This is a genomic window from Dialister hominis, assembly GCF_007164725.1.
Taxonomy (GTDB): Bacteria; Bacillota; Negativicutes; order Veillonellales; family Dialisteraceae; genus Dialister; species Dialister hominis.
Window position 1 is genome coordinate 115,343 of record NZ_AP019697.1, and the last position, 56,638, is coordinate 171,980.

Consider the following 56,638-nt stretch of genomic DNA (forward strand, 5'->3'; position numbering starts at 1 on the left):
CATCCAAATCCTCATTGCCATACCCGAGTTACCAGTCTACGGACTGCCAGAGATTTTTCCTGTCCGCACTGTCACTCCCGTATGTATAGTTATGGGTTTTTTTTTGTACTCATCAAGGATTTTCCAGATCTTCCTAAGCAAAAGAAGTATATAGAGTTCTCGGGGCACAGATTCCGCTGCACATCCTGCGGGGAGACCATAACGGAAGATATCCCCTGCCAATGCCCTTTCACACGCGTTACTTGGGATATGGCCTTGTGGATTATCCATCTGCTTAAGTGTCATACATCCATTTCTGCCATTTCGGCCATGCTCTCTGTACATTGGAGTGCCATACAGAAAATACAAAAGCATATCATGGATAAGGCGTTGGCTGCCTTTGAAACCTGCCTGAAGAAAAGTAACTATCGCCCACGGTATTTGGCCGTAGATGAGTTCGCTATCCATAAGGGCCATCGCTATGCCACCTGCGTTATGGATTTGGAAACGGGATTCATCTTGTGGGCCGGCCTGGGCCGCTCCATGGCAGATTTTGAGCACTTCTTTAAGAGCATTGACCTTTCGCTTCTTTCCAGGCTAAAAGCGGTGGCCATGGATATGAACGCATCCTTTAACAGGCTGTTCCAGAAATATTGTCCGAAGGCCCCCATCGTTTATGACCGGTACCATATGCAGGCACAGTTTGGGCGTGATGTTATGGGAGCCGTGCGCCTGGAGGAAGCACAAAAGCATAGGCAGGAAGCAGAAGCATTAAAGAAATATACGAAAGAAACTAATAATCCAGAGCTCCAGAAGATGGCCAGGGAAAAGAGCCATGAAGAAAGGAAGCTTTATACCGAATTAAAGAAATCCCGATGGATACTGTTAAAGAAGGACGACCACCTGAATGAAAGGCAGAAAACTCATCTGTTGGATATCCTGAGCGAGCATAGGGATTTGGCGATTTGTTATGCCATGAAGCAGGAGATGACTCGTCTGTTCACATTGACTGACTATGAAGAAGCTCTCGCCGGATGGACAAAATGGATTCAGGCCGGACTGGAGAGCGGGATTCCTGCCCTGGTAAAGTTTGCCCGGCAAAAGCAGAAGCGAATCAAGGGACTGGCTGCTCATGCCCTGTATCCTATCAATACGGGGAAGCTTGAAGGATTCAATAATAAGATCAAGGTACTAAAAAGAATCGGATATGGGTACCGAAACATGGATTATTTCTTTACCCTTATCCGATTCCATTCTTTACCTAAAAATTATTCATCCCCCAAATTTCCGTGAAGAGCCAGAATTCTTTCCTTGACACATATGGAAAAGGATGGTAATCTAAAGCCACAAACGAAAGACACCGCGGAACTGACGGAATGATGTGGAATCGACCACGTGAACCGCGGATGATCTGATTGGCCGACCGTCTGGGCAGGGAAACCTGAACAGGCGGTTTTTGCGTCTTTGGTTTCCCTTCATTGTTAAAGTGGAGGGATTATATGAGAAGAAATCGTTGGTTGATTGCACTCGCTGCGGTCGGAATTCACATCTGCATAGGCAGCGTCTATGCATGGAGCGTTCTTACAAAGCCGGTCATGGCAGCTATGGGACTGACTCTTAGCGAAACGACATGGGCATTCTCGCTCGCTATTTTATTTCTTGGCATGTCCGCAGGCTTCCTGGGCGGCTTCGTGGAAAGGATCGGACCATCCCGCAGCGGTCTCGTTTCCGCTCTTTTCTTCGGCACAGGACTTTTGGGGACAGCGCTTGCCGTGCACATGCACTCATCGGCGCTCCTTTACCTTTTCTACGGATGCATCGGAGGCATCGGCCTTGGCACCGGATACATCACGCCGGTTTCCACACTCGTCAAATGGTTCCCGCGCCACAGAGGCTTTGCGACAGGCCTGGCAATCATGGGATTCGGATTTGCCGCACTGATCGCTGGCCCGGTCATGCGCTGGCTCGTTGATACGTACGGACTGTTAGAAAACTTCGTCATCCTTGGCTGCGTTTACGCCGTCGTCATGATTGCTTCGGCTTCCTACCTGCGTCCGCCGAAAAAAGGCGAAATTCCTGCCCTGATCGATGAAGTCCTCGCGCAGGAAGCGGCTCTTGGCAAGAAGAGAACCGTCCTTGGCCCGCAGATGACCAGAAAAGAAGCGATGCATACATGGAAATGGTATGCGCTCTGGTGGGTATTCTTTACCAACATTACCTGCGGCATCGGTCTTCTTGCCGTTGCATCCCCGATGGCACAGGAAGTCATCGGCATGACCCCGGCGCAGGCAGCATCCCTCGTCGGCATCATCGGCATCGTCAATGGCGGCGGCCGTATCGTATGGTCCAGTATTTCCGACTGGATCGGCCGCGGCGTCACCTACATGGTATTCTTCCTCTTTGAAGTCTTTGCTTTCCATCAGCTCTCCATTACCAGAGAAGGCTTCATCTTCCAGGCACTCGTTCTTGCCATCATCTCCTGCTACGGCGGCGGCTTCTCCTGCATGCCGGCATTCCTTTCTGACATCTTCGGCGTACGCCAGCTCGCTTCCATCCACGGATCCATCCTGACTGCATGGGGCATCGCAGGCGTGGCAGGCCCGCTCATCCTGGCATTCATGAAAGAAACCACCGGCAGCTACAGCGCTACCCTCCAGCTCTTTGCCGGAATGCTCGCCGTTGCCTTTGTCATCAGCGCCGTCCTCCACTGGAGAAACGAAGTGGACAAGAAACGCTACGTCATGGAAGAAGCATCCAAAGACTCCATCTCCAACATGGCAGAAGCACATTAAGCAAATGGGTAATTAAGTAAATATGTAATAAAGGGTTGTGGAAATGTTCAATCATTTCTACAGCCCTTCTTTTTTTGAAGCACAGCGTTCAATTATTAAAGCAATACACATTTTTCATTAATGAAATCTTATACATATCTCTAATAATTCCTTGTTATCCTCTAATCTAGTTGCTATAATAAGACGAATCTTTCACTTAGTCTTGAAATATGGCGGTCGGGAGCTGCTGTTTTCAGACTCGTTTGAAAAGGAGTTTAGAAATGAAGAAAATCACCTTGACTGCCATGGCAGTCCTTGCACTTGGCATTTCTGCCAGCGCAGCCAACCCATTTTCTGATGTGACACCCAATGACTGGGCGTATCAGGCAGTCGTCGATCTGTCCGAACAGGGCGTCGTTGTCGGCTATCCGGACGGTACCTTCCGCGGCGAAAGAAACATCACCCGTTTCGAAATGGCACAGATCATTGCACGCATGCTGGCCAATGAAGATCAGATGAATGCAGAGCAGAGAGCCATGCTGGACAAACTCGCCGGCGAATATGCCGATGAACTTGGAAACCTCGGCGTACGCGTGTCCAACCTTGAAAAGAAAGTCGGAAACCTTTCCTTCTCCGGCAACAGCCGTGTCCGTCTTCTCCAGTACTATGGTGACAAGGGCGAAGCCGTAGATAAATGGGATGGCCGTATGCAGGTTTCCGTCAAGGGCCAGGTCAATGACAGCACCTATGCCTATGGCCGTCTCCGTTACGACATGAACTTCAAGGGAAAAGACAAGCGCGATGCGTACATGAATACGCTCTACGTTCACCATGATTTCAATGGCAAAGCAGGACTGACACTCGGCCGCATGGATCTTTTCCTTGGCCAGACCGGACTGCAGTACGATGATACCTTCGACGGTGCTATGGCTACCATCGGATCCAAGAAACTCGCCGCTGATATCGGCTATGGCCGTTTCATTGGCGGAAACCTTGGCAAAGCAGATACGAAAGAAGAAAGAGCCGCAGCGATTGCCCGCGTATACGGCAAGAGCGGACGTCTGGCTTATGATGCGGAATACATCCAGGGCGAAGACAAGTATGATGCACGCATCTGGGGCGCAGGCCTTACTGCCGGCGTGACTGAAGATATCGACATCTTCGGCGACTACTACCAGAACACCGATTACAAGAACGATCCGCAGACATGGACAGCAGGCCTCGCATTCGGCCACTACAACATGAAGAAATTTGGCACCTTCCGCATTGCTGGCCAGTACATCAGTGCTGAAAAGGGCTCCTTCCTGAACGACACCACCTACACAGCATCCGCAGCAGGCCTTGTAGAAGACAGAAATGATATCAACCGTTCCCGCTTCTGGCTCGCATCTGCCGATCTTGTTCTCATGAAGAACGTCCGTCTCCACGGTGAATACGCATTCGATGTCAAGACAAATGGCAAAGCCAAGACCAATTACGACGATCTTGCCACCGTCTCCCTGAACTACGTATTCTAAGAAAACGGATGGAATAGATAATTAAATAAAAAAAGGGGATGTGACAAAATTCATCCCAACAAAAAGGGCTCTGCCCCGGATCATTTGGTCCGGGGCAGAGCCTTTCGTGTTATAATTTTTTTGCAATGAAAAATAACAACACTAGCAATCATTTTACCGCAGAACAAGGCATTTTGCCAATGTTTCCCTCTGAGATTCTCAATGTCGATGATCCTGTTTTAATGTATGACAGATTTATGGAGGAAATCGATCTTAAAAAGTACCTTCGTTACATACCGACGCGTGGCGCTGGCAGACCCAGGTATAATCCCGTCAACATGCTGAAAACGATCATCTATGGTTTCGCAGAAAAAGGATATTGCTCTTTTAGAAAACTTGAAGATAATTGCAGGGTTAACATCAGATATATGTACCTGATGAATTATGAAGCCCCATCCTATCGGACATTCTGTCATTTCGTGAAGGGCTTTCTTAAGTATTCTCTCAAGGATATCTTTTATTCAATTACGAAAGAACTCTGCGGCAAACTCAACGTGGATTTGCAGCATATATATATTGACGGTTCCAAGTTTGAAGCGAACGCAAATAAATATAGCTGGGTATGGAAGAAATCCGCTGAAAAATCTCGCTACAAGCATTTTGCCAAGATTACCAGCCTTTTTGAGTTACTCAATGATGATCTTAAGTATGACCATATGAGTGTAAACATCAATACAGAATACGCTCCGGACTATCTGCGTCTGGTATTGGATAAATTAAAAGAAATCTGGCAGATTGATGAGACGGCCTTTGTTCATGGAAGCGGGCATCGCAAGTCCGATCATCAACGCAAGTATGAGCAGCTTAAGGCATATACATCAAAACTTGAAGAATATGTTGAGAAGATACAGATATGCGGTACTTCCAGAAACAGTTACTCGAAGACCGATACGGATGCAACATTCATGCGAATCAAGTCGGACTACAAGGGAAATGATCAGCTTCTGCCTGCATACAATGTCCAAATAGGTGTTGCCGATGAATTTATTGCCGTAATTGATGTTAACCAGTATCGTTCAGATATGGATTGCTTCGTACCGCTGATGGAGGAATTCCACGAAGTCTATGGGGCTTATCCTAAGTATCCTGTGGCAGATGCAGGATATAGATCTTTCAACAATTACATCTATTGCGAGCAGCACGGTATGGAAAAGTATATGAAATTCCCCATGTACAAGAAAGAAACGAAAGACAAGAAATACCATACCAATCCGTTTCGGCCAATAAACTTTAGAGTTGATGAGAATGGAACCATCCGTTGTCCAAATGACAGGGCTTTCAAATTTATCTACAGACATCTGGTCAGAGGGAACTTATACGGCAGGCAGGAGGAAGTATTTGAATGCGAAGACTGCCAAGGATGCCCGCTGGCAGAGCAATGTAAAAAGACCCCGAAGAACAAAAGAATCTCATTGAGCAGAGAACGGAATAACATGTACCAGGAGGTTCAGGATAATCTGGAAAGCATCCATGGAGCCCTGCTAAGAATGAACCGGTCAATCCAGGCTGAAGGAACTTTTGGAATCATGAAACATGACAGATGGTACAAAAGAATCGTCAGAAAAGGGATAGATTCTGTAAAAGCCGAGTTATACCTGGTAGCACTTGGCTATAATTTAAGGAAATACATCACAAAAATAATGCGTATAAGGATTGCCGCCTAAGACAATATAATTAAAAGTCTTATGGGGGTAAAAGGGCTTACGCGCATTTTTACGTAAAAGGCTTACAGCAGAGCTAAAAATGATGAAATAAAGACGCAAAAAAGAGGCTGCAAAAAATGATTAACCATTTTGTCACAGCCCCTTTTTTATTGTCTTATATATTATCTCTGTGCTTCTTCCAGTTTTTCCAGGAAGAACTTCACATTATCCGTGAGATCCGGGCCTTCTGTCTGAAGAGCACCGCCCACGAGGAAAATCGTATCCGGACCGTAAGTCTGGTACATATTCTTGAAAAGCTGCCAGCGCATGCCGCCCGAAGGAACGGGGAATATGGAGCGGAGGCCGCCCATCATTTCCGATGTGCCTTCGCAGATCTTCTGGCAGGTATCGACAGAGAAGGAGAACCTTCCGCCGAAGCTGGTAAAGATGGCAGCGTCAGCGCCGATCAGGCGGGAGAGCTGTCCATAATAGCAGAAGGGGGACATGCCGGAATCTTCAGAAAGAACGAGAGAGCCGGAGAAGCATGGATGGAGGAAAATCGGAAGATGGAATTCCGGATCCCTTGCCAGATCGCGGATCAGCGTGAAGCCGGTGAGAGCCGGAGCGACCATGATGCCGTCTGCCCCGATTTCCTGCGCCTTGTAAGCACGGTCGAGCATCTGCAGGCCGTCAGCCGTGCAGTTGGCGATGTACATGCTCTTCTTGCCTGTCTTTTCCTTCGCATCAGCCAGCGCCATGACGCACTGGAGCACTCTTTCTTCGAAAGGAGCATAATCCTGATTCATGAGAGAATGGTCGTCCTTGATGATCGGGCAGCCGCCAAGAGCGAGCTTGTAAACCATTTCAGCCAGCTCCTTCGGACTCTTGCCGAGCGGCTTGATCGCACTCATGAGGATCGGGCCATGTTCCACACCGCACAATTCACGGATGCCTTCGCGGCCGAAACGCGGACCCGGATAATCATTGTACATGAAATCCGGAAGCTCGAACGACATCAGGCGGATGCCAGGCTGCAGACTCGTATTTCCGAAGAACATATTGACCAGTTCAGACATTTCATGGCCTACAGCATCCGGATCATACGAAATGACAGCGTAGTAAGCACCCGGATCAGCCTTATTGATCGATTCAATCTGGCCGACAATCGTATCTCCGATCGGAGTATCCTCGACCAGCTCATACGGACATTCGACCGTCTGCTCCACGCAGATGCCGAAAGCCAGCTTCTTTGCTTCCTCATAATCAGATGCCTTGATGCGGTAGGTTGCTGTAAAGCGGGAAGATGCCTTCAGATCTTCACTCAGTTCAGCAAATAATTCACTTTCGAAAAAAGGTGTATCGCCCATGAAAATCTCCTTTCAATTGTGCGTAGAAATTATAAATGATCGTGCGTTTCACGATAAGGATTATCGGCATGGGAAGCCGTATCATCCTGCAGCCAGTACAGAGGACGATTCTTCGCTTCCTCGAAAATGCGGCCCAGGTATTCTCCCACAATACCAAGACCCATCAGGTTCAAGCTGCCGAAAATGGAAATCAGGATCGTCATCGTCGCCCAGCCCGGTACAGCCTGTCCTGCAATGACACAGTACAGTACATGCAGGATCACCAGCACACCGGCCACAGCGGCAAGGACACCGATGTAAAAAGCCATGCGGAGCGGCAGCGTCGAATTCGTGATGATGCCGTCCATAGCGAAATGAAGCATCTTGCGCATGGAGAACTTCGAAACACCGGCGTGACGGGCCGGCGCCTCAAACTCGATCGAAGTCTGCTTGAAACCAAGGCCTCCGACAATGCCGCGGATAAAACGGCTGTGTTCACGGAACTTCTTGAAAGTTTCCAGCGCCTTCCTGTCCATCAGACGGAAATCCGAACCGCCGGGAGTGACACGCGTCGTCGAAATCGCATTGATGAAAGCGTAGTACCCGGCCGAAGTCATCTTCTTCACCGGCCCTGCATCCTCCGTCGTCGTGCGGATCGTCTGGACGATATCATACCCCTCCTGCCACTTCTCGATCAGCTTCGGAATCAGTTCCGGCGGATGCTGCATATCCCCATCCATCGTAATCACTGCATCCCCGATGGCAAAATCCATACCGCAGGTAATGGCGATCTGATGTCCGAAATTCCTGGCAAACGTGAGCGCCCGCACATGAGGGTCACTGTCAGCCAGCTGATGGATCAGCTCATCCGTCCGATCCTTAGAGCCATCATTGACATAGATGATCTCATAATCCATGTCAACGCCCTTCATGACCTTAGTCACTTCGTCATGAAAGTAAACGACGTTTCCTTCTTCGTTATAAACGGGTGTCACGATTGATATCATAATAAATCCTCCAAAATATGAGCTTAAGCGCTATCCTATATTATAGCACAGTGATAACGAGCCGGGGCGTCTGCCGCCCCTATTTTCATTTCCGATACTACACGATAAAACTTCCTCTGCCTTTAAATAATGATAAATAAAATATAAATACACAGGGAGGGGAAGATGGAAATACCATTTCCCGGGCTTCCTTTTCGAGCGCAGCAGGGTTTTACTCGCCTTCCTAGACGGGGAAGGTGCCTATATAAGTTCAAGACAAAATAGATTTGATTTTTTTTCATTTCTCATCGCAGAGCTGCCCCCAACGGAGGGAAGTGCCCGAAGGGCGAAAGGGGTGCAGTTTCTAAAAAGGTCGGGCGGATGAGTTGCATTTCGTCGAGCGAAGCGAGGTAATAAGGTTTTCCAACAAGCGGAGCTTGGTTTAAGGGTGTTAACCTTGCTCCGAAGGAGAAGACCTGCTACACAAGAACAAGCCCCAATTTTAATTTTTTGGTATTTTTTGAATTTCTTATAGAATTTCTTGTCGGATTTCCTGACTGATCCTAACTGATTAGATTTTGGAGTTTGGCCGACTAATTCATTGCACTACGAAAAGGCCGATCTCACACTCGGCTTTTTCCGCTTTTCTTTACTTGTTTGCCTTATTTACGCAGCAAGGCCTAAGTCGCGACACAAATGCATCACCCGGCCGTAGTATATTCGTAAAAACTTAGCCATTCCTGCTACTTTTGCTACTTTTTTATACTTTCCTTCTGACTCTTTCTTCTTTATGAACCTATATACTGCATCATCTTTGGGGATTTTATGCATAACTAACGACATCATTACTTGATACAATACTTTCCGCAGCCGCGCAGGACCTTTCTTTACTATGTGATTCTGCGAGGCTCGGAATTTCCCTGATTCATGTATTGATGGGGTCAGGCCTGCAAAGCAGATCAGAGAATGCTTGTTTTTAAAACGTCTCACATCTCCGATCTGGGCAATAAGCGCTACTCTGGTAACTCTTCCGACTCCGCCCATCTCGCCGACGAGTTCATATTCCGGCAGATCCTTGGCTATATCTTCCATTCGTGTTAAACTAGCCATAAGAGCCTCGTCGGCTCTTCTCAGTAATCCGACATACCACATGATGGTTTCTCTAACAATTGGATTATTGGGGATGGAAGGGATACCATTCTTTGCTTGAGCGTAGATCGTCGCTGCTTTACTCTCATTGGAACGGTATCCTTTTTCTTCTGCCCATTCGCGATAAGATGCGACAAATTCTGCTTCCGATTTAGCAATAATATCCTCAATGTGGCAATACCTTTCCAGGAAATCCAGCAGTTTGTCTTTACCGCTGTTTATGTCGAATCCTCCGAAAAGATCGAAGATTCCTGGCATGGTCTGCTCCAATTGACTTTGCAGCTGGAGAAGGATGCGGCTTCTTTCCTCCGAAAAGTTAAGATAAGCATCGCAGAGTCTCTTCAAGAGGAAATACTTATCTCCATTAAGATCGAATTGCGGTAACTTTGCCCAATAAGCGATTCCATATCTGGCAATATTCGTGGAGTCGATGGAGTCTGTCTTTGTGTGTCTGAAGTTCTCTGCCTTATTAAAATTAGCAACCTTCAGAGCGTTGACGACAGATACAAAAATCCCATTCTGCTGCAAGAAATAGGCTATCGACAGGTGATAGACACCTGTTGATTCCATGACGACTTTTATCTCGTCATACTTTGCTTGTACCCGAATTTCATCGACCAGAGGCTGAAGTTCCTCTTTTGTGTGCTTAACATCAAAGGGCCTGCAGATGATCTTGTCGCCAGGCGCCATGAAACACACCGTACTTTTTCTTTTGGATACATCAATACCTACATAGATCATAAGTGACCTCCTATAAAAGATATTTGTAGTTGGTAGACGCTAATCCTTCACACACTTATTACCACTCAAACTAGTTTTTTTACACGAACACGGAGATAAACCTGCCTAACGCGAGCACACATAATAAGGGGAAGGCTGACCCTCTTCTCCACGTCCAGTAAACGGACCGGTGGGTCGCCGTCAAACCATCTACTCCCCTAATTATATGCAATAAGTGCAGCGGATAGGAGCGACCTATCTACTACACTTCTATTGTACTAGGTCCGGTCGGAGACCGGGAATGAGATGAAGTTCCCTCGCAGCAAAGCTGCGGTTGTACGGTTTTGAACTTAACCTTGCCCTGGAAGGGAAGGTGGCGGCGGAGCCGACGGATGAGTTGCATTTCCTCAGCCGAAGGCTGGTTGTATAGTTTTATTCTAGCTCTTCACGGAAATTTGGTGGATGAATAATTTTTAGGTAAAGAATGGAATCGGATAAGGGTAAAGAAATAATCCATGTTTCGGTACCCATATCCGATTCTTTTTAGTACCTTGATCTTATTATTGAATCCTTCAAGCTTCCCCGTATTGATAGGATACAGGGCATGAGCAGCCAGTCCCTTGATTCGCTTCTGCTTTTGCCGGGCAAACTTTACCAGGGCAGGAATCCCGCTCTCCAGTCCAGCCTGAATCCATTTTGTCCATCCGGCGAGAGCTTCTTCATAGGCAGTCAATGTGAACAGACGAGTCATCTCCTGCTTCATGGCATAACAAATCGCCAAATCCCTATGCTCGCTCAGGATATCCAACAGATGAGTTTTCTGCCTTTCATTCAGGTGGTCGTCCTTCTTTAACAGTATCCATCGGGATTTCTTTAATTCGGTATAAAGCTTCCTTTCTTCATGGCTCTTTTCCCTGGCCATCTTCTGGAGCTCTGGATTATTAGTTTCTTTCGTATATTCCTTTAATGCTTCTGCTTCCTGCCTATGCTTTTGTGCTTCCTCCAGGCGCACGGCTCCCATAACATCACGCCCAAACTGTGCCTGCATATGGTACCGGTCATAAACGATGGGGACCTTCGGACAATATTTCTGGAACAGCCTGTTAAAGGATGCGTTCATATCCATGGCCACCGCTTTTAGCCTGGAAAGAAGCGAAAGGTCAATGCTCTTAAAGAAGTGCTCAAAATCTGCCATGGAGCGGCCCAGGCCGGCCCACAAGATGAATCCCGTTTCCAAATCCATAACGCAGGTGGCATAGCGATGGCCCTTATGGATAGCGAACTCATCTACGGCCAAATACCGTGGGCGATAGTTACTTTTCTTCAGGCGCAGGTTTCAAAGGCAGCCAACGCCTTATCCATGATATGCTTTTGTATTTTCTGTATGGTACTCCAATGTACAGAGAGCATGGCCGAAATGGCAGAAATGGATGTATGACACTTAAGCAGATGGATAATCCACAAGGCCATATCCCAAGTAACGCGTGTGAAAGGGCATTGGCAGGGGATATCTTCCGTTATGGTCTCCCCGCAGGATGTGCAGCGGAATCTGTGCCCCGAGAACTCTATATACTTCTTTTGCTTAGGAAGATCTGGAAAATCCTTGATGAGTACAGAAAAAGCCCCATAACTATACATACGGGAGTGACAGTGCGGACAGGAAAAATCTCTGGCAGTCCGTAGACTGGTAACTCGGGTATGGCAATGAGGATTTGGATGGTTAGTGATATTTTCTGTGCGATAATATTGACAATTAAAAGTGATTTCATTATGGTAATAAAAGAGCATTATTCGACCTCCGTGCGTAGTTTTAGGCAACTTACATTTTGGAGTAGATAATGCTCTTTTTCAATGCCAATTTTATATGTTATTATTTTTATCCGTAAATTGTAGAATGAAATTGAACACTAAAACTAAATAAAAAGATCCATAGGATTGCATCAATGGTAAAATTAAGTTACGACACAAAATTAACCGGAGGCAATCACTATGGACTACCTAAATAATACCATTAATACCCTACCTCGCGAAAGAGGACAACACTTAAGATTTGAAGATCGATGCGAAATCAAAGCGCTCCATAAGCAAGGTTACTCTTATCGCCAGATTGCAAAAGCACTTAATTGCTCACCTAGTACTGTGGGCTACGAATTAAAACGTGGCACTGCAACTAAGACGACACATCGAGGCAGACCAACAGAGTATGTACCTAGTCGAGGTCAAGCCGTTTACTATGAAAACAGAAAACGTTCTGGTCGTAAACAGCGCATTACGTCTGAAAGTCCATTTGCTATTTGGGTTGCAGCGCAAGTTAAAAAAGCTAACTGGTCATTAGACGTATGTGCTGGCTATGCTAAGAAGCATAATCTGTTTACTGAAGAGGAACTTGTATGTGCTAAAACGCTGTATAACGCCCTTAATCAATCACGCCTACCATTATCCCTATTCGATGTACCAGAACTGCTTAGTCGTAAAAAGTCAAAGCCTAAACAAGCAAAGAACGTACGCATCTTTGGCCGAAGTATTGATGAACGACCAGATATCGTTAAGCTACATCTTGAGATTGGTCATTGGGAAATAGATACTATCGTTGGTAAGCGTAAAGGTAAAGAGGCTGTGGTACTAACTTTAGTAGAGAAAGTAACGCATAAATTCATTGCTATTAAGATTCGACGTAAAGATGTAGCATCTGTAAAAGCTGCTTTACGTAGTCTCAAAATATATTATGGATCACAATTTGCTACTGTATTTAAAACAATTACAGCAGACAACGGAACTGAGTTTGCGGAATTATCTCAGTTAGAACGATATGGTATAATGGTATATTTTGCTCATCCATATAGCTCTTATGAGAGAGCTCAAAATGAGCGTCACAATCGCATTTTCAGAAAGTACGTACCTAAGGGAAAGTCTATCGAAAACTACTCTGCTGAGCAGATTCTCTGGTTTGCAGAGGATATGAATTCATTACCTAGAAAGTCCCTTGGGTATGATACGCCTGATGATTTATTTGAAGCTTATTTAGATACCGTCTATGCAGCTTAAATTATTTGGTTAAAGGTGTTCAATTTGAACTTGCAATTTTAGTATTATTTTTATCCCACAAAAAAGCGTGAAGAACCTTTATTCTTTCCTGCCGTTGCCCTGTTTCCCTCCACCCACCAAAATTCCCACTCAAAAAGCCGCTCGGGGAATAGCGGCTTTTTGGTGAAGGACTTCGTATCCTTCAGGGAAGGTATTAATTTGTAAGGGAGTACCTCATTCTTCGGGGGATTCCGGCTCAACAGGGAGGAAGAAACCGGAACTGAAGGATAAGGCTTGGCAGGATCTGATTTTGGGAAGGAGGGATCCTGCCGGAGGCCGGGGGAAAGGTTCTTTTTATAGGGAAGGAAGATAACGTTCCTTGTCCGGCCCCTTGGAGTGAACCAAAGCATGGGATTGCTCTGGCAGCCGGACGCCGGTTTTGGGAAGGTTGGCATCCGGGATTTGTGAATTTTTTATACTCGCTCTCCGAAATCGGGAAGGTGGAGAGATGAGTTGTGAAGGCCAGGTTTATTTGGGAAGTCCGCCTGGTCATGATTCACGTCAAGCAGTCTTTATTCTTCAGGCTGCATCTGTCCGTCCGGACGCGGCTGGAAACCTGCGTCCGGAGGAGGGGTGGGCTGGCCGTCTCTCGGACCGAATTTGTGGTCCTTCTTATGCTGGCCCTGCTCATTACCTTTTTTGCTGATCAAAGCGCGGGTTCTTATGGTGTTTGAAACGCTTGTCTTTCGGACCTTCGCGGTGCTGTCCGTCACGGTCCTGTCTGTCGAAGCGGTGCTCTCCATCACGTTTTTCGCCTTTGAAATGCTGCTCGCCCTTCTGGCCGTCAGCTTTCCATTCGTCCTTCTGTCCATCCTTGCGGTGGAAGCGGTGCTGTGGCTGCTGCTGGCCTTCAGGCATGCGGCGGTCACCTCTTCTGACTCTCGGGCCATTGGCCTTGTCGGAAGGTGCAGGCTGTCCGTCTTTCTGCATCATGGCATTCTCGTCGCTTCTTGGAGCGCGGCCTTCTTCTGCATTGAGGAGAGCGATACGGTAATCGCGGCCGGTATTGGTGACTTCATCCGGAGTGACGGCTTTCGGAGCCATTCTAGCAGTTCTTTCTGCCTGCTGGGTTTCCTTTTCGCGGTACTGCGGATTGTCCTTGGCCCAATCAGCCTTCTGCTGCTCGGTCATCTGCGGAGGGAGCACGAAATTGTCAGTCGTCGGTTCAGCGGCGAAAACGGAATTTCCTGCAAATCCGGCTGCGGCAAACATAGCTGCGGCAGATACCATGATGATGTGTTTCTTCAGGTTTCTCATAATGAATCCATCCTTTCTGAAGCAAATTTATATATGCATTCCGTTCGCGTTTTGGGAGGTGCGGAGCGGAAGGGCTTCCATGACATAGGGATTATTGTATCCACTAAATCAAATAATGGCAAGCGGTTACTTTTGGGTAACCAGGATTAGATGCGGTGCCATTCCTCATCGTCTGGACCCATAGCTTTCGGCGGGTCCTGTTTTTCTTCTTTCTTGACCTTCGGGGCTTTCTTTTCGTGCTTTTGGCCGTAGTGGATGCCCTGGTCTTCGTATCTCTTGTTTCTGTCCTGTTCGAAATTGTCCTGCTTCTGATCTTTCTTTACATGCTTCTTCACTTTCTTGGCATGTTCTTTCTGGTCCTTCTGTTCAGCTTTCTTCATGTTCTGAATCTGCTGACTGGAGTACTGGTCATTGTTCTTTGTCCAGGCATCACCCTTCTGGGAATATTCCGGAGGAACCATCGGACGTTCGTCAGCGGCGGAAACCGTCGTGCCGAATGCGAGAGCGCCTGTCAGCGCAAGTCCTGCGATAGCTGCTGCGATAATTTTCTTGTTCATAATGTACCTCTTTTCCAAAATAGGCCTTTGCCTGTCCTTCCAATATGTACCGGTCAGGAAACCCTGCCGGGGAAATCACGATTAGTTCTGCGGTGCTGCTTCAGGAGCATTTTCTGCGGCCGGCTTCTGATCCTGTGCAGGTTTCTGATCCTGCGCCGGTGCATTCTTGGCTGCCTTGTCAGCATCCTTCACATCCCTGCGGTCATCACGGCCGTGGAGATCCGGAGGCGGACCCTTGAAGTCCTTGTCATGACGTTCATCCATCATCCTGCGTTCTTCATCAGGACGGATGTGCCTGTCCTTGTGGTCAAAGTTTTCCATGATCGCCGGTTTATTTTCAGCGATCCAGTGACGGTAGGAGCCGATGTCGTTTGCCACGAAGGAAACGGCGGCTGTCACCATGGAGAGGATAGCGAGTACGATGAAAACAATGATTTTTTTCATTTGCCTTCACCGCCTTCCTCTTTATGATCATCTTTCTTGACGGTGCTCTGGAGAGCTTTGCTGCCTTCGATTCCCGTGAAGAGAACAGCGAGGGCGGAGAAGATGCCAGCGCCGCCGATCGAGAAGAGCGTCAGCGGGTGGAGACCCGGAAGCGGGGGAATACCCTGGAACGGTGCGAACCGTACCTGCAGGAGACCCAGAATCAGGATCGTTGCTGCTGCGATGAATACGGCAAGGACGATGCCTGCGCCGTAGAGGAGACGTGCTGTCAGGAGAGCTGTGCTTTCCACAGCCTGCGGAAGCTTCGGGCTGACCTCATCCCAGGTTTCGCCCAGTTTCTTCTGTGCTGCATCGGCTGCCTTGCCAGCGGCATTGGCTGCCTTTTCAGCGCCATCCATCAGCGTGGAAGTCTTCGTCTTTTCATCGACGACGCCTTCGGACTGGTAGGAATCATATATATCTTTCGGACTGCCGAGCTCCTTGGAGATTTCCTCCTCAGTAAGTCCTTCCTTTTTGCCTTCTTCGAAATGAGCCTCGTAGTCAGCGAGGATTTCCTTCACTTCGCTCGGCTTCGCGTTGCGGAAATAATACCTTAGAAGGTCTAAAAATTCACTTTCACGCATAAGATTCGCCTCCTTCGGCAAGTAGTCGTCGCACAGCTTTGTTAAATTCCGTCCATTCCTTCACGGACTCCTGGAATTCAGCCCGGCCTGCGTCTGTGATACGGTAATATTTCCGCGGGGGGCCATTATGTGATTCAGCCAGGTACGTGTCGACCAGGCCATCTTTCTTGAAACGGTTCAGCAGCGGATAAATAGTACCTTCGGACATTTCGATGTACTTGGAGATTTCCGTGACCAGCTCGTAGCCATAGAAATCTTTCCGCTGGAGCATGGAGAGAACCACGATCTCCATGACACCTTTCTTCAATTGTACATTCATAGCCGCTCCTTTCTTGGGTGACTAAGATCTTCCGAAGAAAACACCTCCCTGGATTATTGACTGGCGGTCTGTTTTCTTCGTTGAACATACTTTATCACAAAGTACTTTGTAATGCAAGGTATTAAATATTAAATAATTCTTTACATTTTCTTATACTATAAATTTCATTGATACTGGAAGGGGAAATCTCCGCATTCCATCGGCTTTTCTGCTGACGATAGGGAAATAGCGTGATACAATGACAGTATGAATAGACAGTAAAAAAGACCGGGGAAAACCCGGCCGGGGGAAGTGATCTATATGGCAAATATCGTTTTAGGGATTTTCGCAGCCATTTTTTTTATCTGCATCCTGACAGGATCAGAGCTCCTCTATGCGCTTGGCGCAGGCTTCTTTCTTTTCGTCGGGTACGGACTCTATAAGAAGTACAGCTTGTCCGATGTCCTCTCCATGGCATGGAAGGGCGTCATGTCCGTCCGCACCATCTTCATCGTCTTCATGCTGATCGGCATGCTGACAGGTGTGTGGCGCGCTTCGGGAACGATTGCCTACATCATTACGCTCGCTTCCGATTTCATAGAGCCGTCCATTTTCATCCTGATTGCCTTCCTTCTGAACTGCGCGGTTTCCTTTCTCCTCGGAACATCCTTCGGCACGTCCGCCACGATGGGGGTCATCACCATGTCGATCGGAATGACCATCGGTATGCCGCCGGCCATGGTGGGAGGCGCCATCCTTGCCGGCGTCTACTTCGGCGACCGCATGTCGCCCGTCTCGACCTCTGCGCTCCTCGTCAGCGTCCTAACGGAAGTCGACCTCTATACGAATATAAGAAATATGGCAAAATCCGCAGTTCTGCCATTCCTCATTTCCTGCGTGATTTACTTTGCTCTTGGAGAAATGCTTCCAGATGCCGCCGCGTCAGCCGCAGCTTCTGCAGACTTTGAAGAGCTCTATATCTTTTCGCCCATCCTTGCGCTGCCTGCCGTTTCCATTCTCCTCCTCAGCTTCTTCCGCGTACCCGTCAAAACGAATATGGCCGTCAGCATCGCTCTGGCGGCGCTTCTTTCCTACACCGAGCAGGCGCAGGATCCATGGAATATCCTTTTCATCATGATCTTCGGCTACGTTTCGCCCGTCCCGGAACTTGCGCCCATGGTCAATGGGGGAGGCATCGTATCCATGCTCCATGTCGCCGCCATCGTCTGCCTCTCCGCTTCCTTCTCCGGCATTTTCCAGGGGACGGGACTTCTGGACGGCATCCATGGGAAACTTGAAACCTTTGCACGCCGCTTCGGGAATTATCCGGCGACGCTGCTCTCTGCCATCATCACGAGCCTCATTTCCTGCAGCCAGACGCTCGCAGTCATCCTTACATCCCAGCTCTGCGGGACACTCAATAAGGACAAGGAGCAGTTTGCGGAAGACCTGGAAGACACAGCTATCGTCATCCCCGCCGTCATTCCATGGTCCATCGCCTGCGCCATCGTCCTCGCCGCGACCAGCGCGCCCCTCGCATCCATTCCCTATGCCTTCTACCTGTACCTGCTGCCGCTCTGGAAGCTGATTCATACGACCTTTTCGCGCCGCAGCAAAAGCAAGTGAAGAATATCCGAAATTTCCTGCACCATAGGATTTCCTTAGTGCTACAATAGAGGAAAAGCCGGATAACAATAATAATACCGGCATGGGATTTGGGAAACCCAAGGAGGATATAATGACTGAACAAGATTTACAGGACCTGATCAAAGAGGCCAAAGAAGCAGGCGCATCCGATGCGAAAAAAGTCGACATCGCCAGCGTCAAACTCGCCGCCTGGCCGAGAATGAAGTGCCAGTTCGGCTGCCCGAACTACGGAAAGACGCTCTGCTGCCCGCCGTACACACCAGAGCTTCCTTTCATGAAACAATTCATCGGTGAATACAAGAATGGCATCATCATCCAGTACACCGTCACACTCACCGAAGAAGACTGCAAAGACTGGACCAAAGTCGACACAGGCGTCACAAACGGCCTTCTCGAAGTACTGCTGAAAGTAGAAAGAAGCGCTATGCTGAAGAACTACTACAAAGCCTTCGCACTGAAAGCCGGCCGCTGCCGTCTCTGTGAGACCTGCAATCTCAAGCACTGCGTCCATCCGCTCGAAGCAAGACCGTCGCTCGAAGCCTGCGGCATCGACGTCTTCGCTCTTATCAAAGACAACGGCTACCGCTCCGAAATGCTCACCGGCCCCGTCAAGAAACTTCCCGTCTACGGCATGGTACTCATAGACTGAGAAATAGATGGAAAATAGAAAAGGGGCTGTGACAAAAATCGCTAAAACGCTGTTTTCTCTTTTCTCGAACGAAGTTCGGTTTAAGGGTGTTAACCTTGCTCCGAAGGAAAAGGTGGTGCGGATTTGTTAATACAGACAAATAAATATCATAAAAAATCTAATCGTACCTTAATCTTAATCATGCAGCCATTGGAGCTGCATTGAATACTTCCATTGGGGCTAAAAGATGTAATTTGCGCTGAATGCGTTTGTTGTTGTAGAAGTAGATGTAGCCGTTGATCATGCTTACCACTGCTTTGCGGCTGGTGAATTTACGTGTGTAGTAACGTTCGCGCTTCAGCATTCCCCAGAACCCTTCCATCAGACCGTTGTCTGCACAGCAGCCTACGCGGGACATGCTGTGAACCAGTCCTGCTTTTTCAACGATCTTATGGAATCCGTTGCTTGTATACTGGAATCCGCGGTCAGTATGAATCATTGGATGTGCTCCTGGATTCTCTTTAAGCGCCTTTTCCATTGTCTCAAAAGCCAGTGCAGTATTGTTTCTGTCGCCGATGACATAAGAGACAATCCGACGGTCATGGCCATCAATAATGGCGCTTAAATATAACTTATGCAAAACTCCATCAGCCGTTGTGTATTTGAATTCGGTGACATCCGTCATCCATCTTGCATTGGATACGCCTGCATCGAAATCACGGTTCAGCAGGTTTTCAAAAATGTACTTTGGATCCTTTGCGTTACGAGTGCAGCCATCGGTCTTGTATTTGATCACGGACTTAATATTAAGTATCCGCCTGACACGAAGAACCAGACTGTCACTTACCATAAGGTGGCTCTCGCTATACTTCTTGATCCAATCGTTCATCCGGCGGTATCCCATATCCGGATATTCCTGATGGATTTTCACGACCTCCTGTGCGACCTTTTCTCTCAGCAGTTCACGGCCGCTCTTAATATGATTCAGCCAGCCGTAATAAGCTGCCCTGGAGACCTTTGAGAGTCGGCAGAGACTTTCTATGGAGATGTTGGTTTCTTCATGGACTTCTTTTATGGCTTTAAAATCTCTGAGAAGGTGAGTAAGGCTGAATCCTTCGAGGAACGCAACCTTTCCTCTATCTCCATCTTTTTTTTAGCAGGGCAATCTCTGCTATAAGATCCTTCTTCTCTTCAAAAAGTCTGGCATTCTCCTGACGCAGCCGTTCTTCTTCGGTCCGGGGCGTTTGGAGCCTGATTGGCTTTCCTCTGTAATCCTCAAGACCAACTTCTCCCATCTCCTTGAACTTTTTTACCCATGTGTAGAGTGTTTGGTAGGACATGTTGTACTTCTTGGCTATCTTGTTGTAATCGCATCCACTGGCGATGCACTCCTGAACGATTCTGACTCGCTCTTCCTTGACCGATTGCTGGCGTTTGCCCATAAGATCTCCTCCTTCAGAAACGAGGTCTGTCAACTTATGCTCATTATACGCCTCAATCCATGTTTTAAGGGAGAGAGTGCCGGAAATTCTGTATTTGGCACAGACGGAAAGCATGGAAACGCCGCCTTTAAGATATTCCTTTACGGCCTGGATCTTCATCTGATTGGAGTAGTAAGACAAATGCTGCCTGGGCCGCAATCCCTTAAAGCCCTCCTCTTTATACCGGAGAACCCATTTTCTGAATGTTATGCGGCTCATATGAAGATTTTCAGCTGCCTGGGTAATCGTAACACCCTGATAGAGATATGAAGCAATCTGGTCTAACATTTCCTCCGGGGACGCTTTGGTTTTACATGGTATAAGAATGACCTCCTAATATATTTATGATATTATTCTGTCTTTCTTGTTGAATCATACCAAGGTCCCGGCGAAGCCGGGGAATAAAGTAGTTCTCGAGCGCAGCGAGGTTTTGAGGTCTTCAGATAACACAAATATATAAATGTGTTGGAGAATCATCTAATCGAATATACCAGCAAAAAAGGGCTGCAACAAAATGATTAACCATTTTGTCACAGCCCTTTTTTTCTTACGCCGCTTTCTTCACTTTCTTGCCAGGTGCTTTCACCGGTGTCTTCACAGCGCCCTCTTTTTCAAGAGAGAAGCCGTAGTCGAGAAGCTTGGCAGCTTCGGTGAAGCGTGTGTCCGTATTCTGGGAATGCATGACGATGACGATGAGTTCCTTGCCGTCACGGATGGCAGATCCCGCAAGGCAGCCTCCAGCCGCTCTGGTGTATCCCGTCTTGATGCCCGTCGCTCCCGGATAGGAGTAGAGAAGCTCATTCGTATTGCCGAAGGTGACCGTTTCATTCGGACGCATGTAGTGGACCTGCTTTTCGCGCGTCCCTACCAGCTGGCGGAATTTCGGATTCTTCATCGCATACGCCGCGATCTTTGCCATGTCCTCTGCCGTGGAGTAATGATCCGGGTCGGGCATGCCGTTCGCATTGACGAAATGGGTATGCGTTGCGCCGATTTCCTTCGCCTTCGCATTCATGAGGTCCGTAAAGCGGGGGAGATTGCCGGAAATCGTTTCTCCGATCGCCGTTGCCGCGCCGTTATCCGAGATCAGCATCATCTGATTCCGGAGCTGGCCAAGAGCAATCCATTCGCCGCCGCTCAGCGCCGTCGATTCGATATCAGCAGCATTCCGGCTCACCTTGACCGTATCGTAGGGCGTCGCTTTTTCAAAAGAAAGAATCGCCGTCATGATCTTTGTCATGCTGGCCGGATATTCCTTCTTCGTCCCGTTCTTTTCGTACAGGAACACCTTGGCAGCAGGATCGTAAATGACAGCGGCATCCGCTGTGATTTCCGGAGCCGCCGCAAAAGCGCCTTCGATGGAGAGAAGAAGGAAAGCAAGAAACGAAAAGAGGACTTTGCACGAAGATTTCATAAGACTCCTTTCTAGTGATCAGTGCCGAACACGTTCAGTATAATGCACCCGATAATAATCATGGCGACGGCGAGAATGCCCCAGCCGTTCAGCTTCTCGCCGAAGAGGAACCAGGAAATGAGGACAGACGCCACGATGCCGACGCCGCTCCAGGTCGCATACGCCAGGCCCAGATTCAGATCATTAAGCGCGCGGGAAAATGAGAAGAAACAGATGAAGTAGGAAACGAGGCAGCCGATCGTCGGCAGAAGCTTCGTGAACCCCTGCGAATACTTGAGAAGCGTCGTTCCCGTCAGTTCCATGCCGATGGCAAAAAACATCAAAGCATAAGCCAAAATAACCTCCTGAAAAAGGGGCTGTGACAAAATGAGCAGTCATTCCGTCACAGCCCCTTCTTGAATGGCGAAAGTGCCTAATCAGATAAAAATATACTTCATGACAAAGAGTACTGTCAGGATGATCATCAGCAGGCTGACCTTCGAGCGGTTTCCTGCCAGCAGATTGATCAGCGTGTAGGAAATAATGCCGAAAGCGATGCCTTCTGCGATGCTGTAGGTGAAAGGCATAGCGATGATCGTCAGGTAGCATGGGAATGCTTCCGTCGGGTCAGCGAAATCGATGCCGGTGACAGCCGTGAACATCAGGAAGCCGACAGATACCAGAGCCGGAGCTGTAGCGAATGCCGGGATAGCCATGAAGAAAGGCGAGAAGAAGAGAGAAAGCAGGAACAGGATGGAAACCGTGACAGCGGTCAGACCCGTTCTGCCGCCTTCAGAAACGCCTGCTGCAGATTCTACGTAAGTCGTTGTTGTGGAAACGCCCAGCAGTGCGCCGCCTGCCGTAGCGACAGCGTCAGCCATCAGGGCGCCCTTAATGTGCGGGAGCTTGCCGTTCTTGTCGAGCATGTTTGCTTTGGAGGAAACGCCGATCAGCGTGCCGATCGTATCAAAGAGGTCAACAAAGAGGAATGCCAGAAAAACGACGACAAAATTGAAGGTCGCCAGCTGGGAGAAGTCAAGCTGGAAAAGAATCGGATCCATGCTTGCCGGAATGAAAGAGGCAAGACCGTTGGACAGATCCGGCAGCGTACTGAAAGCACCGGCGGAAGGATCCGGAACATAAACGCCGGTCAGTTCGCAGATGATACCGAGAACCCATGTGAAGACGATGCCCCAGAGGATATTGCCTCTGACCTTCTTGGCAATCAGTATAGCGGTGAAAAGAATACCGACGATTGCAAGAACGACCGGAACGCCAGCCGTATGGAAAGTGCCGGCTGCCATAGCGCCCTTGAACGAGAAGAGAGAAACCTTCGTCGCAGGATTAGCTACGATGACATGAGCCGAAGCCAGACCGATAAAGCAGATATAGACGCCGATGCCGGCGGAAACTGCCCTCTTCAGATTCATCGGAATCGCATTGAAGATCGCCTCGCGGACACTCGTCAATGAAAGAATGATGAAGATGATACCTTCAACGAAGACAGCGGCCAGAGCCATCTGCCAGGAATAGCCCATCTGGCCGATGACCGTATAGGCGAAGAATGCGTTCAGCCCCATGCCGGGCGCAAGCGCGAATGGATAATTGGCAAATACTGCCATCAGCATGGTACCCATGAAGCCGGCAATGGCAGTTGCCGTCAAAACAGCAGCCTTGTCCATGCCCGTCGTGCTCATGATACTCGGGTTGACGGCGAGAATATATGCCATCGTCATAAAAGTGGTGATACCGGCCATGATTTCCGTTTTGGCCGTGGTCCCGCTGTCTTTGAGATGGAAGATCCTCTCGAGGAGACCTGCGTTTTTTTCCATGAATGAACTCCTTTCAAAACACAATAAGGGAAAACGACTACGTTTGAATACCCTATATTATATGATTTTTTTATATCGCGGGCAACGACAGAAATATAAAATTTCTATGACAGAATCTGAAAACCATGCGGGAAATGGATGAAATTCCCACTATCCACCTGTGGTACAATAAAAGAGATTTTCATGAGGGGAAACCCGGAAAGGAATCCAATGAGTATCTGCAACATCTGCCCAAGGGCATGCAAAATAGAAAGGAAGCGCTCGGCTAGTGACCGCGGCACCGTCGGCTACTGCGCCAGCGGCATGCTTCCCGTCATTTCCAGAGCTGCGCTCCATCACTGGGAAGAACCCTGCATCGCAGGAACCAGAGGCGCCGGCACCGTCTTCTTCGCAGGATGCAACCTCTCCTGCGTCTACTGCCAGAACTACGAAATCAGCGAAATGAGGAAAGGCATAGAAGTCTCCGTCGACCGCCTGAAAGAAATCTATCAGGAGCTCATCCGCCAGGGCGCCCACAACATTGACCTCGTCACGCCCACCCATTACACACACGCCATATTCCAGAGCCTGAGAGACCCGCTGCCCGTCCCCGTCGTCTACAACTGCGGCGGCTACGAAAGCGTCCACACAGTCGCTTTCCTGAGAAATAAAGTCCAGTGCTGGCTCCCTGACCTCAAGTACATGGACAGCAAAGCATCCAAACGCTACAGCGACGCCCCGGACTACTTCGAAAAAGCCTCCGCCGCCATTGAGCAAATGTTTCGTCAGACCGGCCCCTACGAAATAGGCCCCGACGGCATCCTCAAAAAAGGCGTCCTCATCCGCCACCTCATCCTCCCCGGCCAGGTAGAAGACACCAAGCGCATCATGGAATACATAGCAGAAACCTTCGCCCCCGGCGACGTCCTCTTCAGCCTCATGCGCCAGTACATTCCATACAGAAGAGCCAGCGAATTCCCCGAAATCAACCGGAGAATCACAGACGAAGAATATGAGGAATGCGAAAGCTACATGGAAGACCTCGGCATCACCGATGGCTACGTCCAGGCCAAAGAAAGCTCCGACAAAGCCTTCATCCCCATCTTCGACGGCACAGGGGTCCTGGAAAGCGCCCACGAAGGCCTCGACCAGAAATAACATAAGGAATAAAAATATATAAAAGAAAAAAGGAATGTGAACCCGCAAGGACGACACATTCCTTTTTTTGATTTTGCTGGAGCGCTGCTAACACTAGCCTTCCTGGATCATAAAGAAGGGCCGTAGGCCGGTCTTGACCTTGCCCTGGAAGGGAAGGTTTGGATAGGATTACGAAAGGTCCAAAACAAATCAGATTGGAAATCTTTTCTTTATTCCTTGTGAAGCCTTCCCTTCTGGGGAAGGTGCGCAGCTTATCTTTTATCTGTAGCTGCGCGAATGAGGTGAAGTTAATAAGTAAAGGGATGAGTTGCATTTCCTCAGCCGTAGGTATATAAGTTCAAAACAAATCAGAAATGATTTCTTATATTTCACATCGCCGAACTGTCCCCGGAGGGGAAAGTGCCCAGCCTATCACTTTTCTGATGCTGGGAGAAAGAGTTGCATTTTCTAAAAAGGCGAAGCATCATCGCTTAGGGTGTTTGAGCTCGCCCCGTAGGGGGAGCTGGCGCGTATGCGCCTGAGGAGGTTCATCTCCACGCAGCAAAGCTGCGGTTGTATGGTTTTAATCTTTTCCCACAGCCGTCAGGCTGGTTGTTCTGTTTTAATCCCACCCCACAAAAAGAGCCAGCCCGAATGCTTCCACATTCCAGATGGCTCTTTTCATTACTTTCCTTATTCCTTATTCTTTCTCTTCCCTGCATTGTCCATGAAAGGATCGGCTTCGACTATGAAGCGTGTGTGGTCTGCCGTGCCCACTTCACCGGCAGAGTCTTCTGCGCGGATGGTGAATGTGATCTTCTTTCCCTTCACGCCAGTCACCACAGCCGTTGCTGTGACGGTGTCGCCTGGAAGGGTGGGGGCTTTGTGGACGAGGGAGATGGAACCTCCGACCGTCGTCATCCCTTCATCCAGAGCTTCTGCGATAGCGGCGCAGGAAGCTTCTTCCATGAGCGCCGAGAGAATCGGCGTAGCGAGGACATCGAGCGAGCCGCTCTTCATCACGCGCGCTGTATGAGGCGTATCCACCGTAAGGACCGCTTTTCCTGTCATTCCTTCTTTGATTTCCATAATTTCCTCCTTTTTCAGTCAAAGCCATTGTACCATTGGTAATGCCTGAAGGCTATATGGGCAAAAGAAAAGGGGTGTAGAAATCCACCAAGACGTAGATTTCTTTTCTCGAACGAAGTGAGGTTTAAGGGTGTTAACCTTGCTCCGAAGGAGAAGACCTGCTACACAAGAACAAGCCCCAATTTTAATTTTTTGGTATTTTTTGAATTTCTTATAGAATTTCTTGTCGGATTTCCTGACTGATCCTAACTGATTAGATTTTGGAGTTTGGCCGACTAATTCATTGCACTACGAAAAAGCCGATCTCACACTCGGCTTTTTCCGCTTTTCTTCACTTGTTTGCCTTATTTACGCAGCAAGGCCTAAGTCGCGATACAAATGCATCACCCGGCCGTAGTATATTCGTAAAAACTTAGCCATTCCTGCTACTTTTGCTACTTTTTTATACTTTCCTTCTGCCTCTTTCTTCTTTATGAACCTATATACTGCATCATCTTTGGGGATTTTATGCATAACTAACAACATCATTACTTGATACAATACTTTCCGCAGCCGCGCAGGACCTTTCTTTACTATGTGATTCTGCAAGGCTCGGAATTTCCCTGATTCATGTATTGATGGGGTCAGGCCTGCAAAGCAGATCAGAGAATGCTTGTTTTTAAAGCGTCTCACATCTCCGATCTGGGCAATAAGCGCTACTCTGGTAACTCTTCCGACTCCGCCCATCTCGCCGACGAGTTCATATTCCGGCAGATCCCTGGCTATATCTTCCATTCGTGTTAAACTAGCCATAAGAGTTTCGTCGGCTCTTCTCAGTAATCCGACATACCACATGATGGTTTCTCTAACAATTGGATTATTGGGGATGGAAGGGATACCATTCTTTGCTTGAGCGTAGATCGTCGCTGCTTTACTCTCATTGGAACGGTATCCTTTTTCTTTTGCCCATCCGCAATAAGATGCGACAAATTCTGCTTCCGATTTAGCAATAATATCCTCAATGTGGCAATACCTTTCCAGGAAATCCAGCAGTTTGTCTTTACCGCTGTTTATGTCGAATCCTCCGAAAAGATCGAAGATTCCTGGCATGGTCTGCTCCAATTGACTTTGCAGCTGGAGAAGGATGCGGCTTCTTTCCTCCGAAAAGTTAAGATAAGCATCGCAGAGTCTCTTCAAGAGGAAATACTTATCTCCATTAAGATCGAATTGCGGTAACTTTGCCCAATAAGCGATTCCATATCTGGCAATATTCGTGGAGTCGATGGAGTCTGTCTTTGTGTGTCTGAAGTTCTCTGCCTTATTAAAATTAGCAACCTTCAGAGCGTTGACGACAGATACAAAAATCCCATTCTGCTGCAAGAAATAGGCTATCGACAGGTGATAGACGCCTGTTGATTCCATGACGACTTTTATCTCGTCATACTTTGCTTGTACCCGAATTTCATCGACCAGAGGCTGAAGTTCCTCTTTTGTGTGCTTAACATCAAAGGGCCTGCGGATGATCTTGTCGCCAGGCGCCATGAAACACACCGTACTTTTTCTCTTGGATACATCAATACCTACACAGATCATAAGTGACCTCCTATAAAAGATATTTGTAGTTGGTAGACGCTAATCCTTCACACACTTATTACCACTCAAACTAGTTTTTTTACACGAACACGGAGATAAACCTGCCTAACGCGAGCACACATAATAAGGGGAAGGCTGACCCTCTTCTCCACGTCCAGTAAACGGACCGGTGGGTCGCCGTCAAGCCATCTACTTCCCTAATTATATGCAATAAGCGCAGCGGATAGGAGCGACCTATCTACTACACTTCTATTGTACTAGGTCCGGTCGGGGACCGGGGATGAGATGTAGTTCGTCAGCCGAAGGCTGGTTTTGTGGTTTTCAAGAGGTGCAGTTTATAAAAAGGCGAAGCATCTCTTGAGGTTTTCAGATAGAACCAATAAATACATTTGTTAGTATCCCCTGCCGGAATTTTCCAATAGAAAAAAGGACTGTGACGAAATGATTGCACATTAGGTCACAGCCCCTTTTCTCCATCAGACCAGCCGCAGGCCAAGAGGGGTCTAATTCCCCACTGGGAAATCCTGAAGTTAATCCTTTGGTTTTGGTGTCATGAAGGACCAGCCGCAGGCCACGAGGAGGCTAATTCCCCTCTGGGAAATCCTGAAACTAATCCTTCATGTAATCCTATTATATTTCAAAAAGGCCGAATATTAACCAGTATATATAATAGAATATATTAAAATACATATAAAGAAAACATGACACGCACGGCGGCGTAGTAATAAAAAGAAGGGAAATCCAGCGAGGGGAGAGCAGCGGATTTCCTTCTATTTTTCGCGATTCTTCCTGCTTTGCGCGGCAGGGAAATAGGCGGAAAACAGGGGCTTTGCGAAGGAAAACAGAGAATTTTCATTCATATGATATAATATAAGCGTCTCATTTTTGAATTTTACTTTCGGAGAGTCGGGGGATCTCGGCGGAAGTGAGTGTACTCTCTTGAGGTGCAATTTGGACGATAAAAAGACAAATTCCGGGGAGAACAAGCCGGAAGTAAAAGCTCCCGAGATTTCTTCACCGGAAAAGGAAAGTCCCGTTGACCGGATCAGGCATCTCACGCAGAAGCAGATGGCAGCACTTGGCTGCGGACTCTTCGCGCTCCTGATTCTCGCGGGCGGATTCTATTTCTATGCTGTCGACAGGCCTTCGCTTTCCGGCAAGGTCACTATCAGCGTACCAAAAGAAGCGACAGGGACATACATTGCGGACATGCTCGAAAAGAAGGGCGTCATCAAGAGCAGTGAAATGTTCCGCTTCTACATGCGCATTCTCGGCGACGGAACGAAGCTTCAGAGCGGCGTCTACTCGATGCATCAGGGCCTCTCCATCCGTGAGGCTGCCCAGGAACTCAAGAGCGGCAAGGCAGATACCGTGACCGTCACGATTCCGGAAGGCAGCACCGTCCGTCAGATGGGCGAGATCTTTGCCAAGTCTGGAATCGCCGGCACTCCGGATTTTGTGAAGGAAGCATCGACCTACGGACCGCTTCCGTACATGTACGGCCCGGTCGCCGCGCCCGTCAAAGGCGAAGGTTTCCTTTTCGCGGATACATACAGCTTCCCGCTAGACTATACCGCGCGCCAGATCTGTGACGTCATGTACAAGAGAACCAACGAAATGCTGACGCCGGAAATCCGCAGGGAAGCCGAAGCGAAGCACATGACGCTCCATGACCTCATCACCATCGCATCCATGGTCGAACGCGAGGCAAAGTTCAAGGAAGACCAGGTGCCGATCGCATCCGTCATCCTGAAACGTCTGGAAGTCGGCATGCCGCTCCAGATCGACGCGACCGTCCAGTACGCCCTTGGTGCGCAGAAAGAAGAACTCACCGTCGCCGATACGAAGATCGACTCCCCATACAATACCTACATCCATCCGGGCCTGCCGCCCGGACCGATCGGAAGCCCGGGCATGGAAGCCATCCGTGCCGTACTGAAAGCCCAGCCGGGCGAGTACCTGTACTACGTCGCCAAAGAAGACGGACACCATGTCTTCACCAAGACATACGACGAGCACCGGGCAGAAACGGAGACCATCTATGGATCAAGCTCCTGATACCGCCTCCATCAAAAAGAAACTGGAAACCATCGCTGAAAGAGACAATGTGCCCATCATACGCGCTGCGGAAAGAGACCTCCTTCTTGAGGCCGCAGAGCCCGTTATGCCCGGGCGCATCCTGGAAATAGGGACAGCGATCGGATACTCCGCGCTCCTTTTGGCAGAGCGATTTCCTTCGTCCGAAATCGACACCATCGAAGTCGATCCCGAAAGACATGAAATTGCCGTTTCCGCCATGAAAGAAGCAGGCATGGAAGACCGCGTCCACTGCCACCTGGGCGATGCTGCGGACATCCTGAAAACATTATCCGGCACTTACGATTTCCTCTACCTCGACGGCCCCAAAGGCCAGTACCTGAGGGAACTTATGGAAATCGAGCCGAAACTTTCCCCGCGCGCCGTGATCTGCGCCGACAACGTCCTCTTCCGGGGACTCGTCAGAAGCAGCGAGCCCGTAGCGCACCGCTACCGGACACTCGTCATGCGCCTCCGGGAATACATTTCCTATGTAGAGGAAAAATACAATACAGTCATTTATGAAGAGGGAGACGGCCTGGCCGTTTCCTCACCGAAAGATATAAAGAGGTAAACGATGAAAAAAATGGAACTTCTCGCACCGGCGGGAACAATGGAAAAAATGAAAATGGCCCTTCTTTACGGAGCCGATGCCGTCTATCTGGCGGGCAAAGTATTCGGACTGCGCGCGTACGGCGGCAACTTCTCCCCTGAAGAAATGAAAGAAGCCGTCGAATACGCACGCTCCATGGGACGCAAAGTCTACGTCACCGTGAACATCATCCCGAGAAACGAAGACTTCGTCGGCCTTGACAGCTACCTGAAGTACCTGGAGGAAATCCACGTAGACGCAGCCCTCATCTCCGACCTCGGCGTATTCCAGCTCTGCCGCGAAGTCGCACCGAACCTGCCCATCCACGTTTCCACACAGGCAAGTTCTGCCAACTGGCGCACCGTCAAAGCATGGAAAGACATGGGCGCATCCCGCGTTGTCCTTGCCCGCGAAGTATCCCTCAAGGAAATGGCAGAAATCCGCCGCCGCGTCGACATCGAACTCGAAGTCTTCGGCCACGGCGCCCTCTGCATCTCCTGGTCCGGCCGCTGTCTCCTCTCCAACTTCTTCACCAACGGACGCCGCCAGTCCAACAAAGGCGAATGCATCCAGGCATGCCGCTTCAAATACAGCGTCGTCGAAGAATCCAGACCGGGACAATACTGGCCCGTCGAAGAAGACGAACACGGCACCTACGTATTCAACAGCAAAGACCTCTGCATGGTCGATAACATCAAAGACCTCATCGAAGGCGGCGCCTCCTCCCTTAAAATCGAAGGCCGCATGAAATCCGTCTACTACGTAGCAGCCGTCGTAGCCGCTTACAGAAAAGCCATCGACGCATACTACGAAGAACGCGAAAACTACAAAGTACGCCCCGAATGGAGAGAAGAACTCGAAAAAGTCTCCCACCGCCCGTACACCACAGCCTTCGCATTCCAGAACCCGGACAAGACCGCCCAGGAATACGACCACTCCCAGCCCGAACAGCCCTATGACTTCGTAGGACTCATCCTCGAAACAAAAGAAGAAGGAAAAACCTTCAAAGTACAGCAGAGAAACCACTTCAAAGTCGGCGAAGTCCTCGAATACCTCACACCGAAAGGCGACGTAGGCCAGATGACCGTAGGATCCCTCGTCAATAGCGAAGGCGAAACCGTAGACAAAGCCCCGCATCCGCTCGAAGAACTCACCCTGACGACAGATGCCCCGCTCCTGCCATACACCATCCTCAGGAGGCGCGCAAAATGAAAGACCTTGAAGACACAGCCGTCTACATAGAAATAGACCCAAGCGACGTCAACTACATCAACCGCATCATAGAAGGCTACGAGTACCTCGGCATCCTCACCACATTGGATCCAAAAAGAGCCACCTGCCGCATCAACTCCACAGCCGACACCAGAGACATGGTCATAGACATCCTGACCCACCTAGATGCCAAAGTCACCATCCTCCCAGACAGACAAAGCGCACTGCCAAAAGAATAAAAAAGATAGCAAAAAAGCCAGATTCCCTAAACGGAACCTGGCTTTTCGAATGGAGAGGGGGGAGAAGCGTCAAAGTGCCAAGGTGCGCCTTAAAATCTAAAGGCTCTTATATAGAAACCGTACAACCGCGACGGAGCGCGAACTAAAACACCACACAACCAGACTAACGTCTGTACGAAATGCAACTCATCCGCCCGACATAAGAGTTTAAGGTCGGGCACCTTCTCTTCCAGAGCAAGGTCAAGTGCGAAACCACACAACCTCGCTTTGCTCGTGAAACCTTTTTATAAAAACCAATGAATACTGCACCCCTTTCCCGGCAACAGCTGAAAGCCGGTACTCCTTCCCCGCTGGGGCAGGTCAAAACCTTCCGAATCGACGTGAACGGATATTATTAACTGCGATGTACTGAGTCCTGATTTTCAGGGCCGTAGGCCGGTCTTAACCTTGCTCCGGGAGGAGAAGGTGGCGGCGAAGCCGACGGATGAGTTGAATTTCATCGAGCGCAGCCAGGTTTTGAGGTCTTCCTCAAGGCGTTAGCCTTGGTTTAAGGGTGTTTGAGCTCGCCCCGTAGGGGGAGCTGGCGCGCATGCGCCTGAGGAGGTTCATTTCCCAGCCTGTAAGGCGGCAGTATGGTTTTATCAAGCATTTCTGTTTTTCCCTTGTTGTATGTTTTTCCCCCATCTTTACAGTTTTCCCATCCCCCTCCCCACATCCTCTTACCATTCCTCAAAATGTTTTCAATAACCCCAATCTGCTCCGCCATACAGACAATTTCCATGAAAGGGAGTACAATATAACCAGAACAAATCGAAATAAGGTCCGCGGATAGAGGCTGCGGACAGAAAAGCGGATGCTTATCCGCGAAATGGGGGAATGAAATATGGAAAACAGCGCAAAAGTACGCGAATACCTGCGTGAATGCGGCGTTTTTTACATCGCCACGGAAGACGCACGGCAGCCGCGCGTGCGCCCCTTGAATGGCATTTACCTTTACGAAGGAAAACTCTGCATCTTCACACCGAAGGATTCACCATTGTACAAACGGCTGAAAGCCGATCCGCAGATGGAAATCTGTGCGACGCATCCGGACAAATCCTGGATTTCCGTCATCGGAAGGCTCAATGAAGACCAGCGCGAGTGCGTGCATGAAGCCGTCGTGAAATCGTATCGTGACAGTATACAGGACCCCGAAGCGCTCCTGCAGTGCCAGATGACCGTGTTCCGCCTCGACAGCGCCCGCGTGAAAGTGACATCCGTCGACGGGAACGTCAAAGAATGCGTATTATAAGTAAACAATAAAAGTATTGCCTAAATGAAAAGAAGAAGGAGAAAAGTTTGCAATTTATGCACTTTCTCCTTTTTTGTATACGATTCATGATGAAAGTGGTATAATCTTCAACTAAAGATACAATCATTATTTACCTGTAATTAATTTCGGAGGAGGATAAAATGGCTTCAAACGGGCTTATTACGGACCTTTATCAGTTGACAATGGCAAATGCGCTTTTCAAGAAAGGCATGCACGAAAGAAAAGTCGTCTTTGACCGCTTTTACAGAAAGAACCCATTCGACGGCGGATACACCGTCGTGGCCGGCATTCAGCACCTTGTCGACTTCGTGAAGAACTTCCGTTACGATGCAGAAGACATCGAGTACTTGAGAAGCCTTGGCATCTTCTATCCGGAATTCCTCGACTACCTGAAAGACTTCCGCTTCCATGGCGACATCTATGCCATGCCGGAAGGCACCGTCGCATTTCCGGGAGAAATCCTTCTCCGCTTCCACGGCACGACCACCGAAGCCATGCTGATCGAAACAGGACTTTCCATGATCATGAACCATGAAAGCCTCATTGCTACCAAAGCACGCCGCGTCCGCACCGTCGCACCGAAAGACGCACTCATGGAATTCGGCCTTCGCCGTGCGCAGGGCCACTCCGCAGGACTCTGGGGCGCACGCGCTGCCATGATCGGCGGCTTCAACGGCACATCCAACGTAGAAGCCGGCTGCCTCTTTGGTATCCCCGTCCTCGGCACTATGGCACACAGCTGGATCATGAGCTTCGACACCGAACTCGAAGCCTTCGAAGAATACGTCCGTCAGTACCATGACAACCTCATTCTTCTCGCCGACACCTACAACGTTCTTGAAATGGGCGTACCGCATGCCATCCAAGTCTTCAAAGAACTCAAAGCCAAAGGCCAGCTCCCGAAGAAATACGGCATCCGCATCGACAGCGGTGACCTTGGCTATCTATCCCGCGAAGCTACCCGCATGTTCACAGAAGCAGGCTTCCCCGACGCCATCATCTCCGGCTCCAACGACCTTGACGAATACCTCATCCAGTCCCTCAAAGAACAGGGCTGCACCGTCACCAGCTGGGGCGTAGGCACCAAGATCATCACAGCCGACGGCACATCCGCCCTAGGCGGCGTCTTCAAAATGAGCGCCAGAGAACAGGGTGACGGCTTCGAACCCGTCATGAAAATCTCCAACGACGTATCCAAGATGACCAACCCGGGCATCAAGACCGTCCGCCGCTTCTACAGAAAAGACAACGGCAAAATGATCACCGACCTCATCTGCCTCGAAAACGAAGCAAAACCGGACGGCGGAGACTTCACCCTCGTCACCGAATCCGCTAAATGGAGAAAGAAATACCTCAAAGCAGGCAAGTACACCTGCGAAGAAATGCTCAAGCCTGTCATGAGAAACGGAGAAGCAGAACCACTCCCGACCCTCAAAGAAACCATCGCCTATGCCAACGAACAGATGGAAACCCTCTGGCCGGAATACAAACGCCTCATGAACCCGAACATCATGGAAGTCAACCTCTCCGACAAACTCCAGGCCCTAAAGACCCAGATCATCGAAGACGACCTCAAGAACAGATAAAAAAGGGCAGAGGAAATGACAAAACCCGCAGCGCCGCTAATACTTGCCTTCCCAGACGGGGAAGGGGGACCGCTTTGCGGTGGATAGGGTTGATTACCACGAGCGCAGCTCGGTTGTATGGTTTTCATCTTCACTACAATTGCTCATAAGATTTTCATCGCTAATACTCCCACCTCCAAAGAGGCATCAGCAAAATGATCACACATTTTGCTGATGCCGCTCTTTTTTTGCACCTGCTTTAGAAAATGATATAATAAACTATATACCTCGAAATTCGAAGAAACTCATTTATCTATAAAAAGGTGATCACATGAAATTGAAAAAATGGCTCGCCGCTTCCGCTGCGGCAATGATTCTCGTATCCGGCGCATCCGCAGTTTCTGCTGCTTCCATCACAACAGCAGGAGACCAGAAACTCGACCTTGGAAGCTCCATTAGCGTCCTTCCCGGAGAAAGAACCTTCTTCGGCGGACAGTTCCATGACTGGCTTCTGACCGGCAACGTCGAAGGCACCATCCAGGAAATCCTCGCTCAGGGCAATGTATTTCCTGAAAACTCCGTCAACAATAAACAATTTGCCTCCGTTGCGGCCAGCATCCTGAAATCTGCCAAAGTCTACCAGGTCTGCGCCTCTGCCAATGACACTTACTACCAGGGAATGGTCCTTTCCATCGCCGTTTCCGATAACGACATGACCAAACTTCTCCTCGCACTGAACGCTGCCCAGGCAGAAGCATCCCCGGTCATTGAACCGGAAACCGCAGCAGCCGCTTCCGCTGACAATAAAGTCACCGAGGGCAAAGCCGCTCCTGCTGCCGAAGAAACAGCTGCTGAAGGCGAAACCGTCAAGGCAGCAGCCACCAAAGCAGCAACAGAAAAAACTGTAAAGGCAGAAGCAAAGAAAGAAACGAAGAAAGAAGCCAAAGAAGAAAAGAGCGAAATCAAAAACAGCGAAATCAAAAACAGCGGCGATGTCCTGGATGGCATGCAGACCGCATGGGGCAAGAAAGTAGAAATTACTGAAAACTCCCACTGGGAAGACAAAGTTTCCAAGAACGGGCTTTCCTACCGCACCGGCTCCGTCAAAGCCCTTGTCCATAAAGATGGATTCGTCATCCCCGTATTCGCAAAGGGCATCATCACAAGAAGCGGCACAAGCACCATTTACACAGTCTTCGTAGCCGACCAGGCATCCGGAAAATACCTCGACACCTTCTTCGACAAAGCCCTTGAGGAAGCAGGCAAATGAAAAAGCTTTTAACAGCCATCGTCTTTAGCGCCATGACACTGACCGGCATGGGAGGAGGCGCCGCAGAAGCAGCACCAGCCCCGGCTGCGAAACCTGTCGTTACTATCAAAGCAAAGACAGATACCAGCGCCGTCAAACCCAAGGACGATAACACAGTCATCGAAGCCAAGAAAGCCGCCGAAGCCAGCCTTGCCGCAAAACAGGTACAGCCGCAGGTTGCCCTTCCCGACACACTCTACCCGAGAACCAAAGGCGACGATTACTTCAAAGACGCAAAACTCAAAAACAACATCACCTACGCGCCGCTCCCGAACCTTACCAAAGAAGACATCATCTACAGCGGCGTCGTCAACGTCAAAAAGAAAGACATCACAGCAGCCGCATTCGTCACCGGCGCCCAGTACGAAGGAGACCTTGCCGACGAACAATACAGCAAATTCTTCGTCAAAGGAAACCTCTCCCAGGACGCCATCCGCCAGCTCTACACCTACAACGTAGCCCTCCTGCGCCTCGAATACGGCTTGAACGACGTCTTCCTCAAGACAGCATCTGCTGTCAAACTGGAAGGAGAAGAAATCCCCTACGGCATCCTCTCCGTCCGCATCCCGAAAGTAGAACAGATCCACAAACTCAAGGGATACGAAAACATCTACACCGCATCCATCAACCCCGTCTTCGTAGCAGACAACTACCTCATCCCGCTCCACATCAGAGCCTTTGCTGCCCACGTAGACGGCAAATACAGAAACCTCCTCATCATAGGCCCCGCCAGCGAAACCGACATCTTCGACCAGGCCGGCCTAGATATCATCCTGTCCAAACCAAAAGACGAAAAGAAATAAAGATTGCAATCAAAAAAGCAGCCCGAAAAGGACTGCTTTTTTATTGGGGAAAGGATGCTGATGCTGCTCACGCAGCGCCGCTAAAAGGCCAAGGTACGCCTTTAACCTTGCTCCGGGAGGAGAAGTCCTGCTACCAAAAAGCAAGTGCCAATTTCATTTTTTTACAACTTTTTTTCAAATGTGGCGTTTTTCCCTTCTTCTACTTAATTTTGGCAGCACAAAAAGGCCGATCTTTCCCTCGGTTTTTTCGCGCTTTTCTTTAGTTAAATCTTGCTAATTCATTGAGCTTAGGCGGTGACTTTAGTTTTAGCTCTGGTTTTGGATCTGGTTTTAGTTTTGGCTCTTTCTGCAAGTGCCATATTATCGTATAACTCTTTTATTCGTGCATATATTATCCGTAAGAATTTGTTCAATGCTGCGATCTTTGCTACTTTTGGTGGCTTTCCCTCTGCTTCTTTCCTGAGCATATAATCATAAACATCAGGATTTTTCCTGACCTTTTCTTATGTTCTCTTCTGAGACCTTAAAGCCATCATTATTTCGTAACCAGTGTCACGAAATACTTTCGAGCCTTTCTTTGTTATATGCCTATGCGTACTACTGAGATCTCCGGATTCATCGGGAGGTGAATCTATTCCGGCATATGCGACCAGTGCCTTTGAGTTTTTGAATCGCCGGATATCTCCTGCGGAGCCGAAGAATCTTGCTGCTAATGGATCTCCAACGCCTGGCATTTCTCTAACAATCTGGTATTCAGGAAGTTTCTTGGCCTCTTCAATCATTTGTGTTACTATGGTGACAAGAGTCCTGTTGACTCCGCTCAGCTTGTCGACGATACATTGGAGAATGGTTTTAACCGTTGGATTTGCTGGGTAATAAGGGATACAGCTTTTGGCAATCGCGTAAATCTTAGCGGCTTTACCCTTGCCTGGGCGGTATCCCTTTTCCTTTGCCCAAGCAGTGAAAACTTCGGTAAATTCGGCTTCTGTCATATTTACGATCTCATCACGATGCCAAAATTTCTCCACAAAATCCAGCATGAAGTCCTTCTTGGTGTTTAGATTGAGAGAATGAAGCTCTTTATCCATTCCCGGCATGGCACAGTCAATATAATGCTGCAGTTCCTGAAGGATTATCTGACGATGCTTTTTTGCATTCATATAGGTTCTGTTTAGCAGATCCAGGTTAAAATAGGTGTCTTTGGGAATCTGCCATTCCAATAGCTTATACCAATAACTAATTCCGTAACTGGCAATGGTGCGGGAGTCCTTCTTATCCGTTTTGCCGCCTCTAAAATCTGTATTAGCGAATTTCTTTACTTTATACGCATTGACGATAGAGATAAAAATTCCTTTTTCTTTAAGGTGAAGAGCAATCGGATATTGGTAAATACTGGTCGATTCCATAATGACTCTAACCTCTCCATTAAGCCTCTTGAGCGTATCTGCAAGAAAATCGAGCTCCTCAGTCGAATGCCAGACAAGAAACGGCCGCATAATGACTTTCCCGTCCTGGTCTATAATACATACGGTACTCCTGTTCTTTGACACATCAACACCGGCACTGATACGAGTCATACTAATTCGTCCTCCTTTACAAAAGTTTAGCAGTCAGTTGGATTTTTGTAGCCAGCCACACTTATTACCTATCCCAACCTAGTTTGTTACACGTATGCCTCTCTATGAAAGGGACAACCTGCTTACTCGGGCGCATACAACAAGGGGTTGGCTGTCGCACTTCTCTGCGGTGGCAGTAAAAAGCATCTGCACCAAGGTGGGCTTTCGACAGACCAACTGCTTCCCATATCATACGAAAAAATAAGTGCAGTAGATAGGAGCGACCTATCTGACTACACTTATATGGTACTAGGTGGCGGCGGAGCCGACGGATACAGTAGTTCCTCAGTCGAAGACTGGTTTAAGGCTCTTATATAGAAACCGTACAACCGCCAAGTATGGCGAATGGGAAAACATGCCAACCTCGCTTTGCTCGTTGGAACCTTTTATAAAAACCGATGAATACTGCACCCCTTTCCCGGCAACAGTTAAATTCGAGTGCTATGCTAAGACTGGACAGGGGTGGGATAAGAATTTAGACAGCCTTTGTAGTATATTGGAATCAGAATTAAAAACATTGGACGCCACATTCAGATTTCATACAGGAGGCAGTCTTATGAAGTACACAAAGAAAGAGCGTATGAACATTGGTCGCCAGATTTATGAGGATCAAATCAATAAATACGAAGCTGCAGGCAAATACGGCATCAGTGCTCAAACTGCTAGAGAATATATGAGGATGTATAGGAACACAAACCATCTTCCACCTAAAACATCCAAGCCCCGTGATTACGGTCTTGCCAAAGCAAAAGTTATTCCTGAAGCGGCCAAACTCGATGAATACCAGAAAATGTCCAAGGAAGATCTCATCAGCGCCTTGATTGATGCCAGGATAAGAGAAGAGCGGCTGAAGCTTGGTTACGAAGTAGTAGAAGAAGATGATTCAAAAAAAAAGCTCATTACTTACGTCAAAAAGACTGCGAAGTAATCGTCGCGCTTTCCGGCTCCTTCCCTGTCGAATTGCTTTGTGAAAGGCTGGGTATTCCGCGTAGCAGCTTCTACTATTGGCTGTATCATACCAGGCATCCTTCTGAACAAAAGAATCGTCTTTTGGATACCATAGAACTGCTCAAGGAATGGCATAAGAAGTATCCATCCCACGGATACCGCTGGCTAAGGGCCAAGCTTCTGCTTGACACAGGCCTCTTCATGTCTGAATCATACGCCTATAAATGCTGTCGTTTGGCCGGGATCAAGAGTGTTTCCAAACACTATAAGTACAAAAAGCCTGGTGAATCCAGGACTTATCCAAATCTGCTGCTTGCAGGGATTAACATAGATGGGCCCTCGCAATGTATTGTGTCTGACATGACTGCATTCTACGTAAAGAACACATACTATGAGCTGACGATATATATGGATCTTTGGAATAACGAGATTGTCGCCCACGCACTTTCCTCAAGGCGTGGAGACCGTATGACATATATTAACGGACTGCACGACTACCTTGAATTTACGAAGAAATTCCCCGGCGTTAAGCATATTCTTCATTCTGATCAGGGATCAGTATATGCATCAAAGGATTTCAACCAGCTGCTCCCGGCGTATAACATCACACGATCCATGTCCAGAGCAGGAACGCCAACGGATAATGCAGCCATGGAATCCATTAATGGATGGATGAAAGCCGAGCTGTTTTCAGATTTTCATATTACTTCAACAGAGGGCGTAGCGGGTCAGATTGATGAATACGTCAAGTTCTTTAATGAAGAGCGCCCGGCATATGCACTGGAGTACCTTACACCAAAGCAGTACAGAGAAAAATATGGTTTTTAAGCAGGTTAATGCCTTTTGTCCAAATTAAGAGTTACACAATTTCATTTAATTTCACTTATTTAATTTTTTGACATCTAATTTTTGAGATTTTGTGTCCAAAATACGTTGACCAGTGCAAATGATAAGCCGGTACTCCTTCCCCGCTGGGGCAGGTCAAAACCTTCCGCATCGTCGTGAACGGTTATTATCAACTGCGATGTACAGAGTTCTGATCTTCAGGGCCGTAGGCCGGTCTTGACCTTGCCCTGGAAGGGAAGGTGGCGGCGGAGCCGACGGATGAGTTGCATTTCCTCGAGCGCAGCGAGGTTTTATGGTTTTTCTCAAGGCGTCAGCCTTGGTTGTCCGGTTTTCCTTTGCTTTCTAAGGTTTTAATCTTTTTCCCTTGCTTTTGAGGTTTTAATCCCTCACCACTCCCCACACTCCAACACTTCTTCATAGAACATCTCATGGATCCTTTCATCCGTTCCTACTTCCGGATGGAAGGCGAGGGCGGTTTGGTGTTTGTAGCGGACGGCTACGATATTCCCATCAGCCCTTGCTAGGATCTCTGTTTCCGGAGAGGCGGAGACGACGTAGGGGGCGCGGATGAAGTTCATCTTGATCTTTCCAAGTCCCTTGAATTCTTCTTCCGTGATGAAGCTTCCGAGCTGCCTGCCGTAGGCGTTTCTTCTCACCGTGACGGGAAGGGTGCCGAAGCAGACCGGGTCTCCTCCTTCGATTTCCTTGGCGAGGAGGATGAGGCCGGCGCAGGTGGCGAGGACCGGCATGCCCTTTTGGATTTTTTCCTTCAGCGGCTGAAGAAGTCCTTCTTCGATGAGGAGTTTTCTCTGGACGGTGCTTTCGCCGCCGGGGAGGACGAGCCCGGAGAGGGGCTCTGCGAGCTGTTTCGTATTTCTGATCTCGATGCAGTCAGCGCCCATTTCGCGCAGCATTCTTTCATGCTCGATGAAGGCGCCCTGCAGAGCGAGGATTCCTATTCTTGCCATATCTCCTCCTTACTGGCCGCGTTCAGCCATGATGAGTTTGATTTCATTTTCATTGATGCCGACCATGGCTTCTCCCAGGTCTTCGGAGAGTTTCGCGAGGATTTCAGGATCGTTGTAATTCGTGACAGCCTTGACGATGGCAGCGGCTCTCTTGGCAGGATTGCCGGATTTGAAAATGCCGGATCCTACGAAGACGCCTTCTGCACCGAGCTGCATCATGAGAGCCGCATCGGCCGGAGTGGCCACGCCGCCGGCAGCAAAGTTGACGACGGGGAGTTTCTTATGGTCATGGACATAGAGGACAAGATCGTAGGGAACCTGGAGCTCTTTTGCTGTTTCATACAGTTCGTCCGGACGTCTGGCCGCCGTGTCAGCGATCTGCTTCTGGATTTTTCTCATGTGGCGGACGGCCTGGATGATGTCGCCCGTGCCCGGTTCGCCCTTGGTGCGGATCATGGAAGCACCTTCGCTGATTCTCCGGAGCGCTTCGCCCAGGTCCTTCGCGCCGCAGACGAAGGGCACCTTGAACTTCGTCTTGTCGATATGGTACACATCGTCTGCCGGGGAGAGGACTTCGCTTTCGTCGATGTAGTCGATTTCAATCGCTTCCAGAATCTGCGCCTCGACGAAGTGGCCGATGCGGCACTTGGCCATGACAGGGATGGAGACAGCTTCCTGAATGCCGCGGATCATCTTCGGGTCGCTCATGCGCGAGACCCCGCCGGCTGCACGGATATCCGCCGGGATGCGTTCGAGCGCCATGACGGCAGCCGCGCCTGCGTCCTCTGCAATCTTTGCCTGCTCAGGGGTCGTGACGTCCATGATGACGCCGCCCTTCAGCATCTGCGCGAGTTCCTTGTTCAGTTCATATCTTTCGTTTGCCATAAGAATGCTCCTTTCGAAATGGGAAAAGGTACAGGAAATGGGAAATTTCCTGAAAAAAGGGTAATTTAAAAGAAGGCAAGAAAAGGGATGCCTTCTTTGTGAACTTAATAGTCTCCGTCGATCATACGGCGGGCGAGGTCGTCCAGTTTCCATTTCCAGACGAGGAAGGGACCGCAGATGACGCCGAAGAGAGCCTGCAGGATTTCATAAGGAAGCTTGATCCATGCATAGGCAGGCGTGCTGTAGACATACGCGCGGCCGAGCGAGTAGCCGACGACCATGATGACAGCGCCGACGAGGACCGCGAAGATTATCCGGCGCATTTTGTGTTCGCCGTGGTAGTTATGGACGAGGTAGGAAATCGCCATGGCCTGGATGCCGTGCGTCGCAAGCGATACGAACATCGGGAGAGGGTAGAAGAAAAAATCTCCCAGAAACGCGCCGACGCCTCCGACGAGGAAAGCACCGAGGGGATCGAGGATCAATGCCGCTGCCACGATGACGATATCATTGAGGTAGAGATGACCGCCCGGTACGGGAAGGCCAAACGAGGACAGTCCTATGTTTATAGCCATGAATAAGCCGCAGAGGGTGAGCCAGCGCGTATTGTGCTTCGTCTCAATGCGCGGCGCCCTTCTTGCTGCTGTCAGTCCGTTATTCATGAGAATCACTCCTTTTTGCACTTCTTTATGCTTTGGATTATAATAAAAATCTGAGTATATGAAAATCACCAGAAATGATTTTAAAAATAAGACCAGATAGAGGATAAAAAGAAGGAAAATGAACGCTTACATGAAGCTGTATGTGAACCTGCGCGATGCGATCACAAGGGGTGTCTATGACTACGGGACGAAGATACCCTCCAAGAGGCGCATTGCAGACCAGAAAGGGACGAGCATCATCACCGTCGAGCATGCGCTCTCGCTCCTGACCGAGGAAGGCTACATCGAGCCGAGGGAAAGAAGCGGATGCTACGTGACGTATCGCGAGGACTCCTCCTATGCCGCGCCCCGTCCGCATGAAAGGAAAGCGGCGCCGCCCGTCAAGGCAGAGCTCCGTGACGAAGGGGAACGGGACCTCTTTCCTTTCTCCGCCTTTGCCAGGACGATGCGCTCCGTCCTTTCCGATTACGGCCGAAAAATCCTCGACCCGTCACCGAGCCGCGGCTGCGAAGAACTGCGAGGCGCGCTTTCCAGATACCTGGCGAGGAGCCGCGGGATGGACGTCTCCCCCGAGCAGATCCTAATTGGTTCCGGCGCCGAGTACATTTACGGTCTCAACGTGCAGGTCCTTGGAAGAGACCGCCTCTATGCCCTGGAGAATCCTTCCTACGACAAGATCCGGAAAGTCTACGAAGCGAATGGCGCAAGGACGGACCTCCTTACCATGGGAGAAGACGGTATCGAATCCGGGGAGCTCTCCCGCACGAAAGCCTACGTCCTTCACGTGACGCCCTTCAATTCCTTTCCATCCGGCATCACCGCCTCCGCCTCAAAGCGCGCCGAGTACATCCGCTGGGCCAAGGAAAGGGGAGGATACATCATCGAAGACGACTTCGACTCCGAATTCACCCTTCTTTCCAAGCCGGAAGACACGCTCTTTTCCCTCGCGCCCGACGGACTCGTCATTTACATGAATACATTTTCCAAGACAATCGCGCCCTCCATCCGCGCCGGCTACCTCGTCCTTCCCCGGTCCTGCATGGCTCTTTACGAAAAGAAGGCAGGCTTCTACTCCTGCACCGTCCCCGTCTATGACCAGCTCGTTCTGGCGGAATTCATCGACAATGGCGACTTCGAGCGCCATATCAACCGCGTCAGGAGAAGAAGAAGAAAGAAATCTGGAAATTATTTCTAAGTCCCTTGAAATATGACGGATTCTGTCCCATCCAAGAGTATAATAAAGAAAAGGGACATTCCCGGAAGGAGGACATCATGAAAAAAATCTTAGCCATCATCGCTGCCGCACTTTTCCTGATCCTTGCTGCATTTCCGATGGCAGCATCCGCCGCGAATCCCGTCAGCCAGGACGGGTACTACAAAGGCATCAAGCTGGCTGGCAAAGTGAAAATCGTCAGGAACTTCGGAGATATCAAGATCAAGGTTGTCAATTCATTCCCCGATATCCGCGTCAAGCTCGTCGATGCCTTCCCGCGCGACATAGGCGAGTGGGAGATCGTCGACTATGGCGAAGATTTCACCGTCGAGATCGTCAATTCCTTCCCGGATGTCAGAGTCGAATTCGTCGACAGCTTCCCCGGCGTCGAATAAGCCCGCACGATTAATGCGAATCTTTGTCATCGAAAAAATTCGTAGTTAGTGGTATGATAGGGGCAAAGAAATCCATCCGGAATTGAAAGACTGTGGAGGAAACGTGGACAATCAGAAAATACTCTACGTGGTAACAGCCGGGACGGACTCTTCCTTTTCCAACCGCATGCTGCGGATGATTCGCAATGAAGAGGAGGAGCACCCGGAAGAAACGCTGCCCGGCGGCATCCGCCTCATCATATTGAGCGAAGACCAGTGGATCATACAGAACTGGCTCTTCCCGAAGGACGCCCATTTCCTTTTCGTGGGAAATGTAGCCCTGATGCGCGCCCTTCCGGGGAAAATTGAAACAAAATTCGAGAAATACGGCATCCGCTACGGCTGGTGCGGTCGTAATGCCTGCCTTATCGCAAACGAAAAGGCACTCTCCGAGCGTGAGAACTACGAGAAATTCCTGGAAGACCTCCGGCACGAATGCCGTCTGGCGGAAATCGTCAAGAGCCCGAAGCGCATGGACATCCTCCAGTTCATCATCATGCTCTGCGTCGCCCTGATCGTTCCCTTCGGGAGCGTCCTCGTCGGAGGAAAGCTCGTGAAGGACTGGTTCGAAAATACAGGCTACGTCAAAAAGCAGCAGTACTTCTATGGCATCCTGCATCTCTACAAGCACAACCTGAAAGATTTCATGGAAACCAGGGATAAATAAATTTCTGAAAATAATATTTGCAACGCTCCTCATCTTGTGCTAAAGTACAAGGCATAAGATAAAGACATTGACGGGAAATAGTAAACATCCCCGCCGCTCACAGGGAGCCGTTGTATAGTGGAAAACGGCAGCGGCCGATCGTTGAACTCGTCCCCGAGTCGCAGGCTGAAAATAGTAGGCCGTGCCGGTCATCCGCCGTTAATGGTTTTGAGTGCATGACCCTTGGGTCATGAATGAGAGTGGTACCGCGAATCCTTCGTCTCTTTGGAGATGGAGGATTTTTTTTTATTGGGAAAAGAATTGCAGGAGGTAAGCTTATGGGAATGACAATGACACAGAAAATTCTGGCGGCGCACGCCGGCGTGGATTCCGTGAAGGCAGGAGATCTGATCACCTGCTCGCTCGACCTCGTCATGGCCAATGACATCACCGCTCCGCCATCGATCGCTGAATTCAAGCGCATCGGACGCCCCGTTTTTGATAAGGACAAGATCGTCCTTGTTCCCGACCATTTCCAGCCGGCCAAAGACATCAAGTCAGCAGGTCTCGCAAAGATCGTCAGAGACTTCGCCCGCGAGCACCACATCACGCACTACTTCGAACAGGGCAGAGTCGGCATCGAGCATGCCCTCCTTCCGGAAAAAGGCCTCGTAGGCCCGGGCATGGTCACCATCGGTGCTGACTCCCACACCTGCACCTACGGAGCCCTCGGCGGATTCTCCACCGGCGTCGGCTCCACCGACCTTGGCGTCGCTATGGCGACAGGCCGCGCATGGTTCAAAGTCCCCGATGCCATCAAAGTGACTCTGACCGGCACAAAGCCCTCAGACATCACAGGCAAGGACGTCATCCTGAAACTCATTGGCATGATCGGCGTCGACGGCGCCCTCTACCAGTCCCTTGAATTCGAAGGCCCGGGCGTCAAGACACTCTCCATGACCGACCGCTTCACCATTGCGAACATGGCCATCGAAGCCGGCGCAAAAAACGGCATTTTCCCCGTTGACGAAAGAACCGAAGCCTACATCGAAGGCAGATACCACGGACCGAAAGTCGTCGTCACACCTGATCCCGATGCCCACTATGCAAGAGAAGTCACCATCGACCTCTCCTCCATGAAACCCGTCGTTTCCTTCCCGCACCTCCCTGAAAATGCGAAAGAAGTAGGGACATTCGGAGAAATCAAGATCGACCAGGTCGTCATCGGCTCCTGCACGAACGGCCGCCTCGAAGACCTCGCCATCGCCGCATCCATCATCAAAGGACACAAGATCCATCCAGACGTCCGCTGCATCGTCATCCCGGCTACTCCGCAGATTTACAAAGATGCCATGCATGCAGGGTACATCGATACATTCATCGATGCAGGCTGCGCCGTATCCACACCGACATGCGGGCCGTGCCTTGGCGGATACATGGGCATCCTCGCATCCGGGGAAAAATGCGTTTCCACAACGAACAGAAACTTCATCGGACGCATGGGTCCGACCGATTCCGAAATTTACCTGGCAGGACCGCAGACAGCGGCAGCCAGCGCAGTACTGGGCCGCATCGCGGCGCCGAAGGAGGTCAAGTAATATGGCAGTCTTAGAAGGAAAAGTCTGGCGCTACGGCGACAACATCGATACCGATGTCATCATCCCCGCAAGATATCTGAATACATTCGATCCGAAAGAACTCGCATCCCACTGCATGGTAGACATCGACCCCACATTTGCCAAAGAAGTCAAAGCAGGCGACATCATGGTCGGCGGAAGAAACTTCGGCTGCGGCTCCTCCAGAGAACACGCCCCCGTCGCCATCAAAGCATCCGGCATACCCGTCATCATCGCAGAATCCTTTGCCCGCATCTTCTACAGAAACGGCATCAACGTAGGCCTCCCGCTCCTTGAAATCGGGAAAGACGTCGAAAAGATCCACGCCGGCGACATCCTCAAAGTCGACCTCTCCAAAGGCACCATCGAAGACGTCACCACCGGCGATACCTTCCAGGCCCCGCCGCTTCCCGGATTCATTGAAGAAATCGCCAAAGCAGGCGGACTCATCAATTACGTAAAGGAGAAAAAATGATGGCAAAGAAAATCACAGTCATCCCGGGCGACGGGATAGGGCAGGAAATCACGGAAGAAACCGTCCGCGTCCTCGGGAAAATCGATGAAATCTATAAAATTGGCTTCCAGTTCGAATGGAAAGAAGCAGGCGGCACCGCCTACGACCACACAGGATCCCCGCTTCCCGAAGAAACCATCGAATCCTGCCGCAAAGCCGACGCCGTCCTCTTCGGCGCCGTAGGAGGAGACCAGTGGGACCACCTCACACCCGACCTCCGTCCCGAAAAAGCCATCCTGGGCCTTCGGAAACAACTCGGACTCTACGTCAACCTCCGTCCCGTCCGCATCTCCGACTCCATGATCGACTACTCTCCGCTGAAACCCGAAATCGCCAAAGGCACCGACATCATGATCGTCAGAGAACTCGTCGGCGGCATCTACTTCGGCGACCGCTGCGAATCCGAAATCCATAACGGCGCCGAAAGAGCATGGGACCTCGAAAACTACTCCGTCCCCGAAGTCGAACGCATCGCAAGATTTGCCTTCGAAGCAGCCAGAAAAAGAAAGAACCACGTCACCAGCGTAGACAAATCCAACGTCCTCGCCACATCCCGCCTCTGGCGCCGCACCGTCATCCGCGTCCATGACGAAGAATACCCCGACGTCAAACTCGACCACATGTACGTAGACAACTGCGCCCAGCAATTCGCCATCCACCCGCCCTTCTTCGACGTAGTAGTCACAGGCAACATGTTCGGTGACATCCTCTCCGACGAAGCCGCCGTACTCTCCGGATCCGTAGGTATGCTCCCCTCTGCCAGCATAGGCCAGGAAACCAGCCTCTACGAACCCATCCACGGCTCCGCCCCGGACATCGCAGGAAAAGGCATAGCCAACCCGATAGCCGCCATCCTCTCCGCCGCCATGCTCCTCCGCTACTCCCTGAACGAAGACAAAGCCGCCGACGCCATAGAAAAAGCTGTCTCCGACACCCTGGACGAAGGCTACAGAACCGGCGACATCTACAAAGAAGGCATGAAAAAAGTAAACGGCATAGAAATGACCGAAGCCATCCTCGCACACATTAAATAAGGGAATATTATATAAAGTATATATAGTAGAAAAGAAAAAGCCCGGGATCCTGAAAAATCCCGGGCTTTTGAGTGGGGAGGAGGAGAGCGGTAGAGGAGGCGGAAGAACCGCTAACACTTGCCTTCCCAGACGGGGAAGGTGCCGGCCTCAAATACTGATGCCGGCAGATAGGGTTGATTACCACGCAGCATTGCTGCGGTTGTATGGTTTTCCTCAGCCGAAGGCTGGTTTAAGGGTGTTGACCTTGCTCCGAAAGGAGAAGGTGGGCGGCGTTAGCCGGGGATACAGTAGTTCCCAGGCCATGGGCCGGCTGTATGGTTTTTCATGTTTTCTCGTCGCTGACGCAGCATTGCTAAAGTGCCAAGGTACGCTTTCAAATCAATAAGCTATTTCTTATCAAACCTTCACAACCGCCAAGTGTGGCGAAACGGAAAACATGCCAACCGAAAGGCTTCCCCACGGGGGAGCTGGCGCCGAAGGCGACTGAGGAGGTGAAGTTATCGAGCGCAGCGAGGTTGTTTGGTTTTATCATCTTTTTCTTATTCCATGTTTTACATCCCCCTTGCACTCTAAGCGTATAATTAAGGAAATCGAAGCTTTTCCATCAGCCGTAAGGCTGGTTGTTAAGGTTTTAGTTTTCTCTCCCTCAATTCAAGGTTTTATTTCATTTAATACATCCCGGATGCTTGCTGTATGACGGCTATACAGGCGTATGATAAGCACGAATCCGGAAGGGGATGGCTGCAAAGCTCCCGAAGGAAGGACGTTCCATGAAATTCTCACTGAAAAAGACCGCATGGGCGCTAGCGGCTGCCGGCCTGATCTTACTCCCATGGCAGGCGAAGGCATGCACGCTTTTTGCCGCTCAGGGCAGCGCCGTCGAAGGCGGGGGAGCCATCATCGTGAAGAACCGCGATGAGCACCCCATGTACCAGGAAATGCGGTACCATCAGGGCCACGTATACCGTTACTACGGCATTTACGGCGGCAACGAAGATCATATGTCGCTGACAGGCGGAGTGAACGAAGCAGGATTCGCCGTTTTCTCCGCCGTCGCTGAACCGATTCCCAAAGACGTACGGCTCGCCTACGGCAAGCGCGGCACTCTCGCAGCACTCCTTGGCAATTGCTCCTCGGTCAAAGAAGCGCTCGAAATGAAAGATTACTTCAAGAGCCCGGGCTTCTTTCTCATGGCAGACGCCCATGAAATCGCGTACGTTGAAATCGGCGAAGACGGCATCTGGGACGTAAAGACAGAAGAGAACGGGACACTGGCTCACACAAACCATTTCCTCCTGCCGGATTTGACACAATTCAATCACAAAATAGGAAGATCGAGCAGCACCAGACTTCACCGTATCGACGAACTCCTCTCCGAGCCCCATGCGCCATATACCTTGGACGACATGATTGCTTTCTCCGAAGATGAGCATGACGGACCAAACGACAGCATCTGGAGAACCGGCAGCAGAAAAGACGGCGTCCAGACCCTTGCCACCATCGGCGTATGGCTCCATGATGACGCAAAACCAGACATCTACGTCAAGATCCGTTACTCCCCGGACGACCAGGGAAAAGAAGACATTTACCAGCTCGACGGCGCCCATTTATTTCTTTCCAGATAGTCCATCAAGACCATTTGGAAAGATGCAAAAATATGCTAAAATAGAGGGAACCAAACAGAGGGATTCCTGATCCCCAAGTCAGATTTTTTCCGAAATAAGGAGGAAAAGATGGAAGCTATTAGTTGTTTGATTTCCAGAAGAAGCGTCCGCGAATACACCAGAGAACCGCTCTCGCAGCAGGAAATCGAAAATGTCGTGGAAACCTCGCAGATGGCATCCTGCTGGGAAAACACCCAGCCCATCCGCTACATTGCCGTTCTTGACGAAGACCTGAAGAACCGCATCGCCGACGAATGCACAAAGAAATTCCCGTGGAACACAGAAAACATCCACGAAGCGCCGGCCCTCATCATCCTCTGCGCCATCAAAGGCCTCTCCGGCTACGAACCAGACGGCACACCATCCACCACAAAAGGCACCCACTGGCAGTCCTTCGACGCAGGCATGGCAGCATCCTACCTCTGCGTAGCAGCCAACGCCCTCGAACTCGGCACCCTCGTCATGGGCCGCTACGACGAAGCAAAAATCAAAGAAATACTCGACCTTCCGGAAAACTACGACGTATCCTGCATCATTGCCATCGGACACCCGGCAGTCATCCCGGCAGCCAACGAAAGAAAACCACTCAAAGAAGTACTGACCTTCCGGTAATCCGAAAGTAAAAAGAGCATGGGGAAACCTCGTGCTCTTTTTTGGTGGGAGGACACCACGGTACAGGCCACCAATACTCGCCTTTCCAGACGGGGAAGGGGGACCGCTTCGCGGTGGATAGGGTTGATTACCACGAGCGAAGCGAGGTTTTGAGGTTTTCCTCAGTCGAAGACTGGTTTAAGAGTGTTGACCTTGCGCCGAAGGAGAAGGTACCGGCGGAGCCGGGGAATGAGATGAAGTTCCCAGCCTGTAAGGCGGCGGTATGGTTTTCCTTGTTTTATGGTTTTTCTCCTTTCCCTTGCTTTATGGTTTTCCATCGAACGAAGTTCGGTTTTATCTTCCTATATCTCCCCCCTTGCCACTCCATCCCAAATCCTCTATAATTTTGACATATCTAAAAATCTCGCAATCGGGATTTCCATTGCATTGTCCAAGGAGGCGCCATCTTGAAACAACAAAGTTCTGCAATCTATCTCTTTGCACTCGGGCACCTGTCCGTGGACTGGGCGCAGGGCGCGATTCCTGCTCTGCTGCCATACTTCATCGCACACTACGGCCTTAATTACCAGTCAGCCGGCGCGCTTATTTTTGCCAATGTCCTTCTGGCATCCATCCTTCAGCCGCTCTTCGGCTACTATTCGGACAAGATTTCCCGTCCCTGGTTCGTCCCGCTGGGGCCCGTCCTCTGCGGACTTGCCGTGACAGCAATGGGATTTCTCACGAACTACTACGCCATCTTTGCCGCTGCCATCCTCTGCGGCGTGGGAAGTGCACTCTTCCATCCTGAAGCCGCTCTCATGGTGAACCGCATCAGTGGTGAGAAGAAGGGGAAAGCGATGGGGACATTCTCCGTCGGTGGAAATGGGGGATTCGCTATCGGGCCGATCCTTGCCGGCATCTGCGCTTACCATCTCGGTATCCATTCCCTCGTCATCTTCGGCATCGTGAACCTTTTCGCAGCCGCACTCCTTTACTCCCGTTCCAGAAAAGTCTTCGCCGACACACGCGTCGCAGACAGGAAGAAAGTTTCCTCTGGAGAAACAGGGGAGACGGACGACTGGCCTTCCTTTGGCAAACTTTCCGTTTGCATCCTTGCCCGCTCTATGGGCTTCACACTGAGCAATACATTCATCCCGCTCCTCTGGATCGGAGCCCTCGGCGCGACAGCCTCTCAGGGAACGACCGCCCTTTCCATCCTCTTTGGCATCGGCGCTGTCTGCACCTACTTCGGAGGCATGCTCTCTGACCGCCTGGGCTACAGGACCATCATCCGCACCGCATTCTGTATCATGGTTCCTGCCTACTTCCTCCTCACAAATACGACAAATCTCTTCCTCGCGACAGCCCTCCTCGTGCCATGCGCCATCTCTGTATTCTCCGGATACAGCCCGATGGTCATCCTGGGACAGACCTACCTTGGAAGAAATGCAGGCTTCGCCTCCGGCGTTACCCTCGGACTTTCCACGACATTAGGCGGCATCTTCGCGCCCATCGTAGGCTGGGCCGCTGATATCTGGGGCCTCACCGCCGCCCTCCAGATCCTCTGGATAGCCGGCATCCTCGGAGCCATCGCCGCATTCACACTGAAGAACCCCGCCATGGAAAAAGCGAAATAAGTTTCGATGAAAAAAGAGCTGTAGAAATGACCACACATTTCCTGCAGCTCTTTTCAATTTCTTACATTTCCTTTGCCCAAGTCTCATATCTTTTTGACTCATCATGTTTAACTATAAACGCATGATTTGGTATAATTGAACCATGTAATAATAAGTCGTTTTAGGAGTGTGATAGTCATGGCTGCCATTAAAGATGAAAAAGAAGACAACAAGACAGGGAAAATGCTGGCCCTCTTTGACATAATGATCCATGGGCATCCTCTTACGAAAGAACAGATTGCCACACGTTTCGACGTGAACGCGCGAACCGCGAACCGCTACCTTGCTGCCATCCGCCAGTACCTCGAAGAAGCAGAGAAAGAAGACGGCCCCAGAAGAGAACTGCGCTACAGCAGAGAAGACAGGACATACCGCATCGCCGAAGTCGAGAACCGCTTCATTTCCAAAAGCGAACTCTTCGCCATCTGCAAGATTCTCCTTGGCGGAAGAACCTACAGCAGGAAAGACCTCGAGTCCCTCATGAACCGCCTCCTCCAGTCCGCCGTCCTTCCCGAAGAACAGGAAGAAATCAAGGAATTCGTCAAACGCGAACTCTTCGACTACCTCGACCCGTCCCACGGCAAGCCCGACATGGACCAGCTCTGGGAAGTCGCCCAGGCCATCAAGAAACATCACGTCATCACCTTCGACTATACGAAAATAGGAAGCACCCAGGGCACGCCCCACAGAGCACTGCCCCTCGGCGTCGTCTTCTCCGAATACTACTTCTACGTCATCGCCCTTCCATTCGGCGACGACCACAAACCCGATCCCACCGTCGACACCAGGACCTACCGCCTGGACCGCATGTCCGACGTCGAAGAAACAAAAATCAAATGGGACGTCCCATACAACAAACGCTTCAGAGAAGGCGTCTTCAAAAACCAGACCCAGTACATGTTCTCCGGCCCCATCCAGCACGTAGCCTTCCTCTACACAGGAAGATCCATCGAAGCCGTCATGGACCGCATCCCGACAGCCAGAAAAGTCCTCCAGGACGACGGCAGCTGGCTCATCACCGCAGAACTAAAAGGCGAAGGCATCCTCATGTGGCTCCTAAGCCAGGGCTCCAGCGTAAACGTCCTGGCCCCGGCCACCCTCCGGGAAAGATGGCTCACCGAAGCCAGAAAAATCTGCGAACAACCCACAGTAGACCTCAAAAAACTAAAACGCGGACACTAAAAAGAAAGGAGATGGAAACCGAATTCCCATCTCCTTTTGCGTGGAAGGGGGGAGCGGAGCAAAACCAAAGTGCCAAGGTACGCTTTCAACCTTGCTGCTCCCGCAGCGCCGATAAAAGGCCAAGGTACGCCTTAAAATCTAAAGGCTCTTATATAGAAACCGTACAACCGCCAAGTATGGCGATTTGGAAAACAGGCCAACCTCGTTCCACTCGTGGGACCTTTTATAAAAACCAATGAATACTGCACCCCTTTCTCTGGCAACAGTTAAAAGATAGGCCAGACGCCTTCCCCGCTGGGGCAGGTCAAAACCTTCTGTTTCGACGTGACTGGCTATTATCAATCGCGATGGACTGAATTCTGTTTTTTCGAGCGGAGCGAGGTTTAAGGGTGTTAACCTTGCTCCGAAGGAGAAGGTGGTGCGGATTTGTTAATACAGACAAATAAATATCATAAAAAATCTAATCGTACCTTAATCTTAATCATGCAGCCATTGGAGCTGCGTTGAATACTTCCATTGGGGCTAAAAGATGTAATTTGCGCTGAATGCGTTTGTTGTTGTAGAAGTAGATGTAGCCGTTGATCATGCTTACCACTGCTTTGCGGCTGGTGAATTTACGTGTGTAGTAACGTTCGCGCTTCAGCATTCCCCAGAACCCTTCCATCAGACCGTTGTCTGCACAGCAGCCTACGCGGGACATGCTGTGAACCAGTCCTGCTTTTTCAACGATCTTATGGAATCCGTTGCTTGTATACTGGAATCCGCGGTCAGTATGAATCATTGGATGTGCTCCTGGATTCTCTTTAAGCGCCTTTTCCATTGTCTCAAAAGCCAGTGCAGTATTGTTTCTGTCGCCGATGACATAAGAGACAATCCGACGGTCATGGCCATCAATAATGGCGCTTAAATATAACTTATGCAAAACTCCATCAGCCGTTGTGTATTTGAATTCGGTGACATCCGTCATCCATCTTGCATTGGATACGCCTGCATCGAAATCACGGTTCAGCAGGTTTTCAAAAATGTACTTTGGATCCTTTGCGTTACGAGTGCAGCCATCGGTCTTGTATTTGATCACGGACTTAATATTAAGTATCCGCCTGACACGAAGAACCAGACTGTCACTTACCATAAGGTGGCTCTCGCTATACTTCTTGATCCAATCGTTCATCCGGCGGTATCCCATATCCGGATATTCCTGATGGATTTTCACGACCTCCTGTGCGACCTTTTCTCTCAGCAGTTCACGGCCGCTCTTAATATGATTCAGCCAGCCGTAATAAGCTGCCCTGGAGACCTTTGAGAGTCGGCAGAGACTTTCTATGGAGATGTTGGTTTCTTCATGGACTTCTTTTATGGCTTTAAAATCTCTGAGAAGGTGAGTAAGGCTGAATCCTTCGAGGAACGCAACCTTTCCTCTATCTCCATCTTTTTTTTTAGCAGGGCAATCTCTGCTATAAGATCCTTCTTCTCTTCAAGAAGTCTGGCATTCTCCTGACTCAGCCGTTCTTCTTCGGTCCGGGGCGTTTGGAGCCTGATTGGCTTTCCTCTGTAATCCTCAAGACCAACTTCTCCCATCTCCTTGAACTTTTTTACCCATGTGTAGAGTGTTTGGTAGGACATGTTGTACTTCTTGGCTATCTTGTTGTAATCGCATCCACTGGCGATGCACTCCTGAACGATTCTGACTCGCTCTTCCTTGACCGATTGCTGGCGTTTGCCCATAAGATCTCCTCCTTCAGGAACGAGGTCTGTCAACTTATGCTCATTATACGCCTCAATCCATGTTTTAAGGGAGAGAGTGCCGGAAATTCTGTATTTGGCACAGACGGAAAGCATGGAAACGCCGCCTTTAAGATATTCCTTTACGGCCTGGATCTTCATCTGATTGGAGTAGTAAGACAAATGCTGCCTGGGCCGCAATCCCTTAAAGCCCTCCTCTTTATACCGGAGAACCCATTTTCTGAATGTTATGCGGCTCATATGAAGATTTTCAGCTGCCTGGGTAATCGTAACACCCTGATAGAGATATGAAGCAATCTGGTCTAACATTTCCTCCGGGGACGCTTTGGTTTTACATGGCATAAGAATGACCTCCTAATATATTTATGATATTATTCTGTCTTTCTTGTTGAATCATACCAAGGTCCTGGCGGAGCCAGGGGATACAGTAGTTCCTAGGCCGTAGGCCGGCTGTGTGGTTTTGCTTGCCTTCCCAGACGGGGAAGGGGAACCGCTTGCGGTGGATAGGGTTGATTACCGACAGCCTTCAGGCTGGTTGTGCGGTTTTCCTAACCATTCCCATCTGTATGGTTTTAATTAATCATTTTTTATATATCCCCCCGAAAGGAGGCCTTCCTTGAAGAAGAAAACTTGGGCGAATGTTGTCCTGGCGGCCAGTGCTGTTTTGACAGCGGCGGCCGCTCCTTATAAAGATATTTCCCTTCTGGCGGAAGGGTGCTTTCACTTGGGCTTTGCCGCGACGGTCGGGGGATTTGCTGACTGGTTCGGCGTTGCTTCTCTCTTTGGGAAGCCGCTTGGCATAGGGAAGAGGACGGACATTATCGCAAAGGACCGGGACAAGATCATCCGCCTCGCGCGGGATATGATCACGCAGGAACTTTTGACGCGACAGCAGATCAAGGCGCTTGTCGTGAAAAATGTTCCCACCGATGTCCTCTACCGCTGGATCCTCTCCCATGAAGCCGGCGTGAAGAATGTCCTCGACGCAGCAGCCCTCCTTTCACTGGATTCTCTGGATAAGGAGAAACTCTGGCGTTTCCTCTCCGGAAAAGCCGTCGGCGCTGCTGCGGATACGGACTGGGCAGGGCAGATCGCTCTCGTCCTCGAAGAATTCCGTACAGGAGAAAGAAGCAAGCCGCTCATCGAAGCCCTCGCGCGTGAAGCGAAGGGATTTCTTGAAGACGAATGCACGCAGGACGAAATCCGCAGCATCTACCTTTCTGCATGGAAAGACTACGAGCAGAATGGATTTCTCCGCGGCCTTCTCCGCTCCCGTATGGAAGACAAGACAGAAGAAGTGACGACACTCATCCGAAGAGAGCTCTTGAAACTGGCCGATTCCCTGACAGAAGAGGGAAGCCCTGCCCGCGCATGGATCGACGAAAAGTGCATGGAAATCATCCGCGCTCTCGAAGACGATAAAGACGTGAAGCGCAGAGTGAACAATTTCATTACTGAAAAAGTTGTCGTGCTCCTTGCCGGAAAAGGGAAGGAGACCGCTTTCCGCCTCTGGGAGGAAAATAAGGAAATGGCGGCCATGCGCCTTTCGGAAGGTGCGCTTTCCCTCATCAAGACAGGTTTTGCCGATGAGAAGAAACGCCGCGCCTTCGATGCCTTCATCGTCCGCCTTATCCTGCCGCTCCTCCCGAAGATTCATGAATCGATCGGGAATGCCGTCACGGACAAGCTCTCCACTATGGATGGAAGGACGATGGCAGACCTTGCGAAGGAAGCTGTCTCCGAGGACACCGCTGCCATCCGTCTGAATGGCTCCCTCTTCGGTGCCATTCTGGGATTGCTCTTCTTCCTGATTCCGCTCGTAGGAGGTGCGCTATGAAAAGATACCAGACAGCCAACCGCCTCTTCCTCGCCTCCGCCATCCTCTTTGGCGCGGCAGTGATCCTTCAGCATGCTAGCCCGTGGAGCGGAAGCGAAGCCGTTTCCATCTTCTACTTCCTGGCCCAGTCCTGCCTTATCGGCTGCTGCGCCGACTGGATCGCCGTCGAAGCCCTCTTCCGGAGGCGCTTCCATCTGCCGTACAAGCCGCTGATTCCGTCGAACCAAGATGCCGTCATCAGGAAGCTGTCCGCCGTCAGCGATTCCCTGATCGACAAGACAGGC

At 49.9% G+C, this 56,638-nt stretch carries 55 protein-coding genes, 1 riboswitch and 1 other annotated feature (1 of these 57 only partly in view); of the genes, 30 read left to right on the forward strand and 25 right to left on the reverse strand.

The features are described from left to right. The first annotated feature begins 81 nt into the window (after positions 1-81). From Dia5BBH33_RS00515 to Dia5BBH33_RS00530, 4 genes are all read left to right on the forward strand, one after another. Entirely contained in the window at positions 82-1,272 is a 1,191-nt protein-coding gene (locus tag Dia5BBH33_RS00515; protein ID WP_162501732.1) for an ISL3 family transposase, read from the forward strand. Positions 1,273-1,333: 61 nt separating this feature from the next. Then, positions 1,334-1,419, forward strand: a riboswitch (ZMP/ZTP riboswitch). Positions 1,420-1,478: 59 nt separating this feature from the next. Beyond that, positions 1,479-2,771 carry an L-lactate MFS transporter gene (locus Dia5BBH33_RS00520; protein WP_143332131.1) on the forward strand — a complete coding sequence of 431 codons (1,293 nt, stop codon included), beginning with the start codon at positions 1,479-1,481 and terminating at the stop codon, positions 2,769-2,771. 260 nt (positions 2,772-3,031) lie between these two features. Continuing rightward, positions 3,032-4,267: an S-layer homology domain-containing protein gene (locus Dia5BBH33_RS00525; RefSeq protein ID WP_143332132.1), complete on the forward strand. Its 1,236-nt coding sequence runs from the start codon at positions 3,032-3,034 to the stop codon at positions 4,265-4,267. A gap of 125 nt (positions 4,268-4,392) precedes the next feature. Beyond that, positions 4,393-5,970: an IS1182 family transposase gene (locus Dia5BBH33_RS00530; protein ID WP_143332133.1), complete on the forward strand. Its 1,578-nt coding sequence runs from the start codon at positions 4,393-4,395 to the stop codon at positions 5,968-5,970. 161 nt (positions 5,971-6,131) lie between these two features. Here Dia5BBH33_RS00530 and Dia5BBH33_RS00535 read toward each other — a convergent pair whose 3' ends face one another. The 5 genes from Dia5BBH33_RS00535 to Dia5BBH33_RS00555 form a co-directional block, all read right to left on the reverse strand. Continuing rightward, positions 6,132-7,316 (reverse strand): RuBisCO large subunit C-terminal-like domain-containing protein, encoded by a 1,185-nt coding sequence (locus Dia5BBH33_RS00535; RefSeq protein ID WP_108850143.1) that lies wholly within the window; start codon positions 7,314-7,316, stop codon positions 6,132-6,134. Positions 7,317-7,345: 29 nt separating this feature from the next. Continuing rightward, positions 7,346-8,302 (reverse strand): glycosyltransferase family 2 protein, encoded by a 957-nt coding sequence (locus tag Dia5BBH33_RS00540; RefSeq protein WP_022381939.1) that lies wholly within the window; start codon positions 8,300-8,302, stop codon positions 7,346-7,348. Positions 8,303-8,947: 645 nt separating this feature from the next. Beyond that, positions 8,948-10,171, reverse strand: coding sequence for an IS110 family RNA-guided transposase (locus Dia5BBH33_RS00545; RefSeq protein ID WP_143332134.1), 1,224 nt, complete (start codon positions 10,169-10,171; stop codon positions 8,948-8,950). 424 nt (positions 10,172-10,595) lie between these two features. Further along, positions 10,596-11,447: an ISL3 family transposase gene (locus Dia5BBH33_RS00550; protein ID WP_162501733.1), complete on the reverse strand. Its 852-nt coding sequence runs from the start codon at positions 11,445-11,447 to the stop codon at positions 10,596-10,598. A 26-nt stretch (positions 11,448-11,473) separates the two neighbouring features. Further along, the gene (locus Dia5BBH33_RS00555; RefSeq protein ID WP_162501734.1) at positions 11,474-11,788 is read right to left on the reverse strand and encodes a transposase family protein; all 315 of its coding nucleotides are present in this window, start codon (positions 11,786-11,788) and stop codon (positions 11,474-11,476) included. A 351-nt stretch (positions 11,789-12,139) separates the two neighbouring features. Here Dia5BBH33_RS00555 and Dia5BBH33_RS00560 point away from each other — a divergent pair, with 351 nt between their 5' ends. After that, positions 12,140-13,195, forward strand: a complete 1,056-nt coding sequence (locus Dia5BBH33_RS00560) for an IS30 family transposase (RefSeq protein WP_143332137.1) — start codon at positions 12,140-12,142, stop codon at positions 13,193-13,195. Between the two features lie 669 nt (positions 13,196-13,864). Here Dia5BBH33_RS00560 and Dia5BBH33_RS00565 read toward each other — a convergent pair. The 5 genes from Dia5BBH33_RS00565 to Dia5BBH33_RS00585 form a co-directional block, all read right to left on the reverse strand. Beyond that, positions 13,865-14,491 (reverse strand): hypothetical protein, encoded by a 627-nt coding sequence (locus tag Dia5BBH33_RS00565; RefSeq protein WP_143332138.1) that lies wholly within the window; start codon positions 14,489-14,491, stop codon positions 13,865-13,867. A gap of 146 nt (positions 14,492-14,637) precedes the next feature. Next, positions 14,638-15,048, reverse strand: a complete 411-nt coding sequence (locus Dia5BBH33_RS00570) for a hypothetical protein (RefSeq protein WP_022381744.1) — start codon at positions 15,046-15,048, stop codon at positions 14,638-14,640. An 81-nt stretch (positions 15,049-15,129) separates the two neighbouring features. After that, the gene (locus tag Dia5BBH33_RS00575) at positions 15,130-15,492 is read right to left on the reverse strand and encodes a hypothetical protein (RefSeq protein WP_022381745.1); all 363 of its coding nucleotides are present in this window, start codon (positions 15,490-15,492) and stop codon (positions 15,130-15,132) included. After that, on the reverse strand, positions 15,489-16,115 hold the full coding sequence (locus tag Dia5BBH33_RS00580; protein ID WP_108850139.1) for a DUF1700 domain-containing protein: 627 nt from the start codon (positions 16,113-16,115) through the stop codon (positions 15,489-15,491). Before Dia5BBH33_RS00580 ends, Dia5BBH33_RS00575 begins: the two co-directional genes overlap by 4 nt. Then, positions 16,108-16,434, reverse strand: a complete 327-nt coding sequence (locus Dia5BBH33_RS00585; protein ID WP_022381747.1) for a PadR family transcriptional regulator — start codon at positions 16,432-16,434, stop codon at positions 16,108-16,110. Before Dia5BBH33_RS00585 ends, Dia5BBH33_RS00580 begins: the two co-directional genes overlap by 8 nt. 300 nt (positions 16,435-16,734) lie before the next feature. On the opposite strand from Dia5BBH33_RS00585, the gene Dia5BBH33_RS00590 reads away from it, so the two are divergent. Beyond that, positions 16,735-18,039: a Na+/H+ antiporter NhaC family protein gene (locus Dia5BBH33_RS00590; RefSeq protein ID WP_143332139.1), complete on the forward strand. Its 1,305-nt coding sequence runs from the start codon at positions 16,735-16,737 to the stop codon at positions 18,037-18,039. 112 nt (positions 18,040-18,151) lie between these two features. Further along, on the forward strand, positions 18,152-18,709 hold the full coding sequence (locus Dia5BBH33_RS00595) for a DUF2284 domain-containing protein (RefSeq protein ID WP_022381749.1): 558 nt from the start codon (positions 18,152-18,154) through the stop codon (positions 18,707-18,709). 178 nt (positions 18,710-18,887) lie between these two features. Here the strand turns inward: Dia5BBH33_RS00595 and Dia5BBH33_RS00600 are convergent, their stop codons facing one another. From Dia5BBH33_RS00600 to Dia5BBH33_RS00620, 5 genes are all read right to left on the reverse strand, one after another. Continuing rightward, positions 18,888-19,763, reverse strand: a complete 876-nt coding sequence (locus Dia5BBH33_RS00600) for an IS3 family transposase (protein WP_108850042.1) — start codon at positions 19,761-19,763, stop codon at positions 18,888-18,890. Between the two features lie 61 nt (positions 19,764-19,824). Further along, complete coding sequence (locus Dia5BBH33_RS00605) at positions 19,825-20,457, reverse strand: helix-turn-helix domain-containing protein (RefSeq protein ID WP_143332140.1); 633 nt, start codon at positions 20,455-20,457, stop codon at positions 19,825-19,827. A 259-nt stretch (positions 20,458-20,716) separates the two neighbouring features. Further along, entirely contained in the window at positions 20,717-21,583 is an 867-nt protein-coding gene (locus tag Dia5BBH33_RS00610; protein WP_108850135.1) for a D-alanyl-D-alanine carboxypeptidase family protein, read from the reverse strand. Positions 21,584-21,594: 11 nt separating this feature from the next. Next, positions 21,595-21,918, reverse strand: coding sequence for a DMT family transporter (locus Dia5BBH33_RS00615; RefSeq protein WP_108850134.1), 324 nt, complete (start codon positions 21,916-21,918; stop codon positions 21,595-21,597). A gap of 81 nt (positions 21,919-21,999) precedes the next feature. Continuing rightward, the gene (locus tag Dia5BBH33_RS00620; protein ID WP_143332141.1) at positions 22,000-23,394 is read right to left on the reverse strand and encodes an NCS2 family permease; all 1,395 of its coding nucleotides are present in this window, start codon (positions 23,392-23,394) and stop codon (positions 22,000-22,002) included. A 210-nt stretch (positions 23,395-23,604) separates the two neighbouring features. On the opposite strand from Dia5BBH33_RS00620, the gene Dia5BBH33_RS00625 reads away from it, so the two are divergent. Continuing rightward, entirely contained in the window at positions 23,605-24,531 is a 927-nt protein-coding gene (locus tag Dia5BBH33_RS00625; RefSeq protein WP_143332142.1) for a radical SAM protein, read from the forward strand. 672 nt (positions 24,532-25,203) lie between these two features. Here Dia5BBH33_RS00625 and Dia5BBH33_RS00630 read toward each other — a convergent pair. Together Dia5BBH33_RS00630 and Dia5BBH33_RS00635 are read right to left on the reverse strand one after the other, a co-directional pair. Further along, positions 25,204-25,599: a thioesterase family protein gene (locus Dia5BBH33_RS00630; protein WP_143332143.1), complete on the reverse strand. Its 396-nt coding sequence runs from the start codon at positions 25,597-25,599 to the stop codon at positions 25,204-25,206. A 348-nt stretch (positions 25,600-25,947) separates the two neighbouring features. Then, entirely contained in the window at positions 25,948-27,171 is a 1,224-nt protein-coding gene (locus Dia5BBH33_RS00635) for an IS110 family RNA-guided transposase (RefSeq protein WP_143332144.1), read from the reverse strand. 951 nt (positions 27,172-28,122) lie between these two features. On the opposite strand from Dia5BBH33_RS00635, the gene mltG reads away from it, so the two are divergent. Genes mltG through Dia5BBH33_RS00655 form a run of 4 tightly spaced genes read left to right on the forward strand, consistent with a single transcriptional unit; the run spans position 28,123 to position 31,290 of the window. Then, positions 28,123-29,229, forward strand: a complete 1,107-nt coding sequence (gene mltG / locus Dia5BBH33_RS00640) for an endolytic transglycosylase MltG (protein ID WP_232518060.1) — start codon at positions 28,123-28,125, stop codon at positions 29,227-29,229. After that, a complete protein-coding gene (locus Dia5BBH33_RS00645; RefSeq protein ID WP_022382942.1) occupies positions 29,213-29,821 on the forward strand; it encodes an O-methyltransferase in 609 nt (202 codons plus the stop codon). The genes mltG and Dia5BBH33_RS00645 overlap by 17 nt, the downstream gene beginning before the upstream one ends. Before the next feature lie 3 nt (positions 29,822-29,824). After that, positions 29,825-31,051, forward strand: coding sequence for a peptidase U32 family protein (locus tag Dia5BBH33_RS00650; RefSeq protein ID WP_022382941.1), 1,227 nt, complete (start codon positions 29,825-29,827; stop codon positions 31,049-31,051). Further along, positions 31,048-31,290, forward strand: a complete 243-nt coding sequence (locus tag Dia5BBH33_RS00655; protein WP_022382940.1) for a DUF4911 domain-containing protein — start codon at positions 31,048-31,050, stop codon at positions 31,288-31,290. Before Dia5BBH33_RS00650 ends, Dia5BBH33_RS00655 begins: the two co-directional genes overlap by 4 nt. Before the next feature lie 547 nt (positions 31,291-31,837). Here the strand turns inward: Dia5BBH33_RS00655 and Dia5BBH33_RS00660 are convergent. Further along, complete coding sequence (locus Dia5BBH33_RS00660; protein ID WP_022382939.1) at positions 31,838-32,056, reverse strand: hypothetical protein; 219 nt, start codon at positions 32,054-32,056, stop codon at positions 31,838-31,840. Between the two features lie 117 nt (positions 32,057-32,173). On the opposite strand from Dia5BBH33_RS00660, the gene Dia5BBH33_RS00665 reads away from it, so the two are divergent. The 4 genes from Dia5BBH33_RS00665 (at position 32,174) to Dia5BBH33_RS00680 (ending at position 36,279) form a co-directional block, all read left to right on the forward strand. Further along, positions 32,174-32,581: a pyridoxamine 5'-phosphate oxidase family protein gene (locus tag Dia5BBH33_RS00665; protein ID WP_022382938.1), complete on the forward strand. Its 408-nt coding sequence runs from the start codon at positions 32,174-32,176 to the stop codon at positions 32,579-32,581. Positions 32,582-32,742: 161 nt separating this feature from the next. Beyond that, complete coding sequence (locus Dia5BBH33_RS00670) at positions 32,743-34,188, forward strand: nicotinate phosphoribosyltransferase (RefSeq protein ID WP_022382937.1); 1,446 nt, start codon at positions 32,743-32,745, stop codon at positions 34,186-34,188. A 310-nt stretch (positions 34,189-34,498) separates the two neighbouring features. After that, positions 34,499-35,437, forward strand: coding sequence for a hypothetical protein (locus Dia5BBH33_RS00675; RefSeq protein ID WP_143332145.1), 939 nt, complete (start codon positions 34,499-34,501; stop codon positions 35,435-35,437). Next, on the forward strand, positions 35,434-36,279 hold the full coding sequence (locus Dia5BBH33_RS00680; RefSeq protein ID WP_143332146.1) for a hypothetical protein: 846 nt from the start codon (positions 35,434-35,436) through the stop codon (positions 36,277-36,279). Before Dia5BBH33_RS00675 ends, Dia5BBH33_RS00680 begins: the two co-directional genes overlap by 4 nt. 503 nt (positions 36,280-36,782) lie before the next feature. Here the strand turns inward: Dia5BBH33_RS00680 and Dia5BBH33_RS00690 are convergent. Then, positions 36,783-37,856: an IS110 family RNA-guided transposase gene (locus tag Dia5BBH33_RS00690; protein WP_143332148.1), complete on the reverse strand. Its 1,074-nt coding sequence runs from the start codon at positions 37,854-37,856 to the stop codon at positions 36,783-36,785. A 595-nt stretch (positions 37,857-38,451) separates the two neighbouring features. Between Dia5BBH33_RS00690 and Dia5BBH33_RS00695 the strand changes: the two genes are divergently transcribed. Next, the gene (locus Dia5BBH33_RS00695) at positions 38,452-38,823 is read left to right on the forward strand and encodes a hypothetical protein (protein WP_022381565.1); all 372 of its coding nucleotides are present in this window, start codon (positions 38,452-38,454) and stop codon (positions 38,821-38,823) included. Continuing rightward, a complete protein-coding gene (locus tag Dia5BBH33_RS00700) occupies positions 38,823-39,671 on the forward strand; it encodes an IS3 family transposase (RefSeq protein ID WP_117899158.1) in 849 nt (282 codons plus the stop codon). The genes Dia5BBH33_RS00695 and Dia5BBH33_RS00700 overlap by 1 nt, the downstream gene beginning before the upstream one ends. A gap of 404 nt (positions 39,672-40,075) precedes the next feature. Here Dia5BBH33_RS00700 and pdxT read toward each other — a convergent pair whose 3' ends face one another. From pdxT to Dia5BBH33_RS00715, 3 genes are all read right to left on the reverse strand, one after another. Further along, positions 40,076-40,657: a pyridoxal 5'-phosphate synthase glutaminase subunit PdxT gene (gene pdxT / locus Dia5BBH33_RS00705; protein WP_143332149.1), complete on the reverse strand. Its 582-nt coding sequence runs from the start codon at positions 40,655-40,657 to the stop codon at positions 40,076-40,078. Between the two features lie 9 nt (positions 40,658-40,666). Beyond that, positions 40,667-41,542 carry a pyridoxal 5'-phosphate synthase lyase subunit PdxS gene (gene pdxS, locus Dia5BBH33_RS00710; RefSeq protein WP_022382933.1) on the reverse strand — a complete coding sequence of 292 codons (876 nt, stop codon included), beginning with the start codon at positions 41,540-41,542 and terminating at the stop codon, positions 40,667-40,669. Between the two features lie 104 nt (positions 41,543-41,646). Continuing rightward, positions 41,647-42,204 (reverse strand): ECF transporter S component, encoded by a 558-nt coding sequence (locus tag Dia5BBH33_RS00715; protein WP_108850127.1) that lies wholly within the window; start codon positions 42,202-42,204, stop codon positions 41,647-41,649. Between the two features lie 118 nt (positions 42,205-42,322). Here Dia5BBH33_RS00715 and pdxR point away from each other — a divergent pair, with 118 nt between their 5' ends. The 8 genes from pdxR to Dia5BBH33_RS00755 all read left to right on the forward strand — a co-directional run bounded on the left by pdxR (position 42,323) and on the right by Dia5BBH33_RS00755 (position 49,937). Then, positions 42,323-43,399, forward strand: coding sequence for a MocR-like pyridoxine biosynthesis transcription factor PdxR (gene pdxR, locus Dia5BBH33_RS00720; RefSeq protein ID WP_108850126.1), 1,077 nt, complete (start codon positions 42,323-42,325; stop codon positions 43,397-43,399). Positions 43,400-43,476: 77 nt separating this feature from the next. Next, complete coding sequence (locus Dia5BBH33_RS00725; protein ID WP_232518061.1) at positions 43,477-43,812, forward strand: hypothetical protein; 336 nt, start codon at positions 43,477-43,479, stop codon at positions 43,810-43,812. Positions 43,813-43,894: 82 nt separating this feature from the next. Then, positions 43,895-44,518, forward strand: coding sequence for a hypothetical protein (locus Dia5BBH33_RS00730; RefSeq protein ID WP_143332150.1), 624 nt, complete (start codon positions 43,895-43,897; stop codon positions 44,516-44,518). 58 nt (positions 44,519-44,576) lie between these two features. After that, positions 44,577-44,785 (forward strand) — a binding site (T-box leader). 50 nt (positions 44,786-44,835) lie between these two features. Continuing rightward, complete coding sequence (gene leuC, locus Dia5BBH33_RS00735; RefSeq protein WP_143332151.1) at positions 44,836-46,095, forward strand: 3-isopropylmalate dehydratase large subunit; 1,260 nt, start codon at positions 44,836-44,838, stop codon at positions 46,093-46,095. Between the two features lies 1 nt (position 46,096). After that, positions 46,097-46,588 carry a 3-isopropylmalate dehydratase small subunit gene (locus tag Dia5BBH33_RS00740; protein WP_108850124.1) on the forward strand — a complete coding sequence of 164 codons (492 nt, stop codon included), beginning with the start codon at positions 46,097-46,099 and terminating at the stop codon, positions 46,586-46,588. Next, positions 46,585-47,661, forward strand: coding sequence for a 3-isopropylmalate dehydrogenase (leuB, locus tag Dia5BBH33_RS00745; RefSeq protein ID WP_198419619.1), 1,077 nt, complete (start codon positions 46,585-46,587; stop codon positions 47,659-47,661). Before Dia5BBH33_RS00740 ends, leuB begins: the two co-directional genes overlap by 4 nt. Positions 47,662-48,431: 770 nt before the next feature. Continuing rightward, positions 48,432-49,286, forward strand: a complete 855-nt coding sequence (locus Dia5BBH33_RS00750; RefSeq protein ID WP_162501735.1) for a carcinine hydrolase/isopenicillin-N N-acyltransferase family protein — start codon at positions 48,432-48,434, stop codon at positions 49,284-49,286. Positions 49,287-49,394: 108 nt separating this feature from the next. Then, positions 49,395-49,937, forward strand: a complete 543-nt coding sequence (locus Dia5BBH33_RS00755; RefSeq protein WP_143332153.1) for a nitroreductase family protein — start codon at positions 49,395-49,397, stop codon at positions 49,935-49,937. 161 nt (positions 49,938-50,098) lie between these two features. Here Dia5BBH33_RS00755 and Dia5BBH33_RS10990 read toward each other — a convergent pair whose 3' ends face one another. Further along, on the reverse strand, positions 50,099-50,254 hold the full coding sequence (locus Dia5BBH33_RS10990; protein ID WP_162501736.1) for a hypothetical protein: 156 nt from the start codon (positions 50,252-50,254) through the stop codon (positions 50,099-50,101). A 129-nt stretch (positions 50,255-50,383) separates the two neighbouring features. Here Dia5BBH33_RS10990 and Dia5BBH33_RS00760 point away from each other — a divergent pair, with 129 nt between their 5' ends. After that, positions 50,384-51,553 carry an MFS transporter gene (locus Dia5BBH33_RS00760; RefSeq protein WP_143332154.1) on the forward strand — a complete coding sequence of 390 codons (1,170 nt, stop codon included), beginning with the start codon at positions 50,384-50,386 and terminating at the stop codon, positions 51,551-51,553. 177 nt (positions 51,554-51,730) lie between these two features. Then, on the forward strand, positions 51,731-52,774 hold the full coding sequence (locus Dia5BBH33_RS00765; RefSeq protein ID WP_143332155.1) for a helix-turn-helix transcriptional regulator: 1,044 nt from the start codon (positions 51,731-51,733) through the stop codon (positions 52,772-52,774). Positions 52,775-53,255: 481 nt separating this feature from the next. Here the strand turns inward: Dia5BBH33_RS00765 and Dia5BBH33_RS00770 are convergent, their stop codons facing one another. Both Dia5BBH33_RS00770 and Dia5BBH33_RS00775 read right to left on the reverse strand, forming a co-directional pair. Continuing rightward, positions 53,256-54,131 carry an IS3 family transposase gene (locus Dia5BBH33_RS00770; RefSeq protein ID WP_108850042.1) on the reverse strand — a complete coding sequence of 292 codons (876 nt, stop codon included), beginning with the start codon at positions 54,129-54,131 and terminating at the stop codon, positions 53,256-53,258. After that, positions 54,128-54,826, reverse strand: a complete 699-nt coding sequence (locus tag Dia5BBH33_RS00775; RefSeq protein ID WP_162501737.1) for a helix-turn-helix domain-containing protein — start codon at positions 54,824-54,826, stop codon at positions 54,128-54,130. Before Dia5BBH33_RS00775 ends, Dia5BBH33_RS00770 begins: the two co-directional genes overlap by 4 nt. 307 nt (positions 54,827-55,133) lie before the next feature. On the opposite strand from Dia5BBH33_RS00775, the gene Dia5BBH33_RS00780 reads away from it, so the two are divergent. Both Dia5BBH33_RS00780 and Dia5BBH33_RS00785 read left to right on the forward strand, forming a co-directional pair. Continuing rightward, entirely contained in the window at positions 55,134-56,354 is a 1,221-nt protein-coding gene (locus tag Dia5BBH33_RS00780; RefSeq protein WP_022382796.1) for a DUF445 family protein, read from the forward strand. Further along, on the forward strand, positions 56,351-56,638 hold the beginning of the coding sequence (locus Dia5BBH33_RS00785; protein WP_143332158.1) for a DUF445 family protein. 999 nt of this gene lie beyond the right edge of the window; only the first 288 of its 1,287 coding nucleotides appear in the window; its start codon is at positions 56,351-56,353; its stop codon lies beyond the right edge, outside the window. Before Dia5BBH33_RS00780 ends, Dia5BBH33_RS00785 begins: the two co-directional genes overlap by 4 nt.

Excerpts from the sequence above, each read along its gene's own strand:
- Dia5BBH33_RS00670 (WP_022382937.1), top strand. The coding sequence starts at position 32,743 with ATGGCTTCAAACGGGCTTATTACGGACCTTTATCAGTTGACAATGGCA.
- Dia5BBH33_RS00635 (WP_143332144.1), bottom strand. The coding sequence starts at position 27,171 with ATGATCTGTGTAGGTATTGATGTATCCAAGAGAAAAAGTACGGTGTGT.
- Dia5BBH33_RS00540 (WP_022381939.1), bottom strand. The coding sequence starts at position 8,302 with ATGATATCAATCGTGACACCCGTTTATAACGAAGAAGGAAACGTCGTT.
- Dia5BBH33_RS00605 (WP_143332140.1), bottom strand. The coding sequence starts at position 20,457 with ATGTTAGACCAGATTGCTTCATATCTCTATCAGGGTGTTACGATTACC.
- Dia5BBH33_RS00750 (WP_162501735.1), top strand. The coding sequence starts at position 48,432 with ATGAAATTCTCACTGAAAAAGACCGCATGGGCGCTAGCGGCTGCCGGC.
- Dia5BBH33_RS00560 (WP_143332137.1), top strand. The coding sequence starts at position 12,140 with ATGGACTACCTAAATAATACCATTAATACCCTACCTCGCGAAAGAGGA.
- Dia5BBH33_RS10990 (WP_162501736.1), bottom strand. The coding sequence starts at position 50,254 with ATGGAAAACCATAAAGCAAGGGAAAGGAGAAAAACCATAAAACAAGGA.
- Dia5BBH33_RS00620 (WP_143332141.1), bottom strand. The coding sequence starts at position 23,394 with ATGGAAAAAAACGCAGGTCTCCTCGAGAGGATCTTCCATCTCAAAGAC.
- Dia5BBH33_RS00680 (WP_143332146.1), top strand. The coding sequence starts at position 35,434 with ATGAAAAAGCTTTTAACAGCCATCGTCTTTAGCGCCATGACACTGACC.
- Dia5BBH33_RS00755 (WP_143332153.1), top strand. The coding sequence starts at position 49,395 with ATGGAAGCTATTAGTTGTTTGATTTCCAGAAGAAGCGTCCGCGAATAC.
- Dia5BBH33_RS00660 (WP_022382939.1), bottom strand. The coding sequence starts at position 32,056 with ATGGCGGAGCAGATTGGGGTTATTGAAAACATTTTGAGGAATGGTAAG.
- Dia5BBH33_RS00515 (WP_162501732.1), top strand. The coding sequence starts at position 82 with ATGTATAGTTATGGGTTTTTTTTTGTACTCATCAAGGATTTTCCAGAT.
- Dia5BBH33_RS00535 (WP_108850143.1), bottom strand. The coding sequence starts at position 7,316 with ATGGGCGATACACCTTTTTTCGAAAGTGAATTATTTGCTGAACTGAGT.
- Dia5BBH33_RS00715 (WP_108850127.1), bottom strand. The coding sequence starts at position 42,204 with ATGAATAACGGACTGACAGCAGCAAGAAGGGCGCCGCGCATTGAGACG.
- Dia5BBH33_RS00525 (WP_143332132.1), top strand. The coding sequence starts at position 3,032 with ATGAAGAAAATCACCTTGACTGCCATGGCAGTCCTTGCACTTGGCATT.
- Dia5BBH33_RS00590 (WP_143332139.1), top strand. The coding sequence starts at position 16,735 with ATGGCAAATATCGTTTTAGGGATTTTCGCAGCCATTTTTTTTATCTGC.
- Dia5BBH33_RS00630 (WP_143332143.1), bottom strand. The coding sequence starts at position 25,599 with ATGGAAATCAAAGAAGGAATGACAGGAAAAGCGGTCCTTACGGTGGAT.
- Dia5BBH33_RS00645 (WP_022382942.1), top strand. The coding sequence starts at position 29,213 with ATGGATCAAGCTCCTGATACCGCCTCCATCAAAAAGAAACTGGAAACC.
- pdxR (WP_108850126.1), top strand. The coding sequence starts at position 42,323 with ATGAACGCTTACATGAAGCTGTATGTGAACCTGCGCGATGCGATCACA.
- pdxT (WP_143332149.1), bottom strand. The coding sequence starts at position 40,657 with ATGGCAAGAATAGGAATCCTCGCTCTGCAGGGCGCCTTCATCGAGCAT.
- Dia5BBH33_RS00585 (WP_022381747.1), bottom strand. The coding sequence starts at position 16,434 with ATGAATGTACAATTGAAGAAAGGTGTCATGGAGATCGTGGTTCTCTCC.
- Dia5BBH33_RS00530 (WP_143332133.1), top strand. The coding sequence starts at position 4,393 with ATGAAAAATAACAACACTAGCAATCATTTTACCGCAGAACAAGGCATT.
- leuC (WP_143332151.1), top strand. The coding sequence starts at position 44,836 with ATGGGAATGACAATGACACAGAAAATTCTGGCGGCGCACGCCGGCGTG.
- Dia5BBH33_RS00625 (WP_143332142.1), top strand. The coding sequence starts at position 23,605 with ATGAGTATCTGCAACATCTGCCCAAGGGCATGCAAAATAGAAAGGAAG.
- Dia5BBH33_RS00575 (WP_022381745.1), bottom strand. The coding sequence starts at position 15,492 with ATGAAAAAAATCATTGTTTTCATCGTACTCGCTATCCTCTCCATGGTG.
- Dia5BBH33_RS00545 (WP_143332134.1), bottom strand. The coding sequence starts at position 10,171 with ATGATCTATGTAGGTATTGATGTATCCAAAAGAAAAAGTACGGTGTGT.
- leuB (WP_198419619.1), top strand. The coding sequence starts at position 46,585 with ATGATGGCAAAGAAAATCACAGTCATCCCGGGCGACGGGATAGGGCAG.
- Dia5BBH33_RS00555 (WP_162501734.1), bottom strand. The coding sequence starts at position 11,788 with ATGTATAGTTATGGGGCTTTTTCTGTACTCATCAAGGATTTTCCAGAT.
- Dia5BBH33_RS00565 (WP_143332138.1), bottom strand. The coding sequence starts at position 14,491 with ATGAGAAACCTGAAGAAACACATCATCATGGTATCTGCCGCAGCTATG.
- Dia5BBH33_RS00740 (WP_108850124.1), top strand. The coding sequence starts at position 46,097 with ATGGCAGTCTTAGAAGGAAAAGTCTGGCGCTACGGCGACAACATCGAT.
- Dia5BBH33_RS00690 (WP_143332148.1), bottom strand. The coding sequence starts at position 37,856 with ATGACTCGTATCAGTGCCGGTGTTGATGTGTCAAAGAACAGGAGTACC.
- Dia5BBH33_RS00595 (WP_022381749.1), top strand. The coding sequence starts at position 18,152 with ATGACTGAACAAGATTTACAGGACCTGATCAAAGAGGCCAAAGAAGCA.
- Dia5BBH33_RS00665 (WP_022382938.1), top strand. The coding sequence starts at position 32,174 with ATGGAAAACAGCGCAAAAGTACGCGAATACCTGCGTGAATGCGGCGTT.
- Dia5BBH33_RS00695 (WP_022381565.1), top strand. The coding sequence starts at position 38,452 with ATGAAGTACACAAAGAAAGAGCGTATGAACATTGGTCGCCAGATTTAT.
- Dia5BBH33_RS00520 (WP_143332131.1), top strand. The coding sequence starts at position 1,479 with ATGAGAAGAAATCGTTGGTTGATTGCACTCGCTGCGGTCGGAATTCAC.
- Dia5BBH33_RS00570 (WP_022381744.1), bottom strand. The coding sequence starts at position 15,048 with ATGAACAAGAAAATTATCGCAGCAGCTATCGCAGGACTTGCGCTGACA.
- pdxS (WP_022382933.1), bottom strand. The coding sequence starts at position 41,542 with ATGGCAAACGAAAGATATGAACTGAACAAGGAACTCGCGCAGATGCTG.
- Dia5BBH33_RS00675 (WP_143332145.1), top strand. The coding sequence starts at position 34,499 with ATGAAATTGAAAAAATGGCTCGCCGCTTCCGCTGCGGCAATGATTCTC.
- Dia5BBH33_RS00580 (WP_108850139.1), bottom strand. The coding sequence starts at position 16,115 with ATGCGTGAAAGTGAATTTTTAGACCTTCTAAGGTATTATTTCCGCAAC.
- Dia5BBH33_RS00725 (WP_232518061.1), top strand. The coding sequence starts at position 43,477 with ATGAAAAAAATCTTAGCCATCATCGCTGCCGCACTTTTCCTGATCCTT.
- Dia5BBH33_RS00775 (WP_162501737.1), bottom strand. The coding sequence starts at position 54,826 with ATGTTAGACCAGATTGCTTCATATCTCTATCAGGGTGTTACGATTACC.
- Dia5BBH33_RS00765 (WP_143332155.1), top strand. The coding sequence starts at position 51,731 with ATGGCTGCCATTAAAGATGAAAAAGAAGACAACAAGACAGGGAAAATG.
- Dia5BBH33_RS00655 (WP_022382940.1), top strand. The coding sequence starts at position 31,048 with ATGAAAGACCTTGAAGACACAGCCGTCTACATAGAAATAGACCCAAGC.
- Dia5BBH33_RS00650 (WP_022382941.1), top strand. The coding sequence starts at position 29,825 with ATGAAAAAAATGGAACTTCTCGCACCGGCGGGAACAATGGAAAAAATG.
- Dia5BBH33_RS00610 (WP_108850135.1), bottom strand. The coding sequence starts at position 21,583 with ATGAAATCTTCGTGCAAAGTCCTCTTTTCGTTTCTTGCTTTCCTTCTT.